The sequence below is a fragment of the Pseudomonas sp. NY5710 genome (genome assembly GCF_013305665.1).
GTDB lineage: Bacteria > Pseudomonadota > Gammaproteobacteria > Pseudomonadales > Pseudomonadaceae > Aquipseudomonas > Aquipseudomonas juntendi.
The window spans coordinates 1,260,385-1,317,139 of the sequence record NZ_CP045554.1 but is presented as its reverse complement, the minus strand read 5'-3'; the positions used below and the strand labels follow the sequence as shown (position 1 = coordinate 1,317,139).

Here is a 56,755-nt window from a genome sequence, read left to right as displayed (position 1 = left end):
GAGAAAACCCGCTGCCCTGCGGCAGCGGGTTTACCCGCGAAGCAACAAAACTGGCCCTTTCAGGTTGTTACTTGCCAGTCCATTCCTTCACGCGGTCCGGGTGCTTGGCCACCCAGTCCTTGGCCGCCGCATCAGGCTTGGCGCCTTCCTGGATGGCCAGCATCACTTCGCCAATCTCGTCTTTGGACTGCCAGCTGAATTTCTTCAGGAACTCGGCCACTTCCGGTGCCTTGGTCGCCAGTTCTTTGCTGCCGATGCTGTTTACGGTTTCCGACGCGCCATAAACGCCTTTCGGGTCTTCGAGGAACTTCAGCTTCCACTTGGCGAACATCCAGTGCGGCACCCAGCCGGTCACTGCAATCGACTGCTGCTTGGCGTAGGCACGGCCCAGTTCGGCCGTCATCGCGGCGCCCGAGCTGGCTTGCAGCTTGTAGCCGGTCAGGTCGTAGTCTTTGATGGCCTGTTCGGTCTTGATCATCACGCCCGAGCCTGCATCGATGCCGACGATCTTCTGCTTGAAGGTGTCGTCGGTCTTGAGGTCGCCGATGCTGGTGGCCTTGACGTACTCAGGCACGATCAAGCCGATCTTGGCGTCCTTGAAGTTGGCGCCGTAGTCGACCACGTTATCCTTGTTCTTGGCCCAGTACTCGCCATGGGTCACCGGCAACCAGGCCGACAACATGGCATCGAGCTTGCCGGTCGCCACGCCCTGCCACATGATCCCAGTGGCAACGGCCTGCAACTTCACATCGTAGCCGAGCTTCTGCTTGATTACTTCGGCCGCCACGTTGGTGGTTGCCACGCTGTCGGCCCAGCCGTCCACGTAGCCAATGCTCACTTCCTTGGCCATTGCCTGTGCTGCGCTCAATCCCAGTACCAGGGCGGTGCCCACCCCCAGGAAACGTCGCATTTTTTTCAAAGTTGCCATCAAAGCATCCCCTCGTCAGGTCTTGGAGATTCCATCATCTGCCTGCAACCCCGGGCGACCTGATCCAGCTGCGACCTGTACCTGCCCCATATGCGACAGCACTGTGCCATTAGCGCCATACGCCCATCACGACCTGCGCGATCCTTGCATGCCAAAGCTTTGGCGCCGGGCTACTATCTATTTCTTTGTGCCTGACGATGGACCGCCTGATGCCCCGTTCTGCCCGCTCGCTGCTGCCGTTGTACCTGCTTGCCTGCCTGTTCGCCCTGCTGGGGCTGGGAGCGCTCTGGTACGGGCTTGGCAAGCCGCTGCAACTGCCCGATGCCGCGAGCCCTGCACACAAGCTGCAATGTGCCTCGTATACACCGTTCGACAAGGACCAGTCGCCCTACGACCAACCGTTCCGGCTGCGCCCGCAGCGCATGGATGCCGACCTGGCCTTGTTGGCCGAACGCTTTCAGTGCATTCGCACCTATTCCATGACCGGTCTTGAAGCAATACCGGCGCTGGCGCGCAAGCACGGCCTGAAGGTGATGCTGGGGGCCTGGGTCAATGCGCACGCTGCCGACACCGAGCGAGAAATCAACCTGCTGATCGCCGCCGCCAATGCCAACCCCGACGTGGTCAGCGCAGTGATCGTCGGCAACGAAACCTTGCTGCGCAAGGAGGTGACCGGTGCGCACCTGGCCACGCTGATCGCCCGGGTGAAAAGCCAGGTGCACGTGCCGGTGACCTACGCCGATGTCTGGGAATTCTGGTTACAGCACCCGCAGGTGGCACCGGCGGTGGACTTCCTCACCATTCACCTGTTGCCGTACTGGGAGGACGACCCCCGTGGCATCGACCAGGCCTTGGCCCATGTCGCCGATGTACGCCGGGTATTCGGTACGCGCTTTGCGCCCAAAGACGTCCTGATTGGTGAAACCGGCTGGCCCAGCGAAGGCCGCCAGCGCGAGACGGCAGTGCCCAGCCGGGTCAATGAAGCGCGCTTCATTCGTGGTTTTGTGAGCATGGCAGAGGCCAATGGCTGGCACTACAACCTGATCGAGGCGTTCGACCAGCCGTGGAAGCGTGCCAACGAAGGTGCGGTGGGCGGGTATTGGGGGTTGTACGATGCCGACCGGCAGGACAAGGGTGTGCTGGAAGGGCCGGTGAGCAACCTGCATTACTGGCCGCAGTGGTGGCTGGGCAGCGCCGGGCTGATGCTGGCCATGCTGGTGCTGGCCGGGCGCCCAGCCACCCTGCGGGCGGCGTTGCTGCTACCGCTGCTGGCAGCGCTGGGGGCGGGTTGCCTGGGCCTGTGGGGCGAGCTGGTGCGCACCCATGCGCGCTTCGCCGGGGAATGGGTGTGGGCGCTGGCGCTGGTCGCACTGAACCTGTTGGTGCTGGCCCATGCCGTGTTGGCCCAGGCGCAGCGCGCCGGTTGGCGCGAGCAGCTGTTCGCCGGGTTGCAGGCGCGCGCCGGCTGGCTGTTGCTGGCAGCAGGCTTCGCTGCGGCGGTGAGCATGCTGGCGCTGGTGTTCGACCCGCGCTACCGCAGCTTCCCCACTGCGGCGCTGGCGTTGCCGGCGCTGGTGTACGCGCTGTGGCCGGTGCGTGCGCGGCGGGCGGAGGTGGCATTGCTGGCGTTTATCGTGGGCGCCGGGGTGGCGCCACAGCTGTTTGTCGAAGGGCTGCAGAACCGCCAGGCCTGGGGGTGGGCGGGGGTGAGCGTGGTAATGACAGTGGCGTTGTGGCGCAGCTTGCGGCTACGCGCGGTGTGATGGCGGCCACGGCGCGCATTCGTGGCGGCGGTTGGCCTGGTCAGGCCCGCTGCTGCGACCGGACCAACCGCAAGCCCGCCAGCACCAGCGCAAACACCGCAATGCTGGCGGTATACAGCACCAGCGCCGGCACCGCGAGCACCAGGGCCAGGAAGGCCAGCCACCAGCCTGCACGGCCGGCGACCACCTGCGCCAACAGGGCCAGGCCCAACCCGCCCCAGGCCAGCACTTGGTGGTGAATGCCCAGCCCCAGCAACGACCGGACCTCGCACTGCCAGTACGCCGCCGGTAACGTGCACAGGCCGACCCACTGGCCGTCTTCCATCAGCCCGTAACGCACCGCATAACTGGCTGCGAGCCACAGCCCGATGAACAGCATGACCATGGCTGCCGGCAACGCACGAGACATCCTGTTTTCCCTACAGTCACTATTGAAGAAAACGATGATCACCCATCGCCCCTGATAAGGCAAAATTGTCGGCCTGCAGCTATGTTGCAGATAACAAGGACACCAAAGGCCACTACGCCAGGCAACTTTGTTCAGCCTGCAGTGGTCCTAGCCTGCATACGCTTGACCTTGCGTTCTTTTGGGGGATTACATGCTTCGTACTTTGCGCCTCGCTGCCTTGCTCGGTGGCCTGCTCATGGCTGTGGCCGCTTCAGCGCGCGATATCGACGCCGCCAGCTATGGCTACCCCTTGACCAACCCGTTCGAGGCCACCATCGCCACCACACCGCCGGAGCAGCGCCCGTCCCTGCCCAGCGATGAAGACATCGACCAGTCCGACTACAGCCTGAACCTGCGCCCGGAGCGCGAGTTCATCCTGCCCGACAACTTCTGGGCGGTGAAAAAGCTCAAGTACCGCCTGGCCCGCCAGGACCACGCGGCGCCGCTGATCTTCATCATCGCCGGCACCGGGGCCGCCTACACCAGCACCATCAACGAATACCTGAAGAAGCTGTTCTATCAGGCCGGTTTCCACGTGGTGCAGTTGTCGTCGCCTACCAGCTACGACTTCATAAGCGCCGCCTCGCGCTTTGCCACCCCCGGCATCACCCAGGAAGACGCCGAAGACTTGTACCGGGTCATGCAGGCCGTGCGTGCCCAGCACCCGCGCCTGCCGGTCAGCGACTTCTACCTGACCGGCTACAGCCTGGGGGCCCTCGACGCGGCGTTCGTCAGCCACCTGGACGAAACCCGCCGCAGCTTCAACTTCAAGCGCGTGTTGCTGCTCAACCCGCCGGTCAACCTGTACACCTCGATCAACAACCTCGACAAGCTGGTGCAAACCCAGGTCAAGGGCATCGACCGCAGCACCACCTTCTACGAGTTGATGCTGCAAAAGCTCACCCGCTACTTCCAGGACAAGGGTTACATCGACCTCAACGATGCCCTGCTGTACGACTTCCAGCAGTCGAAGCAACATTTGTCCAACGAACAGATGGCCATGCTGATCGGCACCTCGTTCCGCTTCTCGGCGGCCGACATTGCCTTTACCTCCGACCTGATCAACCGTCGCGGCCTGATCATTCCGCCGAAGTACCCGATCACCGAAGGCAGCAGCCTCACGCCGTTCTTCAAACGTGCCCTGCAGTGTGATTTCGACTGCTACATGACCGAACAGGTAATCCCCATGTGGCGGGCACGCACCGACGGCAACAGCATCCTGCAACTGATCAACCAGGTCAGCCTGTACTCGCTGGCAGACTACCTGCACAGCAGCGACAAGATCGCGGTGATGCACAACGCCGACGACGTCATCCTCGGCCCGGGCGACATTGGCTTCCTGCGCAAGGTCTTTGGTGACCGGCTGACCCTCTACCCCCATGGCGGCCATTGCGGCAACCTCAACTACCGCGTCAACAGCGACGCCATGCTGGAGTTCTTCCGTGGTTAACAAACTCCTCTTCGCCACTGCCCTGCTAGCCGCCGGCCACACCCTGGCCGCCGAAACCGCACCGCGGGCCAGCGTGGTCGAGGCCGACCCGCAGGTGGTTGGCACAGCGCCACTGGTGCCCGAGTCCGACGGTTTTCTCGACCCGCTGCGCGAGCTGAAATTCAACCCCGGCCTGGACCAGCGGGAGTTCGAGCGCTCCACGTTGGAGGCGCTGAACGTGTACGACCCGCTGGAGTCGGTCAACCGGCGCATCTACCACTTCAACTACCGCCTCGACCAGTGGGTGCTGCTGCCGTTGGTGAACGGCTACCAGTACGTCACGCCAAGCTTCGTCCGCACCGGGGTCAGCAACTTTTTCAATAACCTGGGCGATGTGCCGAACCTGTTCAACAGCGTGCTGCAGCTCAAGGCCAAACGCTCGGCCGAGATCACGGCGCGGTTGATGTTCAACACCATCATTGGCGTGGGCGGGCTGTGGGACCCGGCGACCAGTATGGGCCTGCCACGGCAGAGCGAAGACTTTGGCCAGACGCTGGGCTTCTACGGGGTACCCGAAGGGCCGTACCTGATGCTGCCGCTGCTGGGCCCGTCGAACCTGCGCGACACCACCGGCCTGGCAGTGGACTACGCCGGCGAGCAGAGCATCAACTACCTCAACGTGGCCGACGCCAGCAAAGACCACCCCGAGATCTTCGCCTTGCGCGTGGTGGACAAACGCTACAACACCAAATTCCGCTATGGCCAGCTCAACTCGCCGTTCGAGTATGAGAAGGTGCGCTACGTCTATACCCAGTCGCGCAAGCTGCAAATAGCCGAGTAAGCCGGCCGGGCCCTTTGGCGGCGGTGCAATGCCGCAAAAGGGCCGGCGCAGGCGTTATCCGATACCCAGGAACTGGCACAGCTCGCGCTTTTTGGCCAAGGCATCGCGGCGCCCCAACTCGATCAGCTCACTGCAATAACTGGCTTCGAACAGCAGGTAGCTCAACACCCCCGCCCCACTGGTGCGGGTTGCGCCCGGCCCCCGCAGGAACAGGCGCAGTGCCGCCGGCAGGTCGCGGCGGTGGCGCGCGGCAATCTCGTCCAGCGGCTGGCTGGGCGCAACAACCAGCACGTCGATCGGTGCCAGGCCCAGGCGGCGTGCGTCCAGGTGCGCCGGCAACAGCCGGCCCAGGTGGTTGAGCCGCTGCAGCAGTTCGATGTCATCTTCCAGGCTGTCAATGAAGGTACTGTTGAGCAGGTGCCCGCCGATCTGCGCCAGGCTCGGCTGCCGCCCGCTGAACACCCGCTGGGTGGGCAAGGGTGGCGCCGGCCGCTGCGGGTTGCCGCTGACGCCGACCACCAGCACCCGGCTGGCGCCCAGGTGCAGGGCCGGGCTTATCGGAGCGGACTGTCGCACCGCACCGTCACCGTAATACTCGTCACCCAACTGCACCGGCGCGAACAGCAGCGGAATCGCCGCACTGGCCAGCAGGTGGTCGATGCCCAGCGCCGTGGGCACGCCGATGCGGCGGTGGCGCAACCAGGCCTCGATCGAACCCCGGCCCTGGTAAAAGGTCACCGCCTGGCCGGACTCGTAACCGAAGGCGGTAACCGCTACCGCGCGCAGTTGCTCGGCGGCCAAGGCCTGGCCAATGCCATCCAGGTTCAGCTGCGCCTCCAGCAAGGTGCGCAGCGGGCGGCTGTCGAGCAACGCCACGGGCGCCTGGCCGCCCAGCCCAAGCAGGTTGTGGCCGACAAACCGGCTGGCCTGGCGCACCACGCCAGGCCAGTCACTGCGGATCACCAGGTGGCTACGTACGTTCTGCCAGAAGTGCGTCAGCCGTTGCACGGCTGCGTTGAACTGGCCGGCACCGCTGGCCAGGGTCACGGCGTTGATGGCACCCGCCGAGGTGCCAACGATCACCGGGAACGGGTTGGCTGCGCTGGCCGGCAAAAGCTCGGCGATGCCGGCCAGTACACCGACCTGATAGGCGGCGCGGGCGCCACCGCCAGATAGGATAAGGCCGGTTACCGCAGGTGGGGCCATGGCGCGCTTCCCGACGACACAGGGTTCAACGCTTTTTCTTGTCATACAGCCGCTCAGCCCCTTCGGGCCGCGACTTGAAGCGGCGGTGCGCCCACAGGTACTGCTCGGGGCATTCGCGCAGCACGCTTTCGACCCACTGGTTGATGCGCAGGCAATCGGCCTCTTCGCTTTCCCCGGGGAAGTCCGCCAGCGGTGGGTGGACCACCAGCCGGTAGCCGCTGCCATCGGCCAGGCGTTTCTGGGTGAACGGAATGACCTGCGCCTTGCCCAGCCGGGCAAACTTGGTAGTGGCCGTGACCGTCGCGGCGGGTATGCCGAACAGCGGCACGAACAGGCTCTGTTTGGTGCCGTAGTCCTGGTCCGGCGCGTACCAGATCGCCCGGCCCGAACGCAGCAGCTTGAGCATGCCACGCACATCCTCGCGTTCCACCGCCAGCGAATCGAGGTTGTGACGCTCGCGCCCGCTGCGCTGGATGAAATCGAACAGCGCGTTACCATGCTCGCGGTACATGCCGTCGATGGTGTGCTGCTGGCCCAGCAGCGCCGCGCCGATTTCCAGGGTGGTGAAGTGCACCGCCATCAGGATGGCCCCCTGCCCCGCCTGCTGTGCGGCTTGCAGGTGCTCCAGGCCCTCGACATGGGCCAGGCGTGCCAGCCGCGCCTTGGGCCACCACCAGCTCATGGCCATTTCGAAAAAGGCGATGCCGGTGGAAGCGAAGTTGGCTTTCAGCAAACGCTGCCGTTCGTCGACTGACAGCTCTGGAAAGCACAGCTCCAGGTTGCGCGCAGCAATGCGCCGGCGCTCGCCGGCAAAGTGGTACATCACCGCGCCCAGCGCGGCACCGATTTTCAACAGCACCCGGTACGGCAACTGGACTACCAGCCACAGCAGGCCCAGGCCCAGCCACAGGCCCCAGAATTTTGGGTGAAGGTAATGGCGACGAAAACGCGGGCGTTCCATTGAAGCATCCGGAAAGACAAAGGCTGCGCATTCTACAACGGATCAGCGCATGTTGCGGGCAACCGGTGTTCTCGTTATAAGTCAGGGCACTTTTTCCGCAACAAGCCGTCTATGCAGACCATGAGCCCAAACCACACACCCGACACCGCTTCCGTGTTCCAGCTCAAGGGCAGCATGCTTGCCATCACCGTACTGGAACTGGCGCGCAATGACCTTGAAGCCCTGGACCGCCAGCTGGCGGCCAAAGTCGCACAAGCGCCGAACTTCTTCAGTAACACGCCGCTGGTGCTGGCGCTGGACAAGCTGCCTGCCGATGAAGGGGCAATCGACCTGCCCGGCTTGATGCGGATCTGCCGCCACCATGGCCTGCGCACGCTGGCCATTCGTGCCAGCCGCATCGAGGACATCGCCGCCGCCATCGCCATCGACCTGCCCGTACTGCCGCCGTCCGGCGCCCGTGAGCGGCCGCTGGAGCCCGAACCCGAAGTGGTGAAAAAACCTGAACCCGCCCCGGTACCGCCCCCCGCCCCGGAGCCGGAGGTGCGCCCGACCCGCATCATCACTTCGCCCGTACGCGGCGGCCAGCAGATCTACGCCCAAGGTGGCGATCTGATAGTAACGGCTTCGGTCAGCCCGGGTGCGGAACTTCTGGCCGATGGCAACATCCATGTGTACGGCGCCATGCGCGGCCGCGCCCTGGCCGGCATCAAAGGCAATACCAAGGCACGTATCTTCTGCCAGCAGATGACCGCCGAAATGGTCTCCATCGCTGGCCAGTACAAGGTTTGCGAAGACCTGCGCCGAGACCCGCTGTGGGGCACTGGCGTGCAAGTCAGCCTGTCTGGTGACGTGTTGAACATCACCCGTCTTTAACGGATACTTGCCAGCATTTTTAGTGCAACTTTTTTTACAGTTGCCTTTTATTTGAGCTATTAAAGCTATTTCAGTTTTTTGCAGGGACAAGTGTCCCGACTATTTTAGGGGTGAAACACCTTGGCCAAGATTCTCGTGGTTACTTCCGGCAAGGGGGGTGTGGGCAAGACCACCACCAGCGCCGCCATTGGTACCGGCCTCGCTCTGCGCGGCCACAAGACCGTCATCGTCGACTTCGACGTGGGCCTGCGTAACCTCGACCTGATCATGGGCTGCGAACGCCGCGTGGTGTACGACTTCGTCAACGTGGTCAACGGCGAAGCCAACCTGCAACAGGCTCTGATCAAGGACAAGCGCCTCGAGAACCTGTACGTGCTGGCCGCCAGCCAGACCCGTGACAAGGACGCGCTGACCCAGGAAGGCGTGGAAAAGGTACTGATGGACCTGAAAAAGGACTTCGAGTACGTGATCTGCGATTCGCCGGCCGGTATCGAGAAAGGCGCGCACCTGGCGATGTACTTCGCCGATGAAGCGATTGTCGTGACCAACCCTGAAGTGTCGTCGGTACGTGACTCGGACCGCATGCTGGGTATTCTGTCGAGCAAATCGCGCCGTTCCGAGAACGGCGAAGAGCCGATCAAGGAGCACCTGCTGATCACCCGCTACCATCCCGAGCGCGTGGTGAAGGGCGAAATGCTCAGCGTGGCCGACGTCGAAGAAATCCTGTCGATCAAACTCAAAGGCGTCATCCCGGAGTCTCAGGCTGTGCTCAAGGCTTCCAACCAGGGTATCCCGGTCATCCTCGATGACCAGAGCGACGCTGGCCAGGCCTACAGCGATGCAGTCGACCGCCTGTTGGGCAAAGAGAAGCCAATGCGCTTCATCGATGTACAGAAGAAAGGATTCTTCGAGCGCATTTTCGGGAGCAAATAAACCATGAACCTTTTTGACTTCTTTCGTGGCAGACAGAAACAGACCAGCGCGTCGGTGGCGAAAGAGCGTCTACAGATCATCGTGGCGCACGAGCGCGGCCAGCGCAGCGAGCCGGACTACCTGCCGGAGCTGCAGAAAGAACTGCTGGAAGTGATCCGCAAGTATGTGAACATCGGCAATGATGATGTGCATATCGAGCTGGAGAACCAGGGCAGCTGCTCCATTCTGGAGCTGAACATCACCTTGCCAGATCGCTGATAAAGCGACCTGCCTGACCATTGGGGCTGCGTTGCAGCCCATCGCCGGCAAGCCAGCTGCCACAGGGTCCGCGTTGTACCTGTGGGGCTGGCTTGCCGGTGATGGGCCGCAAAGCGGCCCCATTGGTTTTCCCCGATATGACCGAGACCGAGCAATGCCGCTGTCGAACATCCAGATCCTGCATGAAGACGCCGCCATCCTGGTGATCAACAAGCCGACGCTGCTGCTGTCGGTGCCTGGCCGCGCCGACGACAACAAGGACTGCCTGATCACCCGCCTGCAGGAAAACGGCTACCCCGACGCCCTGATCGTGCACCGCCTGGACTGGGAAACGTCGGGCATCATCCTGCTGGCCCGCGATGCCGACAGCCACCGCGAGCTGTCGCGCCAGTTCCACGACCGTGAAACCGAAAAAGCCTACACCGCATTGTGCTGGGGCCAGCCGGCGCTGGACAGCGGCAGCATCGACCTGCCGCTGCGCTACGACCCGCCGACCAAGCCCCGCCACGTGGTGGACCATGAGCAAGGCAAGCATGCCCTGACCTTCTGGCGCATCGTAGAGCGCTGTGGCGACCACTGCCGGGTGGAGCTGACCCCGATCACCGGGCGTTCACACCAGTTGCGCGTGCACATGCTGTCGATCGGGCACCCGTTGCTGGGCGATCGCCTGTATGCCAACCCGCAGGCATTGGCGGCGCATGAGCGGTTGTGCCTGCACGCCTCGATGCTGAGCTTCACCCACCCGGTTTCCGGGCAACGGCTGAAGTTCGAGTGCCCTGCACCTTTTTAAGCTGCAAGCTGCAAGCTGCAAGCTGCAAGCTTCAAGCTGCAAGAAAAAGCAAAGACAGATCGCGTGGAAGCTTGCTCCGCGGACTGCCTTTGCTTGAAGCTTGTAGCTTACGACTTGTAGCTTACGACTTGTAGCTTACGACTTGTAGCTTATGGCTTGTAGCTTATGGCTTGAAGCTTTTAGCTTGAAGCTCGAATTGGAGTGAGTTATGCGCGATGCACTGAATTCTGGCCTTATCGACTTTCTCAAGGCCTCCCCCACGCCCTTCCATGCCACCGCCAGCCTGGCCCAACGGCTGGAGGCAGCCGGTTACCAGCGCCTGGACGAGCGTGATAGCTGGGCCACAGTGCCGGGCGGGCGCTACTACGTTACCCGCAACGATTCGTCGATCATCGCCATCAAGTTGGGCAAGCAAGCCCCGCTACACCACGGTATCCGCATGGTCGGCGCGCATACCGACAGCCCTTGCCTGCGGGTCAAGCCGCAGCCCGAGCTGCAGCGCCAGGGCTTTTTGCAACTGGGTGTGGAAGTGTATGGTGGCGCCCTCCTGGCGCCGTGGTTCGACCGCGACCTGTCCCTGGCCGGGCGGGTCACCTACCGCCGTGATGGCAAGGTCGAAAGCCAACTGATCGACTTCAAACTGCCCCTTGCCATCATCCCCAACCTGGCCATCCACCTGAACCGCACCGCCAATGAGGGGTGGGCGATCAACCCGCAGAACGAACTGCCGCCGATCCTGGCCCAGGTGGCCGGTGACGAACGCATCGACTTCCGCGCCCTGCTCACCGAGCAACTGGCCCGCGAACACGAGCTGATCGCCGACGTGGTGCTGGACTACGAACTGAGCTTCTACGACACCCAGCAAGCCGCCCTGATCGGCCTGAACGGCGACTTCATCGCCGCGGCCCGCCTAGATAACCTGCTGTCGTGCTACGCCGGCCTGCAGGCACTGCTGGCCGCCGACAGCGACGAAACCTGCGTGCTGGTGTGCACCGACCATGAAGAGGTTGGAAGCTGCTCGGCCTGCGGCGCTGATGGCCCGATGCTGGAGCAGACCCTGCAACGCCTGCTGCCCGACGGCGACACCTACGTGCGCACCATCCAGCGCTCGCTGATGGTATCGGCCGACAACGCCCACGGCGTGCACCCCAACTATGCCGACAAGCACGACGGCAACCATGGGCCCAAACTCAACGCCGGGCCGGTGATCAAGGTGAACAACAACCAGCGTTACGCTACCAACAGCGAAACCGCAGGGTTCTTCCGCCACCTGTGCATGGCCGAAGAAGTGCCCGTGCAGAGCTTCGTGGTACGCAGCGACATGGGCTGTGGCTCGACCATCGGGCCGATCACGGCCAGCCACCTGGGTGTGCGCACCGTGGATATCGGTTTGCCGACCTTTGCCATGCACTCGATTCGCGAGCTGTGTGGTAGCCATGACCTGGCGCACCTGGTGAAGGTGCTGACAGCGTTCTACCGGTGCCGCGACCTGCCTTGAGGAGGCAGGTCTGGCCCTATCGCTGGCAAGCCAGCTCCCACAGGTCCCCACGATACCTGGGCCTGCAGGGGACCTGTGGGAGTAGGCTTGCCGGCGACAGGGCCTGGCCTGCTCAAGGTCAATTCCGCTTCGCTTGCCACCCGCTATGCTTGTTACATGGCCCCACTGCAAAAGGATTGCTGTCCATGTCCCCGTTCCTGTCCCTGTTCGTGCCGGTTTTCCTGTTCCTGCTGTTGCTGACCGTTGGCTTCAGCATGCGCGAACGCAGCATCGGTGTGCTGATGATGTGGATCGGCACCTTGGGCATCTTCGGCCTTACCTGCTGGAAGATCCTCGAGAAACTGCCGACATAAACCTCTACACTCGGGCAATCGTTTGACCTGAGGTAGATTTGCCAGTGCCTGCCCTTCTGCGTTTCCTGTTCCTACTGTTCTTACTGTTCATCACCCCGGTGCAGGCAGCGGGCCTGCCCAGCCTGCTGGGCAGCAGCGCGCCCGCGCAGCCGGAGGCCACCGAGCCACTGGGCAAGTCGCTGGACGAGGTGATCAAGAACCTCGAGAACGACCAGCAACGGGCCAAGCTGCTGGCCGACCTGAAAAAACTGCGCGATGCCACCCGGCAAACACAGCCCAGTGTCGAGCAAGGTGTGCTCGGCCTGATCGGCGGTGCGCTGAGTGACTTCGAAAAACAGTTCAGTGGCGATGCCAGCCCGTTCCACCGCTGGGCGGCGGAAATCGAACAGGCCCAGGTCGAGCTGACCGAGCTGATGGTGCCCGTGCACCAGTGGCCGGCCATCCTGTTTGGCTTTGCCGCGGTGATTGCCGTGTGGAGCCTGCTGGCCTACTTCTTCAACTGGGTCGGCCACCGCATACGCCTGCGGTTTGGCCTGAGTGAAGAACTCCCACAACACCCACGCACCTGGGACCTGGTGCGCTTTGCTTTGCGCAAGCTGGGCCCCTGGCTGGTGGCGCTGGTGTTCACCGTGTACCTGAGCTTCGTGCTGCCGCCGTCACTGGGCAAATCGCTGGCCATGGTGCTGGCCTACGCGCTGGTGGTGGGCACCTGCTTCTCGGCGGTGTGCGTCATCGCCTTTTCGCTGCTCGACGGCCCGCACCGCCACCGCGCCCTGCATATCCTGCGGCACCAGGCGTTCCGGCCGCTGTGGTTGATCGGCAGCTTCGCCGCCTTTGGCGAGGCCATGAGCGACCCGCGCCTGCTGGTAGCGTTGGGTACCCACTTGGCGCATGCGCTGGCAACCCTGGCCAATGTGATTGCCGCCCTGTGTACCGGGCTGTTCATCCTGCGCTTCCGCCGGCCGATTGCCCACCTGATCCGCAACCAGCCGCTGTCCCGGCGCCTGACGCGGCGCACGCTCAGCGACACCATCGAGATCCTGGGCAGCTTCTGGTTCATTCCCGCACTGATCCTGGTGGCGATTTCACTGTTCGCCACCTTCGTTTCTGCCGGTGACACCAGCACCGCGCTGCGCCAGTCGCTGATGTGCACGGTGCTGGTGGTGGTGTGCATGGTGCTCAATGGCCTGGTGCGCCGGCATGCAGCCAACCCCAAGCGGGCGGCCAAGCGTCAGGCGGTCTATGCCGAACGCCTGCGCAACTTTGGCTACCTGCTGGTGCACATCCTCATCTGGCTGCTGTTCATCGAGCTGGGCCTGCGCGTGTGGGGCCTGTCGATGATCACCTTCGCCGAGGGCGACGGTCACGACATCAGCGTGCGCCTGCTGGGGCTGGCCGGCACGCTGATCGTCGCCTGGCTGGTGTGGATCCTGGCCGACACCGCCGTGCACCATGCCTTGGTGCGTTCGCGCCGGGGGCTGGCCAATGCCCGCGCGCAAACCATGATGCCGTTGATCCGCAACGTGATGTTCGTGGTCATCTTCATCATTGCCGTGATCGTGGCCCTGGCCAACATGGGCATGAACGTGACCCCGCTGCTGGCCGGTGCCGGCGTGATCGGCCTGGCCATCGGCTTTGGCGCGCAGTCGCTGGTGGCCGACCTGATCACCGGGCTGTTCATCATCATCGAAGACTCCCTGGCCATCGACGACTACGTGGATGTCGGCGGCCACCTGGGCACCGTTGAGGGGCTGACCATTCGCACCGTGCGCCTGCGCGATATCGACGGCATCGTGCACACCATTCCGTTCAGCGAAATCAAGAGCATCAAGAACTACTCGCGGGAGTTCGGCTACGCGATCTTCCGGGTGGCGATCCCGCACAGCATGAACATCGACCAGGCCATCACGCTGATTCGCGAAGTCGGGCAAAAACTGCGCAACGACCCACTGATGCGCCGCAATATCTGGTCGCCGCTGGAGCTGCAGGGGGTGGAAAGCTTCGAGTCGGGTTCGGCGGTGTTGCGGGCACGGTTCAAGACCGCGCCGATCAAGCAGTGGGAAGTGTCGCGGGCCTTCAACCTGGCGCTGAAGCGGCAGTTGGACGAGGCCGGGCTGGACCTGGCGACGCCACGGTTGTCGGTGCAGGTGGTGACCGCTGGGGGTGGCGGGATGGCGGAAACCGGTTCCTCCAGTTAGCGCCTCTTCGCGGGCTTGCCCGCTCCCACAGGGTAATCACAGTGTTCAAGGCCTGTGCAGTACCTGTGGGAGCGGGCAAGCCCGCGAAGCAGCCAACACCCTAGCCCGCCTGGGCACGAATGCGAATGGCATCATGCCGCCAATACTCCAGGTCACAGTCGATCAGGTGCCCATACTGGTCACTGTTGACCCGGGTAATGTGCAGCCCCGGGCTCCCCGCCGATACTTTCAACGCCCCCGCCGCTTCGACCGGCAATGCCGTTGGCAGGATCTCGAAACACACCTGCCCATACTCGATCCCATACACCCGCCCATAGATCTCGGTCAGCGACTGCGCCAGATCATGCTCGAGGATGTCCGGAAAATACCGGGGGTCGAGGTAGTGTTCGGCATACAACACTGCCCGCCCATCAATGCGCCGCAACCGGCAGATGCGCACCACACTGGACAACGCCGGCAACTGCAGGCGCGCGCAGATGGCCGCCGAGGCTGGCTGCAGTCGCGCCGACAGCAGCTCGGTGGTGGCCACGCGCCCCTGGGCGCGCACCATGGCATGGAAGTGGCTGCGTTCGATGAGGTCGTAGGTCAGGCGCTGCGGCGCCACAAACCAGCCGCGCCGCTCTTCGCGGTAGATCAGGCCCTGGGCTTCCAGCTGCACCAGCGCCTCGCGCAGGGTAATGCGCGTAGTGCCAAACAGCTCGCTCAGCCGGCGCTCGGCCGGCAATTTGCCGCCCGGCTCCAGCAAGCCGTGCTCGATCTGCTCCTGCAGGGCATGGCAGATGGCTGTTACCGCACGCGGGGGCGTCGACTGCATCAAAAGGTTACCTATCTGGACTAGTCCAGCCCCACTAAGGGGCCTGTGAAGATTAGTGCAGCCTAGGCAGGGCTGATGAATATCCTGTGACAAGCGCCTGCCGCGACCCTTGCCAGAAACGCGCCAATGCCGCCCGACCGGTTGAATTCCGTGGTCTACGCTTTAGTCGCAGGGCCGTTGCCGGTGTTCCCCTACATCAAATTGTCACGCAAGCGGCCTACCTTGGCTCAAGGTTTGCTGACCTAGACCAACGGTCACCAGACAACCCCTTCACTCCTAACAACGATCGCTACAGGCACCCATACCAAGGAGCTTCGGATGAAAAAGTTGTTCATGGCGTCACTGCTCGGTTCGGCCATTACCCTGTGCACCTCGGCGCTGGCCGCCGGCCCTGACCTCAAAGCCCTGGAAGACGCCGCCCGCAAGGAAGGCACCATCAACAGCGTGGGCATGCCCGATGCCTGGGCCAACTGGAAAGGCACCTGGGAAGACCTGGCCAGCAAATATGGCCTCAAGCACAGCGACACCGACATGAGCTCGGCGCAGGAGCTGGCCAAGTTCGAGGCCGAGAAAGACAACGCCAGCGCCGATATCGGTGACGTGGGCGCCGCCTTCGGCCCGATTGCAGTGGCCAAGGGTGTCAGCCAACCGTACAAGCCCAGCACCTGGGACCAGGTGCCGGCATGGGCCAAGGACGAAGACGGCCACTGGGCACTGGCCTATACCGGCACCATCGCCTTCATCATCAACAAAGACCTGGTCAAGGAAGGCGAACGCCCGAAAACCTGGCACGACCTGGAGAAAGGCAAGTACAAGGTCGCTATCGGTGACGTCGGTACCGCTGCCCAGGCGGCCAACGGCGTGCTGGCCGCGGCCATCGCCTACAGAGGCAGTGAAAGCAACATCGAACCCGGCCTGCAACTGTTTACCAAGCTGGCCCAGCAGAAGCGCCTGTCCCTGGCGAACCCGACCATCCAGACCCTTGAAAAGGGTGAAGTCGAAGTGGGCGTGGTATGGGACTTCAACGGCCTGAGCTACCGCGAGCAGATCGACCCAAAGCGTTTTGAAGTGCTGATCCCGGCCGACGGCTCGGTGGTTTCCGGCTATACCACGGTGATCAACAAATACGCCAAGCACCCCAATGCTGCCAAGCTGACGCGTGAATACATCTTCAGCGACGCCGGGCAGATCAACCTGGCCAAGGGGCACGCACGGCCGATCCGGGCCGAGCACATGAAGCTGCCGGAAGACGTGCAGGCCAAACTGCTGCCCAACGAGCAGTACGGTGCGGCGCAGCCGATCAAGAATGCCGAAGCCTGGGAAACGACCTCGAAGAAGCTGCCGCAATTGTGGCAGGAGCAGGTGATCATCGAGATGGAATGAAGAAGCTTCAAGTTTCAAGCTGCAAGCTACAAGTGGAAGCCGGTGTGCGCCATGCCGGCTTCTTCTTGCAGCTTGTAGCTTGCAACTTTCAGCTTTCAGCTAGAACCGCCTGCAGCTCATTGGGAGCCACCATGCAACACAACGTCATCCTGGTCCTGCTCGACGGCCTCAACTACCAGGTCGCCCACCATGCCATGGGCCACCTGCACGCTTATGTCGAAGCCGACCGCGCCGCGCTGTACCGTGTGGAATGCGAATTGCCATCGCTGTCACGGCCGTTGTACGAGTGCATCCTCACCGGCGTAGCGCCGATCGACAGCGGTATCGTGCACAACGGCGTCAACCGCCTGTCCAACCAACGCAGCGTGTTCCACTACGCGCGCGAGGCCAACCTGGGCACGGCCGCAGCGGCCTATCACTGGATGAGCGAGCTGTACAACCGCGCGCCTTTCGACCCGCAGCGCGACCGCCATACCCACGCGCCGAAGCTGCCGATCCAGCACGGGCTGTTCTATTGGGACGACCGTTACCCCGACTCACACCTGCTGGCCGACGGCGAGTACCTGCGCCGGCGGCACGCCCCGAACTTTCTGCTGCTGCACCCCATGAGCATCGATGATGTCGGGCACCACCATGGCCTGGACAGCAGCCAGTACCGCAATGCCGCGCGCAGCGTCGACATCCTGCTGGCCGACTACCTGCCAGGCTGGCTCGAAGAGGGCTACCAGGTACTGGTCACTGCCGACCACGGCATGAACAACGACCGCTCGCACAATGGCTTGCTCACCGAGGAACGCGAAGTGCCGCTGTTCGTCTTTGGCGAAGCCTTCAGCCTTGACCCGGCCGCCAAGCCACAGCAGACCGAGCTATGCGGCACCATCTGCGAGCTGCTGGGCGTGGCGCACGACAAAACGGTATGCAGGGAGTTGCTCAAGTGAACCGCAGCCGCTACCTGGCCTTGCTGTGCCTACTGCCGTTCGCGGTGTTCTTCGTCATCTTCCAGATCGCCCCGCTGGCCTGGGTGGCGATCAACAGCGTGCAGTCGGAAGCCGGCTGGGGCCTGGCCAACTTCAGCAAGGTGTTCACCTCTAAGTTCTACCTGCAGGCACTGCAACGCAGCCTGGAGATCAGCTTCTGGTCAAGCCTGTTCGGTATCGTCATCGCGACCCTCGGTGCTTATTCGCTGCGCCAGGTAGACTCGAGGCTGCGCGACTTCGTCAGCGCTTTCGCCAACATGACCAGCAACTTCGCCGGGGTGCCGCTGGCCTTTGCCTTCATCATCCTGCTCGGTTTCAACGGCGCACTGACCCTGCTGCTGAAGCAGATCGGCCTGCTGGAAGACTTCAGCATCTATTCCAGAAACGGCCTGATCCTGGTGTACACCTACTTCCAGATCCCGCTGGGCGTGCTGCTGCTGTACCCGGCATTCGACGCGCTGCGCGAAGACTGGCGTGAATCGGCGGCACTGCTGGGCGCCAGCCACTGGCAGTTCTGGCGGCACATCGGCCTGCCGGTGCTGACCCCGGCCCTGCTGGGCACCTTCGTCATCCTGCTGGCCAATGCCCTTGGCGCGTACGCCACCGTGTACGCGCTGACCACTGGCAACTTCAACGTACTGCCGATCCGCATCGCTGGCCTGGTGGCCGGGGACATCAGCCTCGATCCCAACCTGGCCAGCGCGCTGGCAATGGTCCTGGTAGGGCTGATGACGCTGGTCACGGTGGTGCACCAATGGCTACTGAAACGGAGCTACCATGCGCGCTGAAACCCGTGCCGGCGGCTGGTACCACCGCGCCGTGGTCTACCTGCTGTTCCTGATTTTGCTGTTGCCCCTGGCCGGCACCCTGCTCTACTCGCTGGCCACCAGTTGGTCGGCCAGCCTGCTGCCCAGCGGCCTGACGTTCAAGTGGTACCTCGCGCTGTGGAGCGAACCCCGCTTCCTGGCGGCGTTCGGCCAGTCGCTGCTGGTCTGCGTGGGGGCGCTGCTGCTGTCGGTGGTGCTGATCCTGCCCCTGTTGTTCGTGGTCCACTACCACTTCCCCAGGCTCGACGGGCTGATGAACATCCTGATCCTGCTGCCCTTCGCGGTACCGCCGGTGGTGTCGTCGGTAGGGCTGCTGCAGCTGTACGGCAGCGGGCCGATGGCCATGGTCGGCACGCCGTGGATCCTGATCGGCTGCTACTTCACCATCGCCTTGCCGTTCATGTACCGGGCCATCACCAACAACCTGCAGGCCATTCACCTGCACGACCTGATGGACGCAGCCCAGCTGCTCGGCGCCAGCACCTGGCAAGCCGCACTGCTGGTGGTGCTGCCTAACCTGCGCAAGGGCCTGATGGTGGCGCTGTTGCTGTCGTTCTCGTTCCTGTTCGGGGAATTCGTGTTCGCCAACCTGCTGGTCGGCACCCGCTACGAGACCCTGCAGGTGTACCTGAACAACATGCGCAACAGCAGTGGCCACTTCAACAGCGCGCTGGTGATTTCCTACTTCGCCTTCGTGCTGATATTGACCTGGGTTGCCAACCGCCTGAACAAGGACAAGACCTGACATGAGCTTCGTCAGCGTACAGCAATTGCACAAGAGCTATGCCGGCAACCCGGTTTTCGAGAACATCGACTGCCACATCGAGCGCGGCGAATTCGTCACCCTGCTCGGCCCCTCCGGGTGCGGCAAGTCCACGCTGCTGCGTTGCATCGCCGGGCTCACCCCGGTGGACCGCGGGCAGATCCTGCTGGACGGCCACGACATCGTGCCGCTGAGCCCGCAGCAACGCGGCATCGGCATGGTGTTCCAGAGTTACGCGCTGTTCCCCAACATGACCGTGGAGCAGAACGTTGCCTTTGGCCTGCGCATGCAGAAGGTCAAGGCCGAGGAAAGCCAGCGGCGCGTGCGCGAGGCACTTGACCTGGTCGAGCTGGGCACCTTTGCCGGGCGCTACCCGCACCAGTTGTCGGGCGGCCAGTGCCAGCGCGTGGCCTTGGCCCGCTCGCTGGTCACCCGGCCACGCCTGCTGCTGCTCGACGAGCCGCTGTCGGCACTGGATGCACGTATCCGCAAGCACCTGCGCGAGCAAATTCGCGCGATCCAGCGCGAACTGGGGCTGACGACCATCTTCGTCACCCACGACCAGGAGGAGGCGCTGACCATGTCTGACCGTATCTTCCTGATGAACCAGGGGCGCATTGTGCAAAGCGGCGATGCCGAAACCCTTTACACTGCGCCGGTGGACCTGTTTGCCGCAGGCTTTATCGGCAACTACAACCTGCTTGACGCGGACAGCGCCAGCCGCCTGCTGCAACGGCCGGTGGCCTGCCGCCTGGCGATCCGCCCGGAATCCATCACCTTGGGCCTGGCGGGTGAGCGCGACGCCGAGGTACGCAGCCATAGCCTGCTGGGCAACGTGATCCGCTACCGCGTTCAAGTGCGTGGCGTGGAACTGGTGGTCGACGTACTCAACCGCTCACCGGCCGACCTGCATGCAGACGGGCAACGGGTGAGTCTGTCGATCGACCCCTCGGCGCTACGCGAAGTGGCCTAAGGAGATGCAACACCATGGCATTGGCAATTTTCGATCTGGACGAAACCCTGATCCACGGCGACTGCGCGTCGCTGTGGAGTGAACAGATGGCCCGCTTGGGCTGGGTCGATGGCAAGGAATTCCTGCGCCGCGACCATGAGCTGATGGAAGCGTACGGCAAAGGCCACCTGCAGATGGAGGACTACATGGCCTTCAGCCTGGAGCCGATTGCCGGGCGCACCTTGGAAGAGGTCGAGCACCTGGTGGAGCCGTGGGTTGAAGAGGTGATCGAGCCAATCATCTACGGTGACGCCTGCCGCTGCATTGCCGAGCACCGCAAGCGCGGTGACCGCATCCTGATCATTTCGGCTTCAGGCACGCACCTGGTCGGGCCGATTGCGGCGCGGCTGGGGGTGGATGAGTACCTGGCGATCGAGCTGGAGGCGGTGAACGGGGTGTATACCGGCAACACCCATGGGGTACTGACCTACCGCGAAGGCAAGATTACCCGGCTGCTGGAATGGCTGGACCAGGAGCAGGAGAACCTGGAGGGGGCGAGTTTCTATTCCGATTCGAGGAATGACCTGCCGTTGTTGTTGAAGGTGGATCACCCTTATGCGGTGAACCCGGATGGGGTGTTGCGCGAGCATGCCGAGAAGAATGGCTGGCCTGTTTTGAGTTGGACTTGAGGGCCGTAGGGGCGCTTTGCGCCCCGTTCGCGACACAAGGCCGCGCCTACAGGCAAATGCAACCTCCTGTAGGAGCAACCGTCTTTCTCAAAATTTGAAAAGCCTGTGCGATTCGTTCACCCGCGAAACGGCCAGGCCTGCGGGCCAGTTTCTGCCAGGCATTGTGCATTGCCGGCACCACCGTAAGCGCGGGTGAACCCGCTCCTACATCGATCGATGATACCGGCCCGGCCCCGCAGGGCTACCGGCCACCCCCGCCCGGCGTAGGAGCGGGTTTACCCGCGAAAGGGCCGGGCCTGCGGGCCAGTTTCTGCCAGGCATTGTGCATTGCCGGCACCACCGTATTCGCGGGTGAACCCGCTCCTACATCGATCGATGATGCCGGCCGGCCCCGCAGGGCTACCGGCCACCCCAGCCCGTTGTAGGAGCGGGTTTACCCGCGAAAGGACCGGGCCTGCTAGCCGATTTCTGCCAGGTATTGTGCGTTGCCGGCACCACCGTATTCGCGGGTGAACCCGCTCCTACATCGATCAATGATGCCGGCCCGGCCCCGCAGGGCTGCCGGCCACCCCCGCCCGTTGTAGGGGCCTTGTGTCACGATGGGCTGCTCAGCAGCCCCGGCAACCTCAAGCCAGGCTCGGGTCGATCACCATCACCAACTTGCCCGACACCTGGTTGGTCTCCAACTCGGCATACGCCGCCTGGGCGAACTCCACAGGGTACGTATCGACCAGTTGCGGCGACAAGCGCCCTTCGCTGAACAGCGGCCACACCTGCTGTTGCAAATCGCGCAGCAGTTCGGCCTTGAAGCTGTCATCACGGTTGCGCAGGGTCGAACCGGTGATCCCCAGGCGCTTGCCCAGTACCTGTGCCAGGTCCAGCTCGAACGTGCGGCCGCCCATCAGGCCGATGATCACCCAGCGCCCGTCACGGGCCAGCAGTTTGAGGTTGAGCTCACCATAGCTGGCCCCCACCGGGTCGAGAATCACGTCGAACGGGCCCAGCCCTTCCAGCGCGTCGAGGTTCTGGTTACGCACCACACCACCTGCTGCGCCCAAGTCCTGGCAATAGGCCAGGCGCTCAGCCGAGCCGACGCTGACCCATACCGGGCTGCCAAACGCCTTGCACAACTGAATGGCCGCCGAGCCGACGCCGCTGGCACCGGCGTGCACCAAGACCTTCTCGCCCGCCTTCAGCGCACCAAGCTGGAAGATGTTCAGCCAGGCAGTGGCGTACACCTCCGGCAGTGCAGCGGCTTCATGCAGGCCAAGGCCTTCGGGCACCGGCAGTACGTGGCGGGCGTCGACCACCACTTCCTCGGCCATGGCACCGCTGGCCAGCAGCGCGCAGACCCGATCACCTACGCGCCAGGCTGCGCCAGCGCCCACTTCTTCGACCACACCGGAGCACTCCAGCCCCATGTACGGGCTAGCACCCGGCGGTGGTGGGTACAAACCTTTCATCTGCAGCAAATCGGCGCGGTTCAACCCCGCCGCAGCCACGCGGATGCGCACTTGGCCCGCGTCACAGGTCGGGCGTTCGGCCTCGACCCAGGTCACATGTCCGTCAACGCCTTGCAATGCCTTCACAGTGCCTCCATAGTTGAATCATATGACCGAGCCTGGGATCGTTGTGCCCAGGCTTTTTGCAGTATGCGCCCGGCTCTTCTGGAACCGGCGAACGGAAAAGACGGCCTACTATGCGTGATCAATTGCCCCCACGTCGAATCAGCATGAAGCATTTCCTCCCAAGCACCGCCCTGGCCATGATGATCGGCCTGGGCAGCCTCGCGCTCGGCGGCAATGCAGCGGCCGCCAACAAATGGGACAGCCTGCAGCCCGACCGCGACGAAATCGTCGCCAGCCTCAATGTGGTGGAGTTGCTCAAGCGCCACCATTACAGCAAGCCGCCACTGGATGACGCCCGTTCGGTCATCATCTATGACAGCTACATCAAGCTGCTGGACCCGGCGCGCAGCTACTTCACCGCGGCCGATATCGCCGAATTCGACAAGTGGAAAACGCAATTCGACGATTTCCTCAAAAGCGGCAACCTCGACCCGGGCTTCACCATCTACAAGCGCTACCTCGACCGCGTCAAGCAACGCCTGGACTTCGCCCTGGCCGAGCTGAATAAGGGCGTGGACAAAATGGACTTCACCGCCAAGGAAACCTTGCTGATCGACCGCAAGGACGCGCCATGGTTGAAGGACCAGGCCGCGCTTGACGACCTGTGGCGCAAACGCGTCAAAGACGAAGTGCTGCGCCAGAAGATCGCCGGCAAAGAGCCCAAGCAGATCCAAGAAACCCTCACCAAGCGCTACAAGAACCAGCTGGCGCGCCTGGACCAGACCCGTGCCGAGGATATCTTCCAGGCCTACATCAACACCTTCGCCCAGTCCTACGACCCGCACACCAACTACCTGTCGCCAGACAACGCGGAAAACTTCGACATCAACATGAGCCTGTCGCTGGAAGGTATCGGCGCAGTGCTGCAAAGCGACAACGACCAGGTCAAGATCGTGCGCCTGGTGCCGGCCGGCCCGGCAGCCAAGACCAAGCAGGTGGCACCGGCAGACAAGATCATCGGTGTCGCCCAGGGCAACAAGGAAATGGTCGACGTGGTTGGCTGGCGCCTGGATGAAGTGGTCAAGCTGATCCGCGGCCCGAAAGGCTCGGTGGTGCGCCTGGAAGTCATCCCGGCCAGCAACGCACCGAGCGACCAGACCAGCAAGATCGTGTCGATCACCCGCGAGGCGGTGAAGCTCGAAGAGCAGGCGGCGAAGAAGTCGGTGCTCAAGCTCAAACAGGACGGGCGTGATTACAAGCTGGGCATCATCGAGATCCCGGCCTTCTACCTGGACTTCAAGGCCTACCGCGCCGGCGACCCGGAGTACAAGAGCACCACGCGTGACGTGAAGAAACTGCTCACTGAGCTGCAGAAAGAGAAAGTCGACGGCGTGGTCATCGACCTGCGCAACAACGGCGGCGGCTCGTTGCAGGAAGCCACCGAACTGACCAGCCTGTTCATCGAGAAAGGCCCGACGGTGCTGGTGCGCAACAGCGATGGCCGGGTCGACGTGCTGGAAGACGAAAACCCCGGTGCCTTCTACAAAGGGCCGCTGGCGCTGCTGGTCAACCGCCTGTCGGCATCGGCCTCGGAGATTTTCGCCGGTGCCATGCAGGACTACCACCGCGCGCTGATCATTGGCGGCCAGACCTTCGGCAAGGGCACCGTGCAGACCATCCAGCCGCTCAACCATGGCGAGCTGAAGCTGACACTGGCCAAGTTCTACCGGGTATCCGGGCAGAGCACCCAGCATCAGGGCGTGCTTCCGGACATCGACTACCCGTCGATCATCGACACCAAGGAAATCGGCGAAAGCGCCCTGCCCGAGGCCATGCCGTGGGACACCATCCGCCCGGTGGTCAAACCCGCTGCCGACCCGTTCAAACCGTTCCTGGCGCAGCTCAAGGCCCAGCACGAGGCACGTAGCGACAAGGATGCCGAGTTCACCTACATCCGCGACCGCCTGGCCCTGACCCAGAAGCTGATGAACGAGAAAACCGTCAGCCTCAACGAGCAGGACCGCCGTGCCCGCCACGACGAGATCGAGGCGAAACAACTGGCGCTGGAAAACACCCGCCGCAAGGCCAAGGGTGAAGAGCCACTCAAAGAGCTGAAGAAAGAGGACGAAGACGCGCTGCCGACCGAGGATGAAAACACCAAGCCGGAAGACGACGCTTACCTGGCGGAAACCGGTCGCATCCTGATCGACTACCTCAGCGCCAGCAGCAAAGTGGCCAAGAAGTAAGGCCGCTGGTCGTCGCGACACAACAAGGGCCGGGCATGCAAATGCCCGGCCCTTTCATTTCATGCCTGCCTGGATAAAAACCCGGTGCAGTTGCGATCAGGCGCTTTCGGGGTAGCTGTATTCGAACACCCGCACCACTTCGGAAGCATGCCAAGAAGCGGCCTCCATACCGTCGATCGGGCCGGAAAAGCGCCCCAGGCGCTCTACGCATTCGAAAAAGCCGGTACGCGGCAAGCGGCTGGCCCCCTGGCTGATGACCAGCGAACTGCGCAGCGGTTGCTCGGCACGCGCGTCCAGCACCGCCAGGTATTCCAGTGCAGCGGTCAGTGTCTGCATGGCCGGGCTGGGCAATTGCAAGCGCTCGATCAGCGCTCGGTAAGTCAGCAAGTGGCGTTGACGGCGGGCCAGGTCAAGCTCGCCCAGCAGGTTGTCCCAATGCTGACGGCTGATCCTGACCTGGCTCATGATGGCTCGCTCCAGCCCGCGACCCCCAGGTGCCAGGCCAGGGCACGGCGGATGGCGGCATCCGGGTGGCGTTCGCCTGATTCGATCATGGCCAGGTAGGCCGGGCTGACCCCAACATTGCGCGCCAGTTGTTCAGGCGCGATGCCCTTGGCCTGGCGGATCTGTGCAACTTCACTGAACGCCGGCAACGCTGCAACGGCTGCGGCGGGAGCCGGCTCGCTGGCAGCGGCCTCGGCAGGTGCCTGCCCTGCAGCCTGCAGCAGCGCCTGGTACTGCTCCCAGGGAACCACGGCGTACTCGGGCTGACCGTCGCGGCTGATGACCTGAATACCCATTACAAACCCCTTCAACAAGGATTACAGCATGCAATCCATACGGCCTATCTGGGGGAGCCGGCATAGGCGTTGCGATACAGCGCGGCGACCCTGCCCTTTCATCCAACCGGATGACAGCCAATAGCGAACGGCAATCGGGCTGCTCCCCTTCTGTTATATCTCATTGTAAGAGATTTCCAGCAGGCGTGCTCGAGAGCGAGCATCGCCAGACGAGGTCGGCCTCCAATGAATGTCATCGCCAGTTTGCAATCGTTGAAGCACGCACAGAATCAGAGAACAAGTATCAAGATGGATCGTTGGCTTCCCTGATCGGATCGCCGATACATTGATTGAAGACGAGCTCCAAAGCCTGGTCATTGCCTTGAAAAGACTCGATATTCGCCGCTACCCACTGCTCCTGGCCAACCCTTCCCCAGGTGATCTCGAAACCAGCGTTCACGACTAGCCATTCAAACAGAACACGTTGAGCCCGACCATTACCTTCACGGAAGGGATGAGCGACATTCAATGTTCCATACGATTGAGCAACGGAAACCACGAGCGAATCACGAGAGTAGCCTTCAAACCAGCCCGCCCGCGCCATTCTGGAAAATTCTTTCGCTACCTCTGGCTCGATACGATCCGGTACACAGAAGTGGCTATGGCCCTTGCTGATCTTTACGGATCGAGTTTCTCCAGCCCAACTGTAGATACTGGAAAACAGACAGCGGTGAATTCGTTTTAATGTACCTAGATCGTATGGAGGCTCTTCGAAGTCCAGCTGCGATGCTGCTACCTGGGTGAGGTAACGCTCAGCTTCCGTCAGATCCTCTGCATTGCGCAGATTGAGAAGGTTCTTCAGGACGTCCGTGTCAGGGTAGCAATCAGGGTCTTGATAAACCCCATACTTGTCGTCACTCAAGCTTTGAGTTGCCGCACGGCTTCGCGTGCAGCAGCACGGGCAGGCAACTTTGCTTTGCCTTCGTCTGGCGGCACAATAAAGCCTTCAAGGCGCAGGCTGTTTTCGAAATTCGCAGTGCGATGCTTGGCGAACCACGCTTTTTTGGCGTGCAGGCTTAGCTTATCCATGGGCGAGTCTCTAATGTCTGTAGGTGTCATTGTAGCCGACAGACTCCAAGCCAAGCCAGCTACCCAAAAATTTCGATTTTACCGGGTACTGCGCTCCAGGCGCAGTGCTTCCGGTGTCGCGGGTAGCCGCTCGACCACGCGTAGCCGCTCGGGTGCCTGGCTGTCGCGCCAGGCCCTGAACCGGGCCAGCTCGTCGGCCACGGTTTTCAGTACCCAGCCCAGCACTGCGATGTCGTCGAGGAACCCGACGCCTAGCAACCAGTCGGGGATAGCGTCGATGGGGCTGACGAAATACAGCAGGCCAGCGACGATGGTCACCAGCGCCTTGGGGCTGATGGCGCGGTATTCGCCGCGCCACCATGCAAGGCACAGCGACTGCAGCAATTTCACGTCGTCACGCAACTGGCCAAGGCGTGGGCCTTTGCGCGCCACGGCGAACAGCAAGGCCGGCAACCGGCCACGGCTGAGCAGGCGCTCGGCCAAGGGCAGGAAACGGGCGAAATTCCAGGGTGCGCTCATGGAACCTCCGAGAGGGAAAAGGTTATCCACATTTATTGTGGATAACCTTGTGAACAGGCCACAGTTTCCGACCCTGGGTGCCTGCCAGGCAAGGGCCCCGGTCAGATCGGGCGTTTTTTACACAGTCGTTACAGGCTGTTACTACCAGCGCCGCGAGCGACTTGCGTCAGAAGCGTCCTACTTCTTCACGCTGCATTTCCTCGGACAGTATCAGCACTGGCAGGTTCGTCCAAGCAGCTGAAACGAAAACGCCCCGTCAAGACGGGGCGTTTTCGGCAAACAGCCAGTGTTACTTGGCAGGGGCCTCGGCAGGCGCTTCAGCGGGGGCTTCAGCGTCCGGCTCAGCGCCTTGCAGCTGGGCCGGGTCCTTGATGGCGATCAGTTCAAGATCGAACACCAGTACCGAGTTGGCCGGGATCAGCGGGCTTGGGCTTTGTGCACCGTAGGCCAGTTCAGCCGGGATGAACAGCTTGTACTTCTCGCCAACGTGCATCAGTTGCAGGCCTTCGACCCAACCCGGGATGACGCCGCTCACCGGCAGGTCGATCGGGCTGCCGCGCTCGACGGAGCTGTCGAAGACCTTGCCGTCGATCAGCTTGCCTTCGTAGTGGACCGTCACCACGTCAGTCGGCTTGGGCTGCGGGCCGTCGGCCTTCTTGATCACTTCATACTGCAGGCCCGAAGCGGTGGTGACGACACCCGGCTTCTTGGCGTTTTCCTCAAGGAACTTCTTGCCAGCAGAGGCGGCTTCTTCGCTGGCCTTGGCCAGGCGCTCTTCGGCACGTTTCTGCAGCGAGGTGAAGGCCTCTACCAGCTCTTCGTCCTTGATACGCTGTTCTTTCTTGCCAACGGCGTCTTCGATACCGAGGGCGACTGCTTTGGAATCAAGGTCTTCCAAGCCCTCCTGAGCCAGGCTCTTGCCCATGTTCAGGCCGATTCCGTAGGAGGCTTTCTGCGCCGGGGTCTTCAGCTCGGGGCTGCTGGCCTGTTGATCACAGCCAGCCAGTACCAGGCCAACCAGGGCAACCGCAGCCGCCAAACGATGCTGTTTCATGTCATTTCCTTGTTCATGCGCCATAAGGGCAATCAGGGTAGAAGCCGCGAGCTTATCAGGCGTCCCCAACCCATGGCTACCGGCATAAGAGCCAACAAACAGGGAATAGTTCCACAGCCTTGCGCACGGCCCAAACCCCGTGCGCCTGCCGGTTCAACCTCATGGCGCTGAGTGCCCGGCTGACAGCGCCGGCTCAGGGGTAAACGCCCTCGCGGTACTGCCCGGCCACTTCGCGCAGCACTTCGCATACCCACTGCCCCGCCAGGCTTTGCGGCAGGGCCGCATTGCGACAGATGCCCACCGAGCCACCGGGTTCACGCACACCCAGGTCAAGCTCGACCAACTCGCCACGGCGCAGGTCGAGCAGTACGGCATCGCGCGGCGCCACCCACACGCCGTCACTGCTCAGCAGGTAGCGCCGGCTCAACGCCAGGGACAGCGTTTCCAGGCGCTGCGCCGGCATCTGGATGCCGCATTGCACGAACAGGCTGTCGGCATGCTGGCGGATGGTGGTACCCGCAGGCGGCAAGACCAAGGGGTAACGCCCTACCTGGCCGCGCTCAACGGGTGTGCCGGCCAGCAGTGGGTGACCTGGGCGTACCACCAGGCTCATCGACTCGCTGTACAGGTGCTCGAACGACAAACCCTGGATTTGCGGGCTGTCGGTCATGCGCCCGACCACCAGCTCCAGTTCCCCCAGGTGCAGTTGGCCAAGCAGCTGTGCGCTGACCCCGGTGACTACCCGGATCACCAGCGCTTCATGACGCTGATGCAGGCGGCACAGCACTTCGGGCATGAGCAGGCCCTCGACCGTGGACAGCACGCCGATGCGGACCTGCGACGGCGCCCGTGCCTCGCCGCGCAGGCTGCTGACGCCATCGCGCAGGGCTTGCACGCTGGGCCCGGCATAGCGCATGAAGCGCGTACCGGCCAGCGTCAGCTCGACCCCTTGGCGGCTGCGTGCGAACAGCCGCGTTTCCAGCAGGTCTTCGAGCTCCTTGAGCGTCTTGGAGATCGCCGGCTGACTGATGGCGAGCACGTTGGCAGCCCTGGCCAGGCTGCCCTGCCGGGCAATCTCCAGAAAGCACAGCAGGTGGCGGTACTTGATGCGGGTGTCGAGGTTCATGCCGGCAAGCTTACCGCATCGCCACCTGTGGCGTATCCGGGTCGCGCTGCTGGCGGCGGAACTGCCCGGGTGGCAGGCCGTGGATCTGGCGGAAACGTCGGGAAAAGTAGGCTTCGTCGGCAAAGCCGCACAGCCGTGCCACCTCGCCCACCGGGCGGCTGCCGTTGAGCAGGTAGTTGCGTGCGGCGTGCATGCGCCGCTCCAGCACCAGCTCGCTGAAGGTCTTGCCGATTTCCTTGCGCAGCCAGTGGGTCAAATAGGTGGGCGACAGGTAGGTGGCGGCGGCGACCTTCTGCAGGTTGAGGTCGGGGTCGTCGATATGCCTGCGCAGGTATTCGCTCATGCGGCCCAGCGCCGCACGGCGGCTGAGCTGTGCGGCATTGCTCTCGGCCAGTTCGCGCAGCGGCTCGGCATACAGGCCACAGACCTGGCCGATCAGTTGCAGCAACAGGCCCTTGAGGATTTCGCGGGTGCCGAAGCGGCGGTTGGCATCCAGTACACGCATGCGGTCGAGGACTTGCCGTAACTCGGCAAAGTCGGCCTCGCCCAGGCAAAAGTCGAGGTGCTCCTGAAAGCGGAACGGGGACAGCTCTGGCGCCTGCAGGATCGACACCTCTTCCAGGTCCATCGGGTCACAGGCCAAGTGCGGCAGCAGGAAGGTCTGGGAGAAGTTGATCACCACGAAGTCACTGTTGGCCGGGTGCGGGATCACATGCACCCGGTGCGGCAGGATGAAAGCCAGGGTGTTGCGCCTGAAGGGGCGCTGCACGCTACCGATGTGTTGCACCGTGTCGCCGCCCAGGTTGACCTGGATCTGGAAGTACTCGTGGCGATGTGGCGCTGTCTCGGCGGGGCGGCCGCGCTGGTCGCGGATGTAGAAGTCCATCAGCTCGCTGCGCTGCTGCATGACGTAGGTCGGGACCTCGCGCTTTGGGGGCATTGGGCTTACTCCAGGTTCCAGAATGGCGCTGCCTGTTCCGGCCTCTTCGCGGGCTCACCCGCTCCCACAGGTGCAGCGCAGCCCCAAGCCCGGTGATGATGCTGTGGGAGCGGGCGTGCCCGCGAAGAGGCCGGAACAGGCAATGCAAGTTGTACGATGTCCAAACTCATCAAATTAAACCCGTCTGCAAAAACCTGCGCAACCCTGAGCGCCCACAGCCCTCTAGAAATGCGACACCCAGCAGAAAAACCGGTCAAAACCCCGCCTCCCGATTTTTTTGGACAGTTCAGCCTTACCCCGCCTCCTGTGAAAAAAACGATCTAAAACCGCCGTTGCATTCAGGACGTTGTACGACCACCTTAGTAAAGGGACTGCAGCCCAACCTCTACCAACAACAACAAACGAGGTCGACTCATGTCGAGCACGCCTACCCCCCGCGCCGCGTCATCGTACGCGCTGGACGCGGCCCCTGCCCAGCGTCTGCCCACCCGCCGGCGCTGGTTCATGCTGTCGCTGCTGCTGGTGGCGACCATCATCAACTACGTCGACCGGGTGAACATTTCCATCGCCGCGCCGTTCATGGCCAAGGACCTTGGCCTGGACAAGGTCGAGATGGGCCTGATTTTCTCCGCCTTCGCGTGGACCTACGCCCTGGCCTTGGTGCCGGCAGGCTTCATCGCCGACCGCTTCGGCTCGCGCCTGACCTACGGCGTGTCGCTGATCAGCTGGTCGGCAGTGACCGTGGCCCAGGGCCTGGCCAGTGGCTTTGCCTCGCTGTTCGGCCTGCGCCTGGCGGTCGGTGCCATGGAGGCCCCGGCCTTCCCGGCCAACAGCCGCGCCGTCACCGTGTGGTTCCCCGCCCGCGAGCGCGGCATGGCCAGCAGCATCTACGTGTGCGGCCAGTACCTGGGCACGGCGCTGTTCACTGGCGCCCTGCTGTGGCTGGCGACCACCTACGACTGGCGCCATGTGTTCTACAGCACGGGCCTGGTCGGCATCGTGTTTGGCGTGGTGTGGCTATTCCTGTACCGCGACCCGTTGAACTGCAAGAAGGTCAGCAAGGAAGAACTGGCCTACATAGAGAACGGCGGCGGCCTGGTCAAAAGCAGCCAGCAACGCACCCGTTTCGACTGGCGCCAGGTCGCCGAGCTGTTCCGCTACCGCCAGGTGTGGGCGATCTGCCTGGGCAAGTTCGCCAGCACCTCGGCGCTGTATTTCTTCCTGACCTGGTTCCCGACCTACCTGATCGAAGAGCGCCAGCTGACCTTGATCAAGGTCGGCATTTTCGCGGTCATGCCGTTCATTGGCGCCACGGTTGGCATCCTGCTGGCGGGCATCGTCTCCGACCTGCTGATCCGCAAGGGCTACTCGCTGTCATTCGCCCGCAAGCTACCGCTGGTGGTGGGCTCGATGCTGGGCATGTCGATCGTGCTGGTGAACTTCACCGACTCCAACGTGCTGTGCATCGCCGTCCTGACCCTGGCGTTCTTTGCCCAGGGTATCGCTTCGTCGTCATGGGCGGCGGTGTCGGAAGTGGCGCCCAAGGAGCTGATCGGCCTGACCGGCGGGATTACCAGCCTGGCCGCGAACATTGGCGGCATCGTTACGCCCATCGTGATTGGCGCGATCGTGCAGGCCAGCGGTTCATTCGCCATGGCGTTCTGGTTCATTGGCGCGGTGGCGTTGATGGGGACGCTTTCGTATTCGCTGCTGCTGGGGAAGCTGTACCGCATCGAGCTCAAGACTGCAGCTTGAGATTCCCACGGCCTGTGCTGGCCTCATCGCTGGCAAGCCAGCTCCCACAAGGCCTGCGCAGTTGCCTGGACCTGTGGGCGCCGGCTTGCCGGCGATAGGGCCGGTACAGGTTGCCTGGATAGTCCAACCCAACCCCGCTTTCGTCCAACTTTACCGGCCAGCCCGTGACATACGCTGGCCACCCCAGCAAGGAGGATTGACCCATGACTTACCTGTTCAACCCGCCGGCCATCGTCAGCCTGCCGATCCGCGGCAGCGATGTGCGCTTTCCGGTCGGCCGGGTGTTCTGCCTGGGCCGCAACTACCCATGGCCGGAAACCTACGGGCCGGCGCCACAGGAGCCGGTGTTCTTCATGAAACCAGCGAGCAATGTGGTCGAGGCAGCGGGCGAGCTGCCCTTCCCGCCGCAGACCGACGAGTTCTGCCACGAAATCGAGCTGGTCGCAGCCATCGCCAAGGGCGGTGCCGACATCGCCCCGGAGCATGCCCTGGAACACGTGTTCGGCTTTGCCGCCGGCCTGGACATGACCCGGCGCGATCACCAGCGCAAGGCCAAGGCCGAGGGCCTCCCCTGGGAGGCGGCCAAAGTGTTCGAGGCCTCGGCCCCCATGACTGCCATCGTCCCCGCCAGCGAGTGCGCCTGGCCGCTGAATGCGACGCTGTGGCTGCAGGTCAATGGCCAGGAGCGCCAGCGTGCCCACATCAGCCAGCAGACCTGGGCATTGGCCGAAGTCATCAGCCGGCTGTCCCGCCAGCTGCCGCTACGCCCGGGTGACCTGATCATGACCGGCAGCCCGCCCGGGGTGGCGGCGCTGAACCCAGGCGACACCCTCCACGCCGGCATCGACGGTATCGGCGAACTGCACTTGCACGTCGGCCCCCGCCCTGCCGGGCAAGCCGCCCACGCTGCCTGATTCCCCTGGAGTGAAGAAATGAAGCAGAACAGGAAAATCGCTTTGGTCACCGGCGCCGGCAGCGGCATCGGCCGCGCCGTCGCCCTCGCCCTGCTGGAAGATGGCTTCAGCCTGGTCCTCGCCGGGCGCCGTCTCGAACCGCTGCAAGCGGTGGTCGAACAGGCGCAGGCTGCGGGCGGTGAAGCCATGGCGGTAGCCACTGACGTGCGCGATGAACAGAGCGTCGCGCAGCTGTTTGCCACCGTCGAGGAGGTACATGGCCGCCTCGACGTGATTTTCAACAATGCCGGCATCAATGCCCCGGCCGTACCGGTCGACGAGCTGCCGCTGGAAAACTGGCGCAACGTCATCGCCACCAACGTCGATGGGGTGTTCCTCTGTGCCCGCGCGGCCTTCGGCCTGATGCGCCGCCAGCAGCCGCAAGGCGGGCGGATCATCAACAACGGCTCGATCTCGGCGCATACCCCGCGCCCGTTCACCGCGCCCTACACCGCCAGCAAGCATGCGGTGCTGGGCCTGACCAAGGCACTGGCGCTGGACGGCCGGCCTTACAACATCGTCTGCAGCCAGGTGGACATTGGCAACGCCCTGACCGAGCTGTCCGAGCGCATGACCCGTGGTGTGCGCCAGGCCAATGGCGAGATCGCCGCCGAGCCAATGCTAAACGTGCGCCATGTGGCCGACGCGGTGCGCTACATCGCTGCGCTGCCGCTGGACGCCAATGTACTGAACATGACCGTGATGGCCAGCAACATGCCATTCGTTGGCCGTGGCTGAACCTTGCTTTCGATGAACCCTGTTCCTGATGGAGTGACCGATGAAACCCGAAGTCCTGCAACTTAGCCCGATCCTCATCCCGCAGATCCGTGAGCGCCTTGAACAGTTGTTCACCGTACACCGCTACTACGAACAGGCCGACAAGGACGCCTATGTCAGCCAGCATGCCGACAATATCCGCGGCGTGATCACCGGTGGCCACACGGGTATCAGCCAGGCACTGATGGCGCGCCTGCCCAACCTGGAAGTGATCGCGGTCAATGGTGTCGGCACCGACGCGGTCGACCTGGCCTACGCCCGCGACCGCGGCATCCAGGTGACAGCGACCATCGGTGCCCTCACCGAGGACGTTGCCGACCTCGCCATCGGCCTGCTGATCGGTGTGTGCCGGGGCATCTGCACCGGTGACCGTTTCGTGCGCGCCGGCCATTGGGCCACCAGTGCCACGCCGCTGGCACCGTTGCCACTGGCCCGTCAGGTGTCGGGCATGCGCGTGGGCATTGTCGGCATGGGCCGGGTCGGCCGCGCGGTGGCGCAGCGGGCAGCCGCGTTCGGTTGCCCGATTCGCTACACCGATTTGCAGGCGCTGGATGTGCCATACGGCTTCGAGGCCGACCTGCTGCAGTTGGCAAAGAACAGCGACGCACTGATCCTTGCAGCGGCGGCCGACAAGGGTGAGGCGCTGATTGGTCGCGACGTGCTGCGGGCCTTGGGCAGCGAGGGTTACCTGATCAACATCGCGCGCGGCAAGCTGGTGGACGAACCGGCCTTGATCGCCGCATTACAGGCTGGCGAGATCGCCGGCGCGGCGCTGGATGTGTTTGCCGATGAACCGCGAGCGCCCGAGGCGTTGTTCGAGCGTGAGGACGTGGTACTGCAGCCGCACCGGGCCAGTGCCACCGTGCAGACCCGCACGCGCATGGGCCAGATGGTGGTGGCCAGCCTGGTGGATGTGTTTGCCGGGCGCACGCCGCAGGGGCTGGTGTTCTGAGGCACGTGTGCCGGCCTCTTCGCGGGCTCGCCCGCTCCCACACATTCATCGCAGGGCTTGAGGGCTGCGCTGTACCTGTAGGAGCGGGCAAGCCCGCGAAAGGGCCGGCACTGGCAATACACGAGAATCAGGCCACACCCAGTTCCACCGCCTCACCCTTCAACCGCACCGGCCACACCCGCAAGCGCTGCCCGCCATCCTCCAGGCATTCCCCGGTGTGCAGGCTGAAATGCTGCTTGTACAAAGGCGCCGCCACCACCAGCTCACCCTGCACGCTCCCCACCAAGCCGCGGCCGATGATGTTGGCCCCGGAGCGTGGGTCGCGGTTGTCCACCGCGTACAGCGCCTGGGCTTGGCCAGGCAGATAGAACAGCGCCACCTGGGCACCGTCGAGCCACACCACCACACCGGAATCAGCCACCAGGTCTTGCGCCCGGCACACGGCCTGCCAGTTCTCGCGTTCGTTCACAGCAGCACTGGACAACATCATCAGACAGCCTCCTCGACAGTGGGGATCAGGTGCAGCGGCGCGGCAGGCCGGCGTTGTTCGCGTTCACGCACGAAGTGCACGTCCGGGTCGGCGCGCTGGTCGTTTACAAAGGTTCGGAAGCGCTTGAGCTTCTCAGGGTCGTTGAGGGCGTTGGCCCATTCGCACTGGTACTGGTCGACCACATGCTGCATCTGCGCTTCCAGTTCGCTGGCCAGGCCGAGGCTGTCGTCGATGACCACCTGTTTCAGGTAGTCCAGCCCGCCTTCGAGGTTTTCACGCCACACCGAAGTGCGCTGCAGCTTGTCGGCGGTGCGGATATAGAACATCAGCACGCGGTCGATCAGGCGTACCAGGGTTTCGTCATCCAGGTCGGTGGCAAACAGTTCGGCATGCCGCGGGCGCATGCCGCCGTTACCGCACACGTACAGGTTCCAGCCCTTGTCGGTGGCGATCACGCCAATGTCCTTGCTCTGCGCCTCGGCACATTCGCGGGTGCAGCCAGACACGGCGAACTTGAGCTTGTGCGGACTGCGCAGGCCCTTGTAGCGGTCTTCCAGGCGCAGGGCCATGGCCACGCTGTCCTGCACGCCGTAGCGGCACCAGGTACTGCCCACGCACGACTTCACCGTACGGGTCGATTTGCCGTAGGCATGGCCTGTTTCGAAACCAGCCTCGATCAACTCCCCCCAGATGAGCGGCAATTCGTGCAGTTGGGCGCCGAACAGGTCGATGCGCTGGCCGCCGGTGATCTTGGTGTACAGGTCGTATTTCTTGGCCACCTGGCCAATCACGATGAGTTTGTCCGGGGTGATTTCCCCCCCCGGAATACGCGGCACCACCGAATAGGTGCCGTTTTTCTGCATGTTGGCCATGAAGGTGTCGTTGGTGTCCTGCAGCGGCACCAGCGCCGGGTCCATGATCGGCTGGTTCCAGCAGGAGGCAAGGATATTGCCCACCGCCGGCTTGCAGATGTCACAGCCGGTGTGGCCCTTGCCGTGACGTGCGAGCAGTTCGCTGAAGGTGCGGATGCCCTCCACCCGCACCATGCCGTAGAGTTCTTGCCGGGTGTAGGCGAAGTGCTCGCACAGGCTTTTGTCCACCGCTACACCGCGGGCCGTCAGTTCATGCTCGAAGACTTGCTTGAGCAAGGCTGCGCAGCCGCCACAGCCGGTTGCCGCCTTGGTGCAGCCCTTGACCGCAGCCAGGTCGCTGCAGCCGCTGTCGATGGCGGCACAGACTGCACCCTTGCTGACGTTATGGCAGGAGCAGATGGTGGCGCTGTCGGGCAAGGCGTCGGCCCCCAGCGCTGGTGCTGCGCCGCCTTGCGGCAGGATCAGCGCGGCGGGGTCAGCCGGCAGGGCAATACCGTTCTGGGCATACTGCAGCAAGGTGTCGTAATAGCTGTTGTCGCCAACCAGCACCGCACCCAGCACATGCTTGCCGCTGGCATCCACTACCAGCCGCCGGTAGGCGCTGTTGGCTTCGTCGATGAAGCGGTAGCTGCGTGCACCGGGCGTAGCCCCGTGGGCATCACCGATCGAACCGACGTCTACCCCCAGCAACTTGAGCTTGGTCGACATGTCGGCACCGCTGAACGGCACCGGCGCCTCGCCGCAGAGCAATGCCGCCAGGTTGCGCGCCATGCTGTAGCCGGGCGCGACCAGGCCGAACACGCTACCGTTCCACGATGCGCATTCACCGATGGCAAAGATGCGCGGGTCACTGCTGCGGCAGTGCTCGTCGATCACTACCCCGCCGCGTGGGGCGATGTCCAGGCCGCAGGCACGACCAAGGGCATCTTGCGGGCGAATGCCAGCAGAGAACACGATCAGGTCGGTTTCCAGGTATTGGCCACCGTCGAAGTTCATGCGGTAGCGGTAGGCGTCGCCCTGGCTGATGGACTGAGTGGCACGCGACAGGTGCACACCCACGCCCAGCGCTTCGATCTGTGCCTTGAGCGCTGCGCCGCCCTCGCCATCCAGCTGCACCGGCATCAGCCGTGGCGCGAACTCCACCACGTGGGCTTCCAGGCCAAGCGACTTGAGGGCGTTGGCCGCTTCCAGCCCCAGCAGGCCACCCCCCACCACCACGCCACGGCGGGCGCTGGCGGCGGCAGCGCGAATGCCATCGAGGTCGTCGAGGGTACGGTAGACCAGGCGGGCATCACCGCTGGAGCCCTCGATCGGCGGCACAAAGGGGTAGGAACCGGTCGCCAGGACCAGTTGGTCGTAGCCGTAGCGGCCTTGGGCGGTAACCACCTCACCGCGCTCGCGATCGATCTGCAGGACCGCTTCGCCAAGGTGCAGGTGCACGCCGCTGGCGGTGTAGAAGTCGTGCTCGCACAGGGCCAGGGTTTCGGCACAGCTACCGCCAAAGTACTCGGACAGGTGCACCCGGTCGTAGGCGCGCTGGCGCTCCTCGCCGAACACCCGTACCTCGAACTGCTGCAGGGCGCCGCGGCTGACCAGTTGTTCCACACAGTGGTGGCCGACCATGCCGTTGCCGACGATGACCAGTCGCTCTCGTTGCCCGCTGCTCGCTGTTGCCTTCATAAGCCGATCCTCGATCAAAAAAAAGCGCCTGGAGCCGAAGCTCCAGGCGCCTTTGCCTGTATTCATCACGGTAGGGGGCCCGGTTGATCGCCGTTGATCAGTGGGCTTTGTTGTTACATGGGCTAAGCAGGGAGTGTGCCAAGCCTGTTCCCGGGGGTGGACGCATTACGCGCAAACCCGCGCCTGCACGGGCCTGCACAGCGGTCCAGGCCTATGCAGCAGCGGGTTCGCCCGCGAACCACCCGGCATCGGCTGCGCACACTCGCAGTGCACTGCAACCCATCGCGGTGCACATCAATACACGTCACGCCGGTAGCGCCGGGCCTGGTTCAGGCCGTCCACGTAGGCATCAGCCGCTGCGGCATCCATGCCGCCATGCTCGGCGACAATCGCCCGCAAGGCCGCATCTACATCCTTGGCCATGCGCTGGGCATCACCGCAGACATAGAAGTACGCCCCGGCCTGCAACCATTGCCACAGCTGCGCGCCGTGCTCGAGCATGCGCGTCTGCACGTAGATCTTTTGCGCCTGATCACGCGAGAACGCCGTGTCCAGCCGCAGGTGCCCCGTGGCTTGCCAAGCCTGCAATTGCGCCTGGTAATAAAAGTCGCTTGCAGCGTGCTGCTCGCCGAAGAACAGCCAGTTCGGCCCGCTGGCGCCGCGCGCTTCGCGCTCTTCAAGGAACGCCCGAAACGGCGCAATGCCAGTGCCAGGGCCGACCATGATCAACGGCACACCATCGTCCTCAGGCAGGCGGAAGTGCTTCGACACCTGCGGAAAAATCGCCACCTTCAACGCCTGTGCCCGGTCGGCCAGGAAGCTGGAGCACACACCTTTGCGATCACCGTAGCGCACCGTGGAAACGGTCAGGTGCACCTGTTGAGGGTGCGCCAGTGGGCTGGAACTGATCGAGTACAGCCGTGGCTGCAACGGCTTGAGCAACGCGAGCCAACTGGCCAGTGGCAGTTGCTGCGGGAAGGCGCGCAACACATCGACCAGTTGCCGGCCCCACAACCACGCGTGCAGTTCGGCCTTGCAGTCGGGCTGCAGCAGGCGCTGCAGGTCGGGGGCATTAGCGGCGAACACCTGCAGTTGCTGTGGGGTGACCTTGGCGATTTCCAGGTGTGCCTGCAGGGCTTCGGCCAGCGGCATGGCGGGCTGGCCCTTCAATTCCACCAGCGCCTGGCCGTCAAGTTGCATCAGCGCCAGCAGTTCTGCGACCAGCGCCGGACAGTTGCGTGGCCATACCCCCAGGGCGTCGCCGGCGGCGTAGGTGAAACCGCTGCCACTGAGGTCGAAGACCAACTGGCGGGTTTCCTTGCTGGCACCGGGGTCGTTGAGCAGGCGGTTTTCCAGCAGGGTGGCCGCCCAGGGCCGCTGCTTGGTGTAAGCCGCCACGGGTGCCGCTGCCCCGGCCGGTTGTGCCGCGGCGGTGCTGCCCAGGCTTGGCAGCAGCGCCTCCAGCCAGCCGGCAAACGCTTCGTCGAAGTCGGGCTCGCACTCCACCCGTTGCAGCAGGCGCCGGCCGCCCAGCTCGGCCAGCCGCTGGTCCAGCTTGCGGCCAAAACCACAGAACTGCTCATAACTGGAGTCGCCTAAGGCCAGCACGGCATACGGCAGCTCGGCGCAGTGGCCGCCCTCCTGACCCTGCAACGCCTGCCAGAAGTTCGCGGCACTGTCGGGGGCCTCGCCATCACCGAACGTGCTGGTAATGAATACCACGCTGGCAGCGCCGCGTAGCTGGCTGGGGCGGGTCGCCTGCATGCAACTGAGCTGCACCTGCAGGCCTGCGCCGCGCAGGCGTTCGGCGCAGCGCTCGGCCAGCAGTTCACAGTTGCCGGTCTGCGAAGCCCATACCACCTGGTGCAGCGGCTGGGCTGGCGCCGCGGCCGGTGCCTGGGCCGGGGTCGCGAACAGCCCGGCCAGCAAGCCGTCAACGAACATACGCCGGCTGGCCGGCAGCGGCGCACTGGCCGGCAGGCTGGGCACACCGTCGGCGCGCGCCTGGGCCAGCCCCAGCAAAAAACCTTGCAGATAGTGCCGCTCGTCTTCGGCCAGCACCGGGGCCGGCAAGGTGTCCAGGCCTAACAGGCGGGACAAGGTGGCGGTCGGCATGCTGGCAGGCTCGGCAACGGTGGTGTGCAGTTCAAGGGCCTCGATACGCTCGCCGGCAACCCGCTGCAGGGCCACGGCGCAGTGCTTGAATGCAGGCTGCAACGACAGAGGGTCGAGCGCATCGCAGGTGACGGCATTGATGGCCAGCTGCTCACCGACCAGGTCGTTCCAGTGAAACGGCGCAAAGCAGTTGCCCGGCATGACCCGGTCGCTGATACGCGCCGGGAGCACGGCCTGGCCACGCCGCGAGCGAACGGCCACCTGGTCTTTCTCGGCAATGCCCAAACGGCCGGCATCTTCCGGGTGGATTTCAACGAACGGGCCGGGCTCCAGCTTGTTCAGCGCCGGTACCTTGCCGGTCTTGGTCAGGGTATGCCAATGGTGCTGCACGCGGCCGGTGTTGAGCACCAGGGGGAAGGCGTCATCCGGCAACTCAGCGGCCGGCAGCCAGGGCCGGGCGAAGAAGCGTGCCTTGCCACTGGCCGTGGGGAAGGCGATAGCCGGCCGCTGCCCTTGGTCATCGAGCAGCAGCGCCTGGCTGCTGCCATCGTTAAGGTAACGCAGCGGGCTGCGGTGCTGCTCGCGCCCCGGGGCGCTGGGCCACTGCCGGGGTTGCTGACGCAGGTCGGCATAGCTGATGCCACGCAGGTCATAGCCGGTGGCCGGGTTGTGAAAGCGGCGAATTTCCTCATACACCGCCTCGGCGTTCGGGTAGTCGAAGGCCTCGCCATAGCCCATCGCGCAGGCCACACGGGCGATAATCTGCCAGTCCGGCAGGCTTTGCCCGGGCGGCTCGACAGCGCGGGGCATCAGGGTCAGGTTGCGTTCGCTGTTGATCATCACGCCCTCGCCTTCGGCCCACAGCGCGGCAGGCAGCAGGATATCGGCGTAACGGTTGGTTTCGGTGTCGAGGAAGGCGTCCTGGGCGATCACCAGGTCGGCCTGGCGCAAGCCGTCGAGCACCTGCTGGCGGTTGGCGACACTGGCAACCGGGTTGCTGCAGATGATCCAGCAGGCTTTCACCTCGCCGGCCTTGAGTTGCTCGAACAGCGCCACCGTTCCCTCGCCGGCTTCGCTGCGCAGGCTACCGGGTGGCAGTTGCCACTGCTGTTCGACGAAGGCACGGTCGGCCGCCACCAGCGCCGAGCGCTGGCCGGGCAAGCCGGGCCCCATGTAGCCCATTTCGCGGCCGCCCATGGCATTGGGCTGGCCGGTCAACGAGAACGGCCCGCTGCCAGGGCGGCAAATGGCACCGGTGGCCAGGTGCAGGTTACAGATGGCATTGCTGTGCCAAGTACCGTGAATGCTCTGGTTCAGCCCCATGGTCCAGCAGCTCATCCAGTTGCCGGCTCTGCCGATCCATTGCGCGGCCTTGACGATGTCGGCCTCGGCCAGCCCGGTGATGGCGGCCACCCGTTCGGGGCTGTAGTCATCGAGCAAGGCGGGCATGTCGTCCCAGCCTTCGGTATGGCGGGCGATGAAATCGGGGTGGGTGTGGCCATTGCGATGCAGCAGGTGCAGCAGGCCATTGAGCAAGGCCATGTCGCTGCCGGGGCGCAGCTGCAGGAACAGGTCGGCCTTGTCGGCCGTGGCGCTGCGCCTGGGATCGACAACGATCAGTTTGGCCCCCGCCTTGACCCGGTCGAGCAGGCGCAGGAACAGAATCGGGTGGCAGTCAGCCATGTTCGAACCGATCACCAGAAACACATCGGCGTGCTCGAAATCCTCGTAGCTGCCAGGCGGGCCGTCGGCGCCTAGCGACAGCTTGTAGCCGCTGCCGGCACTGGCCATGCACAAGCGCGAATTGGACTCGATGTGGCGGGTGCGAATGAAACCCTTGGCCAGCTTGTTGGCCAGGTACTGGGCCTCCAGCGACATCTGCCCGGACACGTAGAGCGCTACGGCGTCTGGCCCATGCTGGTCGATGATGGCACGTAGCCGTGCAGCACTGTCGGCAATTGCCTTGTCCATGTTGGCGCGCACCGGCGGCTGGTTGCGTTGCTGGCGCAGGTAGGCGTCTTCCATGCGCCCGGCCGCCGTCAGCGGCAAGTGGGCGGTAAGGCCCTTGGTGCACAGCCGGCCGTAGTTGCTGGGGTGCTGCTTGTCGCCGCTGATCTTGCCGACCTTGCCGTCGGCAACGCTCATGACGATGCCGCAACCAACGCCGCAATACGGGCATACGCTGCGCACTTGGTTATTGACCATGGGCGGGCTCCTGTGGAAACGCAAAAAGGCGCCGGCTGCCCCGGCCTGCAGCAGCAAGCGGGGCAACACGGCGCCTTTGTCGTGAAAATGTGCGGGCTGTCGACGTTGATGGCCCGGGATGGGAGGTAGCCAGCAATTAGTGGGCCAGCTGGAGCAGACGCTTCTACCACGCCCGCGCTCCGGCGTACCGTGCGCACCCTGCGCACCATGCGGTGGCAAGTGCACACCCGCTGGCGCTATGCTGGGGCAAATTCCAGCATGAGCAACCGCCCTTTCCCCATGCCCCAGGTGATCCTCAAGACCCCCGCCCAACTCGAGCTGATGCGCCGGGCCGGCCAGTTGCTGGCCCAGGTATTCGCTGACCTCGACCACTTCATCCGCCCCGGCGTGACCACCCTGCAAATCAACGACCGCGCCGAAGCCTACATCGTCGAAACGCTCAAGGCCCGGCCTGCGAGCAAGGGCCAGTACGGGTTCCCCTACTCGCTCAATACGTCGGTGGACCATGTGGTGTGCCATGGCATACCCAGGGCCGACGAGGTGCTTGAGGAAGGCTCGATCGTCAACGTCGACATCACGCTGGAACAGGGCGGCTACATCGCCGACGCCTCGAAGATGTACTGCATTGGCACGATCAGCGACGAGGCCCGCCGCCTGGTCGACACCACCTATGCAGCGCTGTGGAAAGGCATCGAGCAGGTGCGCCCAGGGGCCACGCTGGGTGATATCGGCCACGCCGTGCAGGCCCATGCCGAGGCCGCGGGCTACAGCGTGGTGCGCGAATATTGTGGGCATGGTATCGGCCAGCAGATGCATGAAGCGCCGGAGGTGTTGCACGTGGGCCAGCGCGGCATGGGCATGAAGCTCAAGCCAGGCATGGTGTTCACCATCGAACCGATGATCAACCAGGGTGGGCGCGGCACGCGCGAACTGAAAGATGGCTGGACAGTGGTTACCCGCGACCACAGCTTGTCGGCGCAATGGGAGCACACGGTGGCGGTGACGGATGACGGTTTCGAAGTGCTGACGTTGCGTGAAGAAGAACGCCGTGGCTGACACTGCAGCGTTCTGCGGGCTCGTAAAGCATGCAGGCACAAAAAAAGCGACCCTGAGGTCGCTTTCTTTGTTACTTCCGGGTGTTCAGTGGGCCCTGGAAGTTGAATATGGCGCAGCGGACGGGACTCGAACCCGCGACCCCCGGCGTGACAGGCCGGTATTCTAACCGACTGAACTACCGCTGCGCTATACATCGAGTGGTGGGTGATGACGGGATCGAACCGCCGACCCTCTGCTTGTAAGGCAGATGCTCTCCCGGCTGAGCTAATCACCCATGTCTCTCGGTGTGGCGCGCATTCTACGGGCGACTTTTCGCTCTGGCAAGCCCTTATCGAAGTTTTTGCGCATTTAAACCAGGCACAAAATTTCAGGCAAAAAAAAAGCGACCCTAAGGTCGCTTTCTTTGTAACTTCCGGGTGTTCAGTGGGCCCTGGAAGTTGAATATGGCGCAGCGGACGGGACTCGAACCCGCGACCCCCGGCGTGACAGGCCGGTATTCTAACCGACTGAACTACCGCTGCGCTATACATCGAGTGGTGGGTGATGACGGGATCGAACCGCCGACCCTCTGCTTGTAAGGCAGATGCTCTCCCGGCTGAGCTAATCACCCATGTCTCTCGGTGTGGCGCGCATTCTACGTACGCCCCTGCACCCTGGCAAGCACTTTTTAAACTTTCTTCAAAAAAAACCTCAGGCCTTTCAAAGACCTAGCGTTGCCAGGCGTTTTCTTGCGGCATTAACCACTGCTGGCCCTCTGACAGGGTTGGCCTGGGAGCACTGCTCGGAGAATAATGCCCGCCTTATGCATTAATGAGAGATTGCCCCGCATGTGGTTCAAGAACCTGCTGACCTACCGCCTGACCCAGGAAGTACCGTTCGAGCCTGAAGCGCTGGAAGCCGCCCTGGCCAGCAAGCCGGCCCGCGCCTGCGCCAGCCAGGAGCTGTCCACCTATGGTTTCATCGCACCGTTCGGCAAAGGCGAAGACGCGCCCTTGGTGCATGTCAGCGGCGAGTACCTGCTGATTGCCGCCCGCAAGGAAGAACGCATCCTGCCAAGCAGCGTGGTCAATGACGCCGTGAAGGAAAAGGTCGAAGAGATCGAGACCGAGCAGATGCGCAAGGTCTACAAGAAGGAACGCGACCAGATCAAGGACGAGATCATCCAGGCCTTCCTGCCGCGCGCGTTCATCCGCCGCTCGATGATTTTCGCCGCCATTGCCCCGCGTCAGGGTGTGATCCTGGTCAACTCGGCCAGCGCCAAGCGTGCCGAAGACCTGCTGTCGACCCTGCGTGAAGTGATGGGCTCGCTGCCAGTGCGCCCAGCGACGGTAAAAATCGCACCGGTTGCCACCATGACCGACTGGGTCAAGTCGCAACAGGCTGCTGAAGGCTTCTACGTGCTGGACGAGTGCGAACTGCGCGACACCGCCGAAGACGGTGGCATCGTGCGTTGCAAACGCCAGGACCTGACCGGCGAAGAAATCCAGCTGCACCTGAGCACCGGCAAGGTGGTTACCCAACTGGCCCTGGCCTGGCAGGACAAGCTGTCGTTCATCCTCGACGACAAGATGGTCATCAAGCGCCTGAAGTTCGAAGAGCTGCTGCAGGAGCAGGCCGAACAGGACGGTGGCGATGAGGCGGCCCAGCAGTTCGACGCCAGCTTCCAGCTGATGATGATGACCTTTGCCGAGTTCTTGCCGGTGCTGTTCGAGGCCCTGGGTGGCGAGGAGATTCCGCAGGGGGTCTGATGCTGTTCGAAATGCCGGTGCTGGCTTGGGAGAAATCCCGAGACAGTGCTGGCCTCTTCGCGGGCTTGCCCGCTCCCACAGGTACAACACAGGTTCTGGATACTGTGATGTACCTGTGGGAGCGGGCAAGCCCGCGAAGAAGCCAGTGAAATGCCTGAAGCCATAAATAGAAAAGGAATTGCCCCATGCGTGCCCTCGCCGCCCTCAGCCGCTTTGTCGGCAACACCTTCGCCCTGTGGGTGCTGGTGTTCGCCCTGCTGGCTTTCCTGCAACCGCAATGGTTCATCGCCTTGAAGGTAGCCATCGTGCCGCTGCTGGGGCTGGTGATGTTCGGCATGGGCCTCACCCTCAAGCTCGACGACTTCGCCGCCCTCGCCCGCCAGCCCTGGCGGGTCATGCTGGGGGTGGTTGCGCACTTCGTGATCATGCCGGGCATGGCCTGGCTGCTGTGCCAGCTGTTCCAGCTGCCGCCGGAAATTGCCGTGGGTGTGATCCTGGTTGGCTGTTGCCCCAGTGGCACGGCCTCCAACGTGATGGTCTGGCTGTCTCGGGGCGACCTGGCCTTGGCCGTGGCAATTGCTGCCGTCACGACCCTGCTGGCGCCACTGCTGACCCCTGCCCTGATCTGGTTCCTGGCCTCGGCGTGGCTGCCGGTGTCCTTCATGGACATGTTCTGGTCGATCCTGCAACTGGTGATGCTGCCGATCGTGCTTGGCGTTATCGCCCAGCGTTTGCTCGGTGCCCGCGTGCAGGCGGCAGTGCAAGTGCTGCCGCTGGTGTCGGTGGTGAGCATCGTGATGATCGTGTGCGCAGTGGTGGCGGCCAGCCAGGCAAAAATTGCCGAATCGGGGCTGCTGATCATGGCAGTGGTAGTGCTGCACAACAGCTTTGGCTACTTGCTGGGGTACCTGACCGGCAGGCTGTGCAAACTGCCACTGGCCCAGCGCAAGTCCCTGGCGCTAGAGGTTGGCATGCAGAACTCGGGGCTGGGGGCGGCATTGGCAGCGGCGCATTTTTCGCCCCTGGCAGCGGTGCCCAGTGCATTGTTCAGCGTTTGGCACAATATTTCCGGGGCACTCCTGTCAACCTGGTTCCGGCGCATGGGTGAGCCCGGGGAGCAGGCTGAAGGGGTGGAACCGGCCAGGCATTAGGGTGACAGCCAGGCTTGCCCTGAAACCTGCAGGTGTGCACTATAGTGCTCACTGTGAGGACGGCCTCACGACGCACCGCGTGATCATTCCGGGGACGGCCCCATCATTCACCACGATGGAGAAGCACCATGTCCTGGATCATCCTGTTCTTTGCCGGCCTGTTCGAGGTCGGCTGGGCCGTAGGCCTCAAATACACCGACGGCTTCAGCAAGCCACTGCCTACCGTACTCACCGTTGCCGCCATGGCTATCAGCCTCGGCCTTCTGGGCCTGGCCATGAAGGAGTTGCCACTGGGCACTGCCTACGCCATCTGGACCGGGGTGGGTGCCGTGGGCACGGTGATCGCCGGCATTATCCTGTTCGGCGAATCCATGGCCCTGGTACGCCTGGTTAGCGTGGCGCTGATCATCACTGGCCTGGTCGGCCTGAAGGTCAGCGCCAGCTGATCCTCTTCCCTAGCGCAGGTTGCCGCGCAAGCGGCTGACCTGCTCTCGCAAGGCTTCTGGCTGCGCCGCCTCCACCGGGATGGCGGCACCGGCCACGATGGTCACCCGCGACCACAACCGCTTGAAGAAGCCTTTGCGTGGGTCGCGGCTGAAGAAACTGCCCCACAAGCCCTGCAAGGCCAGCGGAATCACCGGCACCGGGGTTTCTTCGAGGATGCGCTTGACGCCCCCCTTGAACACATCGATTTCACCATCACCGGTCAGTTTGCCCTCCGGGAAGATGCACACCAGTTCGCCGTCGGCCAGGTACGCGGCAATGCGCGCGAAGGCCCGCTCGTACGTGGCCTGGTCTTCATTGCGCCCGGCAATCGGGATGGCCCCTGCGGTACGGAAAACGAAGTTGAGCACCGGCAGGTTGTAGATCTTGTAGTACATGACAAAGCGGATCGGCCGGCGGATCGCCCCACCCAACAGCAGCGCGTCGACGAACGAGACATGGTTGCACACCAGCAACGCAGCACCCTGGTCGGGAATGCGCTGCAGGTCACGGTGCTGCACGCGGTACATCGAATGGCTGAGCAGCCAGATCAAGAAGCGCATGGTGAACTCGGGTACGATCCTGAAAATGTAGGCGTTGACCGCGATATTGAGCAGCGACACCACCAGGAACAGCTGGGGGATGCTCAGCTTGGCCAGGCCCAGCAAGAGGATGGTGAGCAGTGCCGACACCACCATGAACAGGGCATTGAGGATGTTGTTGGCCGCGATTACCCGGGCGCGCTGATCTTCGCCGGTGCGGGCCTGAATCAAGGCATACAGCGGCACGATGTAGAAGCCGCCGAACACCCCCAGGCCAATGATCGACAGCAGGATCCACCAGGCCTGGCTCATGCCCAGCAGCGCCAGCCAGTCATGCGGCGCGGCGGCCGCTGGCACATCGCCAGAGTGCCACCACCACAGCAGGCCGAACAGGGTCAGGCCGAATGAGCCGAATGGCACCAGGCCGATTTCCACCTTGCGCCCGCTGAGCCGTTCGCACAGCAGCGAGCCCAGCGCGATGCCCACCGAGAACAGCGTCAGCACCAGCGTTACCACGGTGCCGTCACCGTGCAGCCACTCCTTGGCGTAGGCCGGAATCTGCGTAAGGTAGATGGCACCGACAAACCAGAACCACGAGTTGCCGACGATCGAGCGCGACACTGCCGGCGGCTGGCCCAGGCCCATGCGCAGGATCACCCAGGATTGCTTGAAGATATTCCAGTCCAGCGGCATGTTCGGCGAGGCCGCGGCCGCCCGGGGGATCCAGCGGCTGGCCAGGTAGCCCAGCACCGCAGTGCCGACCACCCCCCCGGCCACCACGGTGGCGTAGCTGTCGGCCGACATCATCACCCCGGCGCCGATGGTGCCTGCCAGGATGGCAAGGAAGGTGCCGGTTTCGACCAGCCCGTTGCCACCGACCAGCTCTTCTTCACGCAGGGCCTGGGGCAGGATGGAATACTTCACCGGGCCGAACAGCGCCGAATGCGTGCCCATGCCGAACAGCGCCACCAGCATCAGCGCCAGGTGGTTGGTGATGAAGCCCAGCGCGCCGATCGCCATGATGGCGATCTCGGCCAGCTTGATGGCGCGGATCAGCGCGTCCTTGGCGAACTTCTCGCCAAACTGACCACCCAACGCCGAAAACAGGAAAAACGGCAGAATGAACAGCAAGGCACACAGGTTGACCCAGATCGACCGGTCACCCTCGCCCAGGCTGAGCTTGAACAGGATCGCCAGGATCAGCGACTGCTTGAACAGGTTGTCGTTGAAGGCACCCAGCGACTGAGTGATGAAAAACGGCAGGAAGCGTCGCTTGCCGAGCAAGGTGAATTGCGAGGAATGACTCATCGTCCTTGGTCCTGATGGCTTTTCAATTGGAGGCGCGCCGGGCGCACCAAGCCACAAATCTGCATGGGAAATGCAGCGGCTGGCAAGCGCCGGGGGCAGAACCCGCCACGATCAGCGGGTCGATCGCGACCGGCAGGCGCTCATTCGAAACCGAACAAAGCCCGCGCGGTATCCACCAACAGGGCCTGGCGCAGCCGGGCCGAGCAGCCCAAGGCATCGAACTGCTGCACTGCAGTGGCAAAACTGATCGCCGACTCATGCTGGGTATGCGGCCAATCACTGCCCCACATCAAGCGCTCGGCGCCATAGTGCGCTTCCAGCGCGCACAGTGCCGAGCGCGCGAAGGCCAGATTCTCGTCCGGCGCCCCCGCCAGCCGGTAGATCCCCGACACCTTCACCCAAACCTTGCCCTGCCCGCCCAGGGTCAACAGTTCGGCGAACCCGGGCTGGCCCAGCCCACGGCGGGCATCGGGGCGGCCGAAATGGTCGATGACGATGTTCAGGCCATAGGGCTGGAGCGCGCGGACCAGTGCCGGTATGTCCGCCACCTGCCGGTGCAGTTCCAGGTGCCAGCCTTGTTCGCCAATGCGTTCGAGCAGCGGTCGCCAGCGGCCACTGGCCAGGTCCGGCAGGGCTTGGCCCATCAGGTTCAGGCGCACACCACGCACGCCTGACCGGGCCATGTCGGCAAGGGTTTGCGGCTCGACATCGGGCGCCACCATCACTACCCCCCGCAGTTGCTGCGGCATCGCCTGCAGAGCGCTGAGCAGGTAGCGGTTGTCGGTGCCGAGGAAACTCGGCTGCACCAGCACGCCATGGCTGAAACCATGAGCCAGCAGCTGGCCCAGGTAGTCGCCCAGCGGCGCATCGTAATCAGGGGCATAGCGCCGCTCACTGGCCAGCTCCAGCCCACGGCTGAAAACGTGGGCGTGGCTGTCGATCGCGCTCAGGTGTAAAGGAGGTACGTCGGGCATGGCTCTCATACAGAAAAGTCAGGTTACTTGGCAGCTACGCCGCCGATGTGCCGCGCCGTGGCATTTTCGAGGTTGCGCCCGCGTGTCTCCGGCAAGCACAGGGCGGCGATCACCGCCACGCCATAGGCGATGCCAGCGTCGATACCAATGGCGCTGCCCAAGGACATCGACTCGCTCATGTGGCCGACCAGGAACGGGAACACTGCCGACAGTACGCGGCCGAAGTTGTAGCAGAAGCCCACCCCGGCACCGCGCACCTCGGCCGGGTACAGTTCATTGAAAAACGCCCCCAGACTGGCCGGGATACCGGCGGCGAAAAAGCCCAGCGGGAAGCCGAGGAACAGCATCTGCGTGTTGGTCCGCGGGAAGAACACATAGGCTTGTACGGTCAGCACGCAGCACAGGGCGAACAGCAGAATATTCTTGCGCCGGCCGATGCGGTCGATCAGCAGGCCGCTGACCACGCAACCGCACCAGAAGGCCAGGATGATCACCGCCAGGTAACCACCGGAGTTCAGCACCGACAGGTGGCGCTCGGTTTTGAGGAAGGTCGGCAGCCAGGTCATTACGGCGTGGTACCCACCATGGGCGCCCAGGCCAAGCAGGCCGCCCAGCAAGGTCACGCGCAACAGCTGCGGGCGGAAGATGCCGGCCATGGAGTGCAGGAAGCTGGCAGGGATGGCATTGGCACTCTGCAGGCGCTGGAAGCTGTCCGGTTCGGGCACGTTGCGGCGTACCCAAAGGATCAGCAACGACGGCAACAGGCCGACGAAGAACATCACCCGCCAGGCAAATTCCTGCGGCACCAGCGAGTAGATCAGCATGAACAGTGCCACGGCCAGGCCCCAGCCCACGGCCCAGGCGCTCTGTACCGTGCCCATGACCTTGCCGCGGTATTTCGGGTTGATGGTTTCGGCCATCAGCACGGCGCCGGCAGCCCACTCGCCGCCGATACCGAAGCCTTGCATCGCCTTGACCAACAGCAAGGGGTAAAAACCGGTGACGAATGCCGAGAGGAAGGTGAAGCACGAGAACCAGAGGATCATCCACTGCAGGGTCCGCACGCGGCCGTAGCGGTCGGACAAGGTGCCACCCAGCCAGCCGCCGATGGCCGAGGTCACCAGGGTCAGGCCACTGATCAGGCCGGCATCAGCTTTGCTCAGGGAGAAGGCGGCGATCAGCGCCGGGATGGCCAGGCCGAACATCTGCACTTCCAGCGCATCGAGCGACCAGCCGCCGAAACAGGCCCAGAATGTCTTGCGTTCCCGCGAGGTGATCTGCCGATACCAACTGAACATGATTGTTATCCTTCTAGTGTGTGCGTGTAACCGCCAGGCAGGCGAAGCCACCGCGCCGCATGGGCACGGCGCAGAGGGATACGGGGTGCAGCCGCCGGCTTAGCGAATGTCGATGCGGTAGCGGAAGTGCTGCGCATGGCCGCGTGAGCGGCGCCATTCCAGCGGCTTGCCGGCGTAGTCACGGGCCAGGCGCTCGATCACCACCACCGGGCTGCCGGCCGGCAGTTGCAGCAAGCGGCCATGCGCCGCGTCAACCGCTTCGGCGGTCAGGGTTTCTTCGGCGTAGGCGACCACCTGGCCGCACAGTGCTTCATAGAGGGGGTACAGCAGCGGCCCCTCGCGGTTCAGATCGACCTCCAGCAACGGCTGGAACGTCTGGCGCGGCAACCAGATTTCTTCGGCCAGTACCGGCTGGGCGCCGAGCAGGCGCGTACGCACAATACGGATCACTTCGCTGTGCACCGCCAGGCCCAGTGCCTCGGCGACCGCCGAAGGCGCGGTCATCGGCTCGATGGCAAGAATGCGGCTTTCAGGCACCGCGCGCTGGCCATTGGCGGCTTCGAAGCGGAAGAACCGGAACAGCGAAGACTGGAATTGCGGGCGGCGTACGAAGGTACCGCGCCCCTGCTGACGCTCCAGCACGCCTTCAGCCACCAGTACGTCCACCGCTTTGCGCACGGTGCCGACTGATATGTCGAACTCGGTGGCCAAGGCAGCCTCAGTCGGGATCGCCTCACCTGGGCGCCAGCGGTTATTGGCAATCTGCTCGAGCAAGTGGTCGCGCAGTTGTTGGTAACGGGGCAGTCGAGCATCACCGGACAGTGGGTGCATGGGTCTCGCTCTCTTGTTGTTATATAAACATATATATGAATTCTGGAGGCAGTATTCCCCGCGTATGCCGGGCTGTCAATCCTCCACCTATCGCGGTTTTGAGGCGTCAGCTGCCTCGCTCGCGGCAGGGCCAGTGCCGGTTAGCGAAGCCGGGCCCTGCGACCACGCGCCACTGCGACCATCGTCGGCGCTGACGAAGCGCCACCGGCGTGCCAGACTGGTAGATCGGGACCGCGTTATCTTATTGCTTCGGAGTTTTCATGTCGTTGTCCAGCGGGCTGATCGCCGTGGTCGCCCTGGCCTATATGGCCATCATGTTCGCCATCGCCTTCTATGGCGACCGCCGCAGCACGCCGTTGCCGCCCAAGCTGCGCGCCTGGGTGTACAGCCTGTCGCTGGCCGTGTACTGCACCAGCTGGACCTTCTTCGGCGCCGTTGGCCAGGCCGCCGAACAACTGTGGGCGTTCTTGCCGATATACCTGGGCCCGGTACTGCTGCTGATTTTTGCGCCTTGGGTGTTGCAGAAGATGGTGCTGATCAGCAAGCAGCAGAACATCACCTCGATCGCCGACTTCATCGCCGCACGCTATGGCAAGTCGCAGACCCTGGCGGTGGTGGTGGCACTGATCTGCCTGGTTGGCGTGCTGCCCTACATCGCCCTGCAGCTCAAGGGCATCGTGCTGGGCGTGAACCTGCTGATCGGCGCCAGTGCCGACGCCACCGGCACACGTGTCCAGGACACCGCGCTGGTGGTGTCACTGGTATTGGCGCTGTTCGCCATCGTGTTCGGCACGCGCAGCCTGGACGTGACCGAACACCACCGTGGCATGGTCCTGGCCATTGCTTTCGAATCGCTGATCAAGCTGCTGGCCTTCCTGGCTGTGGGCATCTTCGTGGTGTTCAACCTGTATGACGGCTTCGGCGACCTGTTCAGCCAGGCACGCCAGTCGATTCAGTTGCAGGATTACTGGCAGGAGACCATCAACTGGCCCTCCATGGTGGTGCAGACCGCCGTGGCGATGATGGCGATCATCTGCCTGCCGCGCCAGTTCCACGTTACCGTGGTGGAGAACATCGAACCCCAAGACCTGCGCCTGGCCCGCTGGGTGTTCCCCCTGTACCTGGGGCTGGCTGCCCTGTTCGTGGTGCCGATTGCCCTGGCCGGGCAAATGCTGCTGCCAGGGGCCGTGATCTCCGACTCGTTCGTGATCAGCCTGCCGCTGGCCGAGGCCCACCCGAGCCTGGCCCTGCTGGCGTTCATCGGCGGCGCCTCGGCAGCCACCGGCATGGTCATCGTCGAGGCCGTGGCACTGTCGACCATGGTCTCCAACGACATGCTGCTGCCCTGGCTGCTACGCCGCAACAATGCCGAACGGCCGTTCGAAGCGTTCCGTCACTGGATGCTCTCGGTGCGCCGGGTGACCATCGTGGTGATCCTGCTGCTGGCCTATGTCAGCTATCGCCTGCTGGGCTCGACCGCCAGCCTGGCAACCATCGGCCAGATCGCGTTTGCCGCCGTGACCCAATTGACCCCGGCCATGCTCGGCGCGCTGTACTGGAAGCAGGCCAACCGCCGCGGCGTGTTTGCCGGCCTGGCTGCCGGTATCTTCCTGTGGTTCTACACCTTGGTGTTGCCGATTGCCGCGCACAGTCTGGGCTGGCCGCTGCAGGTGTTCCCAGGGCTGGCCTGGCTGCACGGCAACCCGCTGAACCTGCCGATCAGCCCTCTGACCCAGGGCGTGGTGTTGTCGCTGGCGGGCAACTTCACCCTGTTCGCCTGGGTGTCGCTGCTGTCGCGCACGCGGGTGTCCGAACATTGGCAGGCTGGCCGCTTCATTGGCCAGCAGACCAGCGCCCGGCCCAGCAGCAAGCCGCTGCTGGCGGTACAGATCGACGACCTGCTGACCCTGGCATCGCGCTTTGTCGGGGAAGAGCGCGCCCGGCAGAGCTTCATCCGCTTTGCCTACCGCCAGGGCAAGGGCTTCAACCCCAACCAGAACGCGGACGGCGACTGGATCGAACACACCGAACGGCTGCTGGCCGGCGTGCTGGGCACCTCGTCGACCCGCGCGGTGGTCAAGGCGGCCATCGAAGGCCGCGACATGCAGCTGGAAGACGTGGTACGCATCGCCGATGAAGCCAGCGAAGTCCTGCAGTTCAACCGCGCCCTGCTGCAGGGCGCCATCGAGAACATCAACCAGGGCATCAGCGTGGTCGACCAGAACCTGCACCTGGTGGCCTGGAACCGCCGTTACCTTGAGCTGTTCAACTACCCGGAGGGGCTGATCAGCGTCGGCCGGCCGATTGCCGACATCATCCGTTACAACGCCGAGCGCGGGTTGTGCGGCCCCGGCGAGGCACAGGTGCACGTGGCGCGCCGCCTGCACTGGATGCGCCAGGGCCGTGCGCACTCGTCCGAGCGGCTGTTCCCCAATGGCCGGGTAATCGAGTTGATCGGCAACCCGATGCCCGGGGGCGGGTTCGTCATGAGTTTCACCGACATCACGCCATTTCGCGAGGCCGAACAGGCACTGCGCGATGCCAATGAAGGCCTGGAGCAACGGGTGGCCGAGCGCACCCATGAACTGTCGCAACTGAACCAGGCCTTATCCGAAGCCAAGAGCCAGGCCGAAGCGGTCAGCAAGTCCAAGACCCGCTTCCTGGCAGCCGTCAGCCATGACCTGATGCAACCATTGAATGCTGCACGGCTGTTTTCCGCCGCCTTGTCGCAGCAGGCCGAAGGCATGAATGAAGAAGCCCGGCAGTTGGTGCAGCACATGGACAGCTCGCTGCGCTCGGCAGAGGAGCTGATCAGCGACCTGCTGGACATCTCGCGCCTGGAAAACGGCAAGATAACCCCGGACGCCAAGCCCTTCGCCCTTACCGAACTGTTCGACACCCTCGGCGCCGAGTTCAAGCTGCTGGCCGCCGAGAAGGGCCTGGAGTTCCGCCTACGCGGCAGCCGCCTGCGGGTGGACAGTGACATGAAGCTGCTGCGCCGGGTGCTGCAGAACTTTCTTACCAACGCCCTGCGCTATGGCAAAAGCCCGATTCTGCTGGGGGCACGGCGCCAGGGCGGGCGGCTGTGGCTGGAAGTCTGGGACCGCGGCCCAGGCATCGCCGACGACAAGCTGCAGGTGATCTTCCAGGAGTTCAAGCGCCTGGACAGCCACCAGACCCGCGCCGAAAAGGGCCTGGGCCTGGGCCTGGCGATCGCCGACGGCCTGTGCCGGGTGCTCGGCCACCCACTTGAAGTGCGTTCATGGCCAGGCAAAGGTACGGTGTTTCGGGTCAGTGTGCCCATCGCCCGCCAGGCCGCGCCGGCACAGCCTGCCCCGCTGGAACAGGCGAGCCAGCCGCTGGCAGGCTTGCAGGTACTGTGCGTAGACAATGAAGACAGCATTCTGATCGGCATGAACAGCCTGCTCAGCCGTTGGGGTTGCCAGGTGTCTACTGCGCGTAACCAGGCCGAATGCGCCGCCTTGCTGGACCACGGCCTGCGCCCGCACCTGGCGCTGGTGGACTACCACCTGGACGACGGCGAGACCGGCACCGGGCTGATGGGCTGGCTACGTGCGCGGTTGGGTGAACCCCTACCGGGTGTGGTGATCAGTGCCGACGGCAGCAAGGAAACCATTGCCCTGGTGCATGCGTCCGGCCTCGACTACCTGGCCAAGCCGGTCAAGCCTGCGGCCTTGCGCGCCATGCTCAATCGCCATCTGAGCCTGGTTCAGTAAGCGCTCGATCGGCCAGCGCCGCGTCAGCCATCGCCCGTTCCAGCAGGTCGGGCGGCAGGCTCTTGCTGGCGCGGGCGCCGAGCAACTTCAATTGCTCGCTGCGGCTTACCAGGTTACCGCGCCCCTCGCACAACTTGTTGCGCGCCGCGGCATAGGCTTTGTCCACCTGTTGCAGGCGACTGCCCAGCTCGTCCAGGTCCTGGATGAACAGGACGAACTTGTCGTATAGCCAGCCGGCCCGCTCGGCGATCTCCCGGGCGTTCTGGCCTTGGCGCTCCTGCTTCCAGAGGCTGTCGATCACCCGCAACGTCGCCAGCAAGGTCGTGGGGCTGACGATCACGATCTGCCGATCGAAGGCTTCCTGGAACAGGTTAGGCTCCGCCTGCAGGGCCGCCGAGAAGGCCGCCTCGATGGGCACGAACAGCAACACGAAGTCGAGGCTGTGCAGGCCTTCGAGGCGGTTGTAATCCTTGCTCGACAAGCCTTTGACATGGCTGCGCAGCGATTGCACATGCTGCTTGAGCGCGGCCTCGTCATTGCTGGAAACGAACTGCTGATAGGCCGTGAGGCTGACCTTGGCGTCCACCACCACCTGCTTGTCGCCCGGCAGCATGATCAGCACATCGGGCTGGAAGCGCTCGCCATCGGCGCTCTTCAGGCTGACCTGGGTCTGGTACTCGCGGCCCTTCTCCAGGCCGGCGTGCTCCAGTACCCGCTCGAGAACCAACTCGCCCCAGTTGCCCTGGGTTTTCTGCCCCTTCAGTGCCTGGGTCAGGTTGGTAGCTTCGTCGGACAGGCGCAGGTTGAGCTGTTGCAGGCGCTCCAGCTCCTTGCCCAGCGAGAAGCGCTCCCGGGCTTCCTGTTGGTAGCTTTCCTCGACGCGTTTTTCGAACGACTGGATGCGTTCCTTGAGGGGGTCGAGCAACTGGCCAAGGTGCTGCTGGCTGGTCTGGGCAAAGCGCTGCTCACGCTCGTCGAAGATCTTGGTGGCCATTTCGGCGAACTGGGCACGCAGGGTGTCACGGGCTTCTTGCAGGTCTTCCAGGCGTTGCTGGTGGCTTTCCTGCTGTTCGCGCAGTTCGGCCTCCAGGCGTGCGCTTTGCGCCTCCAGGCGGCGCAGTTCGGCTTCGCGGTTGGCGCGTTCGAGGTGCCAGGCATGGGCGGCGTCGCGGGCGTTGTCGCGGTCGATCTGCAGCAACTCCAGCTCACGGCCCTGAGCGGCCAGCTCGCTCTGCTTGAGGGTATTGGCTTCGCTGAGATCGCTGATTTCGTCGCGGCTGGCATCCAGCTGCGCTTGCAGCCCGGCCTGGGCCAACTGGGCGGCGTTGAGACGCTCCTCCAGCAACGCCTGCTCGGCTTGCCGTGCGCCCTGACGGCGCTGGAGCTGCATGATCCACCCCAGGCAGGGCAACGCCCCTGCCACCACGCCAAGCAGAATGCTGGCCAGATCCACTGTCATGCTTACCCCGAACGCGCTGTGCAATTGGCTGCAGCTTATCAGCCTTCAACCCGCAAACCACTGCCCCAGCAGCCGCTGCGCTTCTTGCGAACCTTGCCCCGCCGCAAGCTCCAGCCAGTAACGCGCCTGCGCTGGCTCTTGATGCTGGCACAACCGTGCGTATT

The 56,755-nt window shown here is 63.7% G+C and carries 49 protein-coding genes and 4 tRNA genes (1 of these 53 cut by a window edge); 26 read left to right on the top strand and 27 right to left on the bottom strand.

Going from position 1 to position 56,755, the window contains the following annotated elements; all coding sequences use genetic code 11:
- Positions 1-67 precede the first annotated feature (67 nt).
- On the bottom strand, positions 68-928 hold the full coding sequence (locus GEV39_RS05995; protein WP_173887882.1) for a glycine betaine ABC transporter substrate-binding protein: 861 nt from the start codon (positions 926-928) through the stop codon (positions 68-70).
- Between the two features lie 197 nt (positions 929-1,125).
- Here GEV39_RS05995 and GEV39_RS05990 point away from each other — a divergent pair, with 197 nt between their 5' ends.
- Positions 1,126-2,691: a glycoside hydrolase family 17 protein gene (locus tag GEV39_RS05990; RefSeq protein ID WP_173887881.1), complete on the top strand. Its 1,566-nt coding sequence runs from the start codon at positions 1,126-1,128 to the stop codon at positions 2,689-2,691.
- Positions 2,692-2,731: 40 nt separating this feature from the next.
- Here the strand turns inward: GEV39_RS05990 and GEV39_RS05985 are convergent, their stop codons facing one another.
- On the bottom strand, positions 2,732-3,100 hold the full coding sequence (locus GEV39_RS05985; RefSeq protein WP_173887880.1) for a hypothetical protein: 369 nt from the start codon (positions 3,098-3,100) through the stop codon (positions 2,732-2,734).
- A 190-nt stretch (positions 3,101-3,290) separates the two neighbouring features.
- Between GEV39_RS05985 and mlaY the strand changes: the two genes are divergently transcribed.
- Positions 3,291-4,589, top strand: a complete 1,299-nt coding sequence (mlaY, locus tag GEV39_RS05980) for a lipid asymmetry maintenance lipase MlaY (RefSeq protein ID WP_173887879.1) — start codon at positions 3,291-3,293, stop codon at positions 4,587-4,589.
- 73 nt (positions 4,590-4,662) lie between these two features.
- A complete protein-coding gene (locus GEV39_RS05975) occupies positions 4,663-5,409 on the top strand; it encodes an MlaA family lipoprotein (protein WP_050492197.1) in 747 nt (248 codons plus the stop codon).
- A gap of 54 nt (positions 5,410-5,463) precedes the next feature.
- Here the strand turns inward: GEV39_RS05975 and GEV39_RS05970 are convergent, their stop codons facing one another.
- On the bottom strand, positions 5,464-6,615 hold the full coding sequence (locus tag GEV39_RS05970; RefSeq protein WP_173887877.1) for a patatin-like phospholipase family protein: 1,152 nt from the start codon (positions 6,613-6,615) through the stop codon (positions 5,464-5,466).
- Positions 6,616-6,640: 25 nt separating this feature from the next.
- The gene (locus GEV39_RS05965) at positions 6,641-7,576 is read right to left on the bottom strand and encodes a lipid A biosynthesis lauroyl acyltransferase (protein WP_173887876.1); all 936 of its coding nucleotides are present in this window, start codon (positions 7,574-7,576) and stop codon (positions 6,641-6,643) included.
- A gap of 111 nt (positions 7,577-7,687) precedes the next feature.
- Here GEV39_RS05965 and minC point away from each other — a divergent pair, with 111 nt between their 5' ends.
- The 7 genes from minC to GEV39_RS05930 all read left to right on the top strand — a co-directional run bounded on the left by minC (position 7,688) and on the right by GEV39_RS05930 (position 14,479).
- On the top strand, positions 7,688-8,449 hold the full coding sequence (gene minC / locus GEV39_RS05960; RefSeq protein ID WP_173887875.1) for a septum site-determining protein MinC: 762 nt from the start codon (positions 7,688-7,690) through the stop codon (positions 8,447-8,449).
- Between the two features lie 120 nt (positions 8,450-8,569).
- A complete protein-coding gene (gene minD / locus GEV39_RS05955) occupies positions 8,570-9,382 on the top strand; it encodes a septum site-determining protein MinD (RefSeq protein ID WP_003252574.1) in 813 nt (270 codons plus the stop codon).
- A 3-nt stretch (positions 9,383-9,385) separates the two neighbouring features.
- The gene (gene minE / locus GEV39_RS05950) at positions 9,386-9,640 is read left to right on the top strand and encodes a cell division topological specificity factor MinE (RefSeq protein ID WP_009682849.1); all 255 of its coding nucleotides are present in this window, start codon (positions 9,386-9,388) and stop codon (positions 9,638-9,640) included.
- Positions 9,641-9,794: 154 nt separating this feature from the next.
- Complete coding sequence (locus GEV39_RS05945; protein ID WP_029885883.1) at positions 9,795-10,430, top strand: RluA family pseudouridine synthase; 636 nt, start codon at positions 9,795-9,797, stop codon at positions 10,428-10,430.
- A 208-nt stretch (positions 10,431-10,638) separates the two neighbouring features.
- Entirely contained in the window at positions 10,639-11,928 is a 1,290-nt protein-coding gene (locus tag GEV39_RS05940; protein WP_173887874.1) for a M18 family aminopeptidase, read from the top strand.
- Between the two features lie 185 nt (positions 11,929-12,113).
- Positions 12,114-12,281, top strand: a complete 168-nt coding sequence (locus GEV39_RS05935) for a hypothetical protein (RefSeq protein WP_009686254.1) — start codon at positions 12,114-12,116, stop codon at positions 12,279-12,281.
- A gap of 44 nt (positions 12,282-12,325) precedes the next feature.
- Positions 12,326-14,479, top strand: coding sequence for a mechanosensitive ion channel family protein (locus GEV39_RS05930; RefSeq protein ID WP_173887873.1), 2,154 nt, complete (start codon positions 12,326-12,328; stop codon positions 14,477-14,479).
- Between the two features lie 100 nt (positions 14,480-14,579).
- Here GEV39_RS05930 and GEV39_RS05925 read toward each other — a convergent pair whose 3' ends face one another.
- Positions 14,580-15,293: a UTRA domain-containing protein gene (locus GEV39_RS05925; RefSeq protein ID WP_173887872.1), complete on the bottom strand. Its 714-nt coding sequence runs from the start codon at positions 15,291-15,293 to the stop codon at positions 14,580-14,582.
- A gap of 318 nt (positions 15,294-15,611) precedes the next feature.
- Between GEV39_RS05925 and GEV39_RS05920 the strand changes: the two genes are divergently transcribed.
- The 6 genes from GEV39_RS05920 (at position 15,612) to GEV39_RS05895 (ending at position 20,884) form a co-directional block, all read left to right on the top strand.
- Positions 15,612-16,676, top strand: a complete 1,065-nt coding sequence (locus GEV39_RS05920; RefSeq protein WP_173887871.1) for an ABC transporter substrate-binding protein — start codon at positions 15,612-15,614, stop codon at positions 16,674-16,676.
- Positions 16,677-16,807: 131 nt separating this feature from the next.
- Complete coding sequence (locus GEV39_RS05915; RefSeq protein WP_173887870.1) at positions 16,808-17,614, top strand: alkaline phosphatase family protein; 807 nt, start codon at positions 16,808-16,810, stop codon at positions 17,612-17,614.
- On the top strand, positions 17,593-18,441 hold the full coding sequence (locus GEV39_RS05910; protein ID WP_173887869.1) for an ABC transporter permease: 849 nt from the start codon (positions 17,593-17,595) through the stop codon (positions 18,439-18,441). The genes GEV39_RS05915 and GEV39_RS05910 overlap by 22 nt, the downstream gene beginning before the upstream one ends.
- The gene (locus GEV39_RS05905) at positions 18,431-19,225 is read left to right on the top strand and encodes an ABC transporter permease (RefSeq protein ID WP_173887868.1); all 795 of its coding nucleotides are present in this window, start codon (positions 18,431-18,433) and stop codon (positions 19,223-19,225) included. The genes GEV39_RS05910 and GEV39_RS05905 overlap by 11 nt, the downstream gene beginning before the upstream one ends.
- Before the next feature lies 1 nt (position 19,226).
- Entirely contained in the window at positions 19,227-20,216 is a 990-nt protein-coding gene (locus GEV39_RS05900; RefSeq protein ID WP_173887867.1) for an ABC transporter ATP-binding protein, read from the top strand.
- Between the two features lie 14 nt (positions 20,217-20,230).
- Positions 20,231-20,884 carry an HAD family hydrolase gene (locus GEV39_RS05895; RefSeq protein ID WP_029885876.1) on the top strand — a complete coding sequence of 218 codons (654 nt, stop codon included), beginning with the start codon at positions 20,231-20,233 and terminating at the stop codon, positions 20,882-20,884.
- Positions 20,885-21,510: 626 nt separating this feature from the next.
- On the opposite strand, the gene GEV39_RS05890 is transcribed toward GEV39_RS05895, so the two are convergent.
- Entirely contained in the window at positions 21,511-22,473 is a 963-nt protein-coding gene (locus tag GEV39_RS05890) for an NAD(P)H-quinone oxidoreductase (protein ID WP_173887866.1), read from the bottom strand.
- A 143-nt stretch (positions 22,474-22,616) separates the two neighbouring features.
- Between GEV39_RS05890 and GEV39_RS05885 the strand changes: the two genes are divergently transcribed.
- Positions 22,617-24,698 (top strand): carboxy terminal-processing peptidase, encoded by a 2,082-nt coding sequence (locus GEV39_RS05885; protein WP_173887865.1) that lies wholly within the window; start codon positions 22,617-22,619, stop codon positions 24,696-24,698.
- Between the two features lie 96 nt (positions 24,699-24,794).
- Here the strand turns inward: GEV39_RS05885 and GEV39_RS05880 are convergent, their stop codons facing one another.
- The 8 genes from GEV39_RS05880 to GEV39_RS05845 all read right to left on the bottom strand — a co-directional run bounded on the left by GEV39_RS05880 (position 24,795) and on the right by GEV39_RS05845 (position 30,205).
- Complete coding sequence (locus GEV39_RS05880; protein WP_009686241.1) at positions 24,795-25,163, bottom strand: hypothetical protein; 369 nt, start codon at positions 25,161-25,163, stop codon at positions 24,795-24,797.
- Complete coding sequence (locus tag GEV39_RS05875) at positions 25,160-25,498, bottom strand: helix-turn-helix domain-containing protein (protein WP_054890369.1); 339 nt, start codon at positions 25,496-25,498, stop codon at positions 25,160-25,162. Before GEV39_RS05875 ends, GEV39_RS05880 begins: the two co-directional genes overlap by 4 nt.
- Positions 25,499-25,781: 283 nt before the next feature.
- Positions 25,782-26,399, bottom strand: coding sequence for a Fic/DOC family protein (locus GEV39_RS05870; RefSeq protein ID WP_173887864.1), 618 nt, complete (start codon positions 26,397-26,399; stop codon positions 25,782-25,784).
- Positions 26,396-26,566, bottom strand: coding sequence for a YhfG family protein (locus GEV39_RS05865; RefSeq protein WP_173887863.1), 171 nt, complete (start codon positions 26,564-26,566; stop codon positions 26,396-26,398). The genes GEV39_RS05870 and GEV39_RS05865 overlap by 4 nt, the downstream gene beginning before the upstream one ends.
- Before the next feature lie 78 nt (positions 26,567-26,644).
- On the bottom strand, positions 26,645-27,085 hold the full coding sequence (locus GEV39_RS05860; protein WP_173887862.1) for a YkvA family protein: 441 nt from the start codon (positions 27,083-27,085) through the stop codon (positions 26,645-26,647).
- A gap of 289 nt (positions 27,086-27,374) precedes the next feature.
- Entirely contained in the window at positions 27,375-28,139 is a 765-nt protein-coding gene (gene bamJ, locus GEV39_RS05855; protein ID WP_173887861.1) for a BamJ family beta-barrel-assembly machinery protein, read from the bottom strand.
- Between the two features lie 193 nt (positions 28,140-28,332).
- Positions 28,333-29,265: a pca operon transcription factor PcaQ gene (gene pcaQ / locus GEV39_RS05850; RefSeq protein ID WP_173887860.1), complete on the bottom strand. Its 933-nt coding sequence runs from the start codon at positions 29,263-29,265 to the stop codon at positions 28,333-28,335.
- A gap of 10 nt (positions 29,266-29,275) precedes the next feature.
- On the bottom strand, positions 29,276-30,205 hold the full coding sequence (locus GEV39_RS05845) for a helix-turn-helix transcriptional regulator (protein WP_173887859.1): 930 nt from the start codon (positions 30,203-30,205) through the stop codon (positions 29,276-29,278).
- A gap of 414 nt (positions 30,206-30,619) precedes the next feature.
- Here GEV39_RS05845 and GEV39_RS05840 point away from each other — a divergent pair, with 414 nt between their 5' ends.
- The 4 genes from GEV39_RS05840 to GEV39_RS05825 all read left to right on the top strand — a co-directional run bounded on the left by GEV39_RS05840 (position 30,620) and on the right by GEV39_RS05825 (position 34,642).
- Complete coding sequence (locus tag GEV39_RS05840; protein WP_009686232.1) at positions 30,620-31,960, top strand: MFS transporter; 1,341 nt, start codon at positions 30,620-30,622, stop codon at positions 31,958-31,960.
- A gap of 203 nt (positions 31,961-32,163) precedes the next feature.
- Positions 32,164-32,874 (top strand): fumarylacetoacetate hydrolase family protein, encoded by a 711-nt coding sequence (locus tag GEV39_RS05835; protein WP_173887858.1) that lies wholly within the window; start codon positions 32,164-32,166, stop codon positions 32,872-32,874.
- 18 nt (positions 32,875-32,892) lie between these two features.
- Positions 32,893-33,651 carry an SDR family oxidoreductase gene (locus GEV39_RS05830; protein ID WP_029885869.1) on the top strand — a complete coding sequence of 253 codons (759 nt, stop codon included), beginning with the start codon at positions 32,893-32,895 and terminating at the stop codon, positions 33,649-33,651.
- A gap of 40 nt (positions 33,652-33,691) precedes the next feature.
- On the top strand, positions 33,692-34,642 hold the full coding sequence (locus tag GEV39_RS05825; protein WP_173887857.1) for a 2-hydroxyacid dehydrogenase: 951 nt from the start codon (positions 33,692-33,694) through the stop codon (positions 34,640-34,642).
- Positions 34,643-34,769: 127 nt separating this feature from the next.
- On the opposite strand, the gene nirD is transcribed toward GEV39_RS05825, so the two are convergent.
- The 3 genes from nirD to GEV39_RS05810 all read right to left on the bottom strand — a co-directional run bounded on the left by nirD (position 34,770) and on the right by GEV39_RS05810 (position 42,004).
- Complete coding sequence (gene nirD / locus GEV39_RS05820) at positions 34,770-35,132, bottom strand: nitrite reductase small subunit NirD (RefSeq protein ID WP_173887856.1); 363 nt, start codon at positions 35,130-35,132, stop codon at positions 34,770-34,772.
- Positions 35,132-37,684, bottom strand: coding sequence for a nitrite reductase large subunit NirB (gene nirB, locus GEV39_RS05815; RefSeq protein WP_173887855.1), 2,553 nt, complete (start codon positions 37,682-37,684; stop codon positions 35,132-35,134). The genes nirD and nirB overlap by 1 nt, the downstream gene beginning before the upstream one ends.
- Positions 37,685-37,978: 294 nt before the next feature.
- On the bottom strand, positions 37,979-42,004 hold the full coding sequence (locus tag GEV39_RS05810; protein ID WP_173887854.1) for a bifunctional nitrate reductase/sulfite reductase flavoprotein subunit alpha: 4,026 nt from the start codon (positions 42,002-42,004) through the stop codon (positions 37,979-37,981).
- A gap of 258 nt (positions 42,005-42,262) precedes the next feature.
- Between GEV39_RS05810 and map the strand changes: the two genes are divergently transcribed.
- On the top strand, positions 42,263-43,060 hold the full coding sequence (gene map / locus GEV39_RS05805) for a type I methionyl aminopeptidase (protein WP_392483518.1): 798 nt from the start codon (positions 42,263-42,265) through the stop codon (positions 43,058-43,060).
- A 108-nt stretch (positions 43,061-43,168) separates the two neighbouring features.
- Here the strand turns inward: map and GEV39_RS05800 are convergent.
- The 4 genes from GEV39_RS05800 to GEV39_RS05785 form a co-directional block, all read right to left on the bottom strand.
- Positions 43,169-43,245, bottom strand: a tRNA-Asp gene (locus GEV39_RS05800).
- 13 nt (positions 43,246-43,258) lie between these two features.
- Positions 43,259-43,334 (bottom strand) — tRNA-Val (locus GEV39_RS05795).
- Positions 43,335-43,504: 170 nt separating this feature from the next.
- Positions 43,505-43,581: transfer RNA gene (locus tag GEV39_RS05790), tRNA-Asp, on the bottom strand.
- A 13-nt stretch (positions 43,582-43,594) separates the two neighbouring features.
- A tRNA-Val gene (locus GEV39_RS05785) sits at positions 43,595-43,670 on the bottom strand.
- Positions 43,671-43,887: 217 nt separating this feature from the next.
- On the opposite strand from GEV39_RS05785, the gene rdgC reads away from it, so the two are divergent.
- From rdgC to sugE, 3 genes are all read left to right on the top strand, one after another.
- The gene (rdgC, locus tag GEV39_RS05780) at positions 43,888-44,808 is read left to right on the top strand and encodes a recombination-associated protein RdgC (RefSeq protein WP_009686222.1); all 921 of its coding nucleotides are present in this window, start codon (positions 43,888-43,890) and stop codon (positions 44,806-44,808) included.
- Positions 44,809-44,993: 185 nt separating this feature from the next.
- Positions 44,994-45,959, top strand: coding sequence for a bile acid:sodium symporter family protein (locus GEV39_RS05775; RefSeq protein WP_173887853.1), 966 nt, complete (start codon positions 44,994-44,996; stop codon positions 45,957-45,959).
- 128 nt (positions 45,960-46,087) lie between these two features.
- Complete coding sequence (gene sugE / locus GEV39_RS05770; RefSeq protein ID WP_009686221.1) at positions 46,088-46,405, top strand: quaternary ammonium compound efflux SMR transporter SugE; 318 nt, start codon at positions 46,088-46,090, stop codon at positions 46,403-46,405.
- 9 nt (positions 46,406-46,414) lie between these two features.
- On the opposite strand, the gene GEV39_RS05765 is transcribed toward sugE, so the two are convergent.
- The 4 genes from GEV39_RS05765 to GEV39_RS05750 form a co-directional block, all read right to left on the bottom strand.
- Positions 46,415-48,292, bottom strand: a complete 1,878-nt coding sequence (locus GEV39_RS05765) for an MFS transporter (RefSeq protein WP_173887852.1) — start codon at positions 48,290-48,292, stop codon at positions 46,415-46,417.
- Between the two features lie 140 nt (positions 48,293-48,432).
- On the bottom strand, positions 48,433-49,266 hold the full coding sequence (locus tag GEV39_RS05760; protein WP_173887851.1) for an amidohydrolase family protein: 834 nt from the start codon (positions 49,264-49,266) through the stop codon (positions 48,433-48,435).
- A gap of 23 nt (positions 49,267-49,289) precedes the next feature.
- On the bottom strand, positions 49,290-50,564 hold the full coding sequence (locus tag GEV39_RS05755) for an MFS transporter (protein WP_173887850.1): 1,275 nt from the start codon (positions 50,562-50,564) through the stop codon (positions 49,290-49,292).
- Positions 50,565-50,663: 99 nt separating this feature from the next.
- A complete protein-coding gene (locus tag GEV39_RS05750; protein WP_173887849.1) occupies positions 50,664-51,395 on the bottom strand; it encodes a GntR family transcriptional regulator in 732 nt (243 codons plus the stop codon).
- A 260-nt stretch (positions 51,396-51,655) separates the two neighbouring features.
- Between GEV39_RS05750 and GEV39_RS05745 the strand changes: the two genes are divergently transcribed.
- The gene (locus GEV39_RS05745; RefSeq protein WP_173887848.1) at positions 51,656-55,132 is read left to right on the top strand and encodes a hybrid sensor histidine kinase/response regulator; all 3,477 of its coding nucleotides are present in this window, start codon (positions 51,656-51,658) and stop codon (positions 55,130-55,132) included.
- Here GEV39_RS05745 and GEV39_RS05740 read toward each other — a convergent pair.
- A complete protein-coding gene (locus tag GEV39_RS05740) occupies positions 55,104-56,477 on the bottom strand; it encodes a DNA recombination protein RmuC (protein WP_173891657.1) in 1,374 nt (457 codons plus the stop codon). The genes GEV39_RS05745 and GEV39_RS05740 overlap by 29 nt on opposite strands.
- 159 nt (positions 56,478-56,636) lie before the next feature.
- A protein-coding gene (locus GEV39_RS05735) for a tetratricopeptide repeat protein (protein WP_173887847.1) crosses the window boundary here: on the bottom strand, positions 56,637-56,755 show its final stretch. The gene runs 301 nt beyond the window's last position; 119 of the gene's 420 nt are visible here — the last part of the coding sequence; its start codon lies off the right edge, out of view; the stop codon is at positions 56,637-56,639.

Excerpts from the sequence above, each read along its gene's own strand:
- map (WP_392483518.1), top strand. The coding sequence starts at position 42,263 with ATGAGCAACCGCCCTTTCCCCATGCCCCAGGTGATCCTCAAGACCCCC.
- GEV39_RS05965 (WP_173887876.1), bottom strand. The coding sequence starts at position 7,576 with ATGGAACGCCCGCGTTTTCGTCGCCATTACCTTCACCCAAAATTCTGG.
- GEV39_RS05830 (WP_029885869.1), top strand. The coding sequence starts at position 32,893 with ATGAAGCAGAACAGGAAAATCGCTTTGGTCACCGGCGCCGGCAGCGGC.
- GEV39_RS05940 (WP_173887874.1), top strand. The coding sequence starts at position 10,639 with ATGCGCGATGCACTGAATTCTGGCCTTATCGACTTTCTCAAGGCCTCC.
- bamJ (WP_173887861.1), bottom strand. The coding sequence starts at position 28,139 with ATGAAACAGCATCGTTTGGCGGCTGCGGTTGCCCTGGTTGGCCTGGTA.
- GEV39_RS05810 (WP_173887854.1), bottom strand. The coding sequence starts at position 42,004 with ATGGTCAATAACCAAGTGCGCAGCGTATGCCCGTATTGCGGCGTTGGT.
- GEV39_RS05935 (WP_009686254.1), top strand. The coding sequence starts at position 12,114 with ATGTCCCCGTTCCTGTCCCTGTTCGTGCCGGTTTTCCTGTTCCTGCTG.
- GEV39_RS05745 (WP_173887848.1), top strand. The coding sequence starts at position 51,656 with ATGTCGTTGTCCAGCGGGCTGATCGCCGTGGTCGCCCTGGCCTATATG.
- mlaY (WP_173887879.1), top strand. The coding sequence starts at position 3,291 with ATGCTTCGTACTTTGCGCCTCGCTGCCTTGCTCGGTGGCCTGCTCATG.
- GEV39_RS05905 (WP_173887868.1), top strand. The coding sequence starts at position 18,431 with ATGCGCGCTGAAACCCGTGCCGGCGGCTGGTACCACCGCGCCGTGGTC.
- GEV39_RS05845 (WP_173887859.1), bottom strand. The coding sequence starts at position 30,205 with ATGCCCCCAAAGCGCGAGGTCCCGACCTACGTCATGCAGCAGCGCAGC.
- GEV39_RS05775 (WP_173887853.1), top strand. The coding sequence starts at position 44,994 with ATGCGTGCCCTCGCCGCCCTCAGCCGCTTTGTCGGCAACACCTTCGCC.
- GEV39_RS05910 (WP_173887869.1), top strand. The coding sequence starts at position 17,593 with ATGCAGGGAGTTGCTCAAGTGAACCGCAGCCGCTACCTGGCCTTGCTG.
- GEV39_RS05915 (WP_173887870.1), top strand. The coding sequence starts at position 16,808 with ATGCAACACAACGTCATCCTGGTCCTGCTCGACGGCCTCAACTACCAG.
- GEV39_RS05885 (WP_173887865.1), top strand. The coding sequence starts at position 22,617 with ATGAAGCATTTCCTCCCAAGCACCGCCCTGGCCATGATGATCGGCCTG.
- GEV39_RS05970 (WP_173887877.1), bottom strand. The coding sequence starts at position 6,615 with ATGGCCCCACCTGCGGTAACCGGCCTTATCCTATCTGGCGGTGGCGCC.
- minC (WP_173887875.1), top strand. The coding sequence starts at position 7,688 with ATGCAGACCATGAGCCCAAACCACACACCCGACACCGCTTCCGTGTTC.
- rdgC (WP_009686222.1), top strand. The coding sequence starts at position 43,888 with ATGTGGTTCAAGAACCTGCTGACCTACCGCCTGACCCAGGAAGTACCG.
- GEV39_RS05755 (WP_173887850.1), bottom strand. The coding sequence starts at position 50,564 with ATGTTCAGTTGGTATCGGCAGATCACCTCGCGGGAACGCAAGACATTC.
- GEV39_RS05925 (WP_173887872.1), bottom strand. The coding sequence starts at position 15,293 with ATGCAGTCGACGCCCCCGCGTGCGGTAACAGCCATCTGCCATGCCCTG.
- GEV39_RS05990 (WP_173887881.1), top strand. The coding sequence starts at position 1,126 with ATGGACCGCCTGATGCCCCGTTCTGCCCGCTCGCTGCTGCCGTTGTAC.
- GEV39_RS05865 (WP_173887863.1), bottom strand. The coding sequence starts at position 26,566 with ATGGATAAGCTAAGCCTGCACGCCAAAAAAGCGTGGTTCGCCAAGCAT.
- GEV39_RS05750 (WP_173887849.1), bottom strand. The coding sequence starts at position 51,395 with ATGCACCCACTGTCCGGTGATGCTCGACTGCCCCGTTACCAACAACTG.
- GEV39_RS05985 (WP_173887880.1), bottom strand. The coding sequence starts at position 3,100 with ATGTCTCGTGCGTTGCCGGCAGCCATGGTCATGCTGTTCATCGGGCTG.
- GEV39_RS05945 (WP_029885883.1), top strand. The coding sequence starts at position 9,795 with ATGCCGCTGTCGAACATCCAGATCCTGCATGAAGACGCCGCCATCCTG.
- nirB (WP_173887855.1), bottom strand. The coding sequence starts at position 37,684 with ATGAAGGCAACAGCGAGCAGCGGGCAACGAGAGCGACTGGTCATCGTC.
- GEV39_RS05995 (WP_173887882.1), bottom strand. The coding sequence starts at position 928 with ATGGCAACTTTGAAAAAAATGCGACGTTTCCTGGGGGTGGGCACCGCC.
- GEV39_RS05875 (WP_054890369.1), bottom strand. The coding sequence starts at position 25,498 with ATGGGTATTCAGGTCATCAGCCGCGACGGTCAGCCCGAGTACGCCGTG.
- GEV39_RS05895 (WP_029885876.1), top strand. The coding sequence starts at position 20,231 with ATGGCATTGGCAATTTTCGATCTGGACGAAACCCTGATCCACGGCGAC.
- GEV39_RS05760 (WP_173887851.1), bottom strand. The coding sequence starts at position 49,266 with ATGCCCGACGTACCTCCTTTACACCTGAGCGCGATCGACAGCCACGCC.
- GEV39_RS05835 (WP_173887858.1), top strand. The coding sequence starts at position 32,164 with ATGACTTACCTGTTCAACCCGCCGGCCATCGTCAGCCTGCCGATCCGC.
- GEV39_RS05825 (WP_173887857.1), top strand. The coding sequence starts at position 33,692 with ATGAAACCCGAAGTCCTGCAACTTAGCCCGATCCTCATCCCGCAGATC.
- pcaQ (WP_173887860.1), bottom strand. The coding sequence starts at position 29,265 with ATGAACCTCGACACCCGCATCAAGTACCGCCACCTGCTGTGCTTTCTG.
- GEV39_RS05765 (WP_173887852.1), bottom strand. The coding sequence starts at position 48,292 with ATGAGTCATTCCTCGCAATTCACCTTGCTCGGCAAGCGACGCTTCCTG.
- GEV39_RS05920 (WP_173887871.1), top strand. The coding sequence starts at position 15,612 with ATGAAAAAGTTGTTCATGGCGTCACTGCTCGGTTCGGCCATTACCCTG.
- GEV39_RS05860 (WP_173887862.1), bottom strand. The coding sequence starts at position 27,085 with ATGAGCGCACCCTGGAATTTCGCCCGTTTCCTGCCCTTGGCCGAGCGC.
- GEV39_RS05900 (WP_173887867.1), top strand. The coding sequence starts at position 19,227 with ATGAGCTTCGTCAGCGTACAGCAATTGCACAAGAGCTATGCCGGCAAC.
- GEV39_RS05880 (WP_009686241.1), bottom strand. The coding sequence starts at position 25,163 with ATGAGCCAGGTCAGGATCAGCCGTCAGCATTGGGACAACCTGCTGGGC.
- minE (WP_009682849.1), top strand. The coding sequence starts at position 9,386 with ATGAACCTTTTTGACTTCTTTCGTGGCAGACAGAAACAGACCAGCGCG.
- GEV39_RS05840 (WP_009686232.1), top strand. The coding sequence starts at position 30,620 with ATGTCGAGCACGCCTACCCCCCGCGCCGCGTCATCGTACGCGCTGGAC.
- sugE (WP_009686221.1), top strand. The coding sequence starts at position 46,088 with ATGTCCTGGATCATCCTGTTCTTTGCCGGCCTGTTCGAGGTCGGCTGG.
- nirD (WP_173887856.1), bottom strand. The coding sequence starts at position 35,132 with ATGATGTTGTCCAGTGCTGCTGTGAACGAACGCGAGAACTGGCAGGCC.